Annotated in this window: 46 protein-coding genes and 2 tRNA genes (1 of these 48 running past the window's edge); 22 read left to right on the top strand and 26 right to left on the bottom strand. The window is 47.0% G+C overall.

Going from position 1 to position 57,671, the window contains the following annotated elements; translation table 11 throughout:
- Positions 1 to 182 (bottom strand): transposase (locus BUB37_RS16510; RefSeq protein ID WP_139278127.1); only part of this gene is annotated, 182 nt, incomplete at its 3' end.
- A 289-nt stretch (positions 183 to 471) separates the two neighbouring features.
- Here BUB37_RS16510 and BUB37_RS16515 point away from each other — a divergent pair.
- Both BUB37_RS16515 and BUB37_RS16520 read left to right on the top strand, forming a co-directional pair.
- A complete protein-coding gene (locus BUB37_RS16515; protein WP_072995066.1) occupies positions 472 to 1,023 on the top strand; it encodes an OsmC family protein in 552 nt (183 codons plus the stop codon).
- Positions 1,024 to 1,110: 87 nt separating this feature from the next.
- Positions 1,111 to 4,530 carry a 4Fe-4S binding protein gene (locus tag BUB37_RS16520; RefSeq protein ID WP_072994942.1) on the top strand — a complete coding sequence of 1,140 codons (3,420 nt, stop codon included), beginning with the start codon at positions 1,111 to 1,113 and terminating at the stop codon, positions 4,528 to 4,530.
- Between the two features lie 36 nt (positions 4,531 to 4,566).
- On the opposite strand, the gene BUB37_RS16525 is transcribed toward BUB37_RS16520, so the two are convergent.
- From BUB37_RS16525 to mutS, 4 genes are all read right to left on the bottom strand, one after another.
- Complete coding sequence (locus BUB37_RS16525) at positions 4,567 to 7,992, bottom strand: tetratricopeptide repeat protein (protein ID WP_072994943.1); 3,426 nt, start codon at positions 7,990 to 7,992, stop codon at positions 4,567 to 4,569.
- A 507-nt stretch (positions 7,993 to 8,499) separates the two neighbouring features.
- A tRNA-Leu gene (locus BUB37_RS16530) sits at positions 8,500 to 8,584 on the bottom strand.
- 53 nt (positions 8,585 to 8,637) lie between these two features.
- Positions 8,638 to 8,710: transfer RNA gene (locus BUB37_RS16535), tRNA-Gly, on the bottom strand.
- 123 nt (positions 8,711 to 8,833) lie between these two features.
- Positions 8,834 to 11,446 (bottom strand): DNA mismatch repair protein MutS, encoded by a 2,613-nt coding sequence (mutS, locus tag BUB37_RS16540; protein ID WP_072994944.1) that lies wholly within the window; start codon positions 11,444 to 11,446, stop codon positions 8,834 to 8,836.
- 150 nt (positions 11,447 to 11,596) lie between these two features.
- Here mutS and BUB37_RS16545 point away from each other — a divergent pair, with 150 nt between their 5' ends.
- Positions 11,597 to 12,127 carry an RNA methyltransferase gene (locus BUB37_RS16545; protein WP_072994945.1) on the top strand — a complete coding sequence of 177 codons (531 nt, stop codon included), beginning with the start codon at positions 11,597 to 11,599 and terminating at the stop codon, positions 12,125 to 12,127.
- 4 nt (positions 12,128 to 12,131) lie between these two features.
- Here the strand turns inward: BUB37_RS16545 and folK are convergent, their stop codons facing one another.
- Positions 12,132 to 13,286: a 2-amino-4-hydroxy-6-hydroxymethyldihydropteridine diphosphokinase gene (gene folK, locus BUB37_RS16550; RefSeq protein WP_072994946.1), complete on the bottom strand. Its 1,155-nt coding sequence runs from the start codon at positions 13,284 to 13,286 to the stop codon at positions 12,132 to 12,134.
- Between the two features lie 322 nt (positions 13,287 to 13,608).
- Between folK and sppA the strand changes: the two genes are divergently transcribed.
- Positions 13,609 to 15,372 carry a signal peptide peptidase SppA gene (gene sppA, locus BUB37_RS16555; protein ID WP_072994947.1) on the top strand — a complete coding sequence of 588 codons (1,764 nt, stop codon included), beginning with the start codon at positions 13,609 to 13,611 and terminating at the stop codon, positions 15,370 to 15,372.
- Between the two features lie 72 nt (positions 15,373 to 15,444).
- On the opposite strand, the gene BUB37_RS16560 is transcribed toward sppA, so the two are convergent.
- Positions 15,445 to 17,532 (bottom strand): DUF5723 family protein, encoded by a 2,088-nt coding sequence (locus BUB37_RS16560; protein WP_072994948.1) that lies wholly within the window; start codon positions 17,530 to 17,532, stop codon positions 15,445 to 15,447.
- Positions 17,533 to 17,629: 97 nt separating this feature from the next.
- On the opposite strand from BUB37_RS16560, the gene BUB37_RS16565 reads away from it, so the two are divergent.
- Positions 17,630 to 18,340, top strand: coding sequence for a queuosine precursor transporter (locus BUB37_RS16565; RefSeq protein ID WP_072994949.1), 711 nt, complete (start codon positions 17,630 to 17,632; stop codon positions 18,338 to 18,340).
- 135 nt (positions 18,341 to 18,475) lie between these two features.
- Positions 18,476 to 21,226, top strand: a complete 2,751-nt coding sequence (locus BUB37_RS16570; RefSeq protein ID WP_072994950.1) for an AsmA-like C-terminal region-containing protein — start codon at positions 18,476 to 18,478, stop codon at positions 21,224 to 21,226.
- Positions 21,227 to 21,283: 57 nt separating this feature from the next.
- On the opposite strand, the gene BUB37_RS16575 is transcribed toward BUB37_RS16570, so the two are convergent.
- The gene (locus tag BUB37_RS16575) at positions 21,284 to 22,078 is read right to left on the bottom strand and encodes a DUF2797 domain-containing protein (protein WP_072994951.1); all 795 of its coding nucleotides are present in this window, start codon (positions 22,076 to 22,078) and stop codon (positions 21,284 to 21,286) included.
- A 66-nt stretch (positions 22,079 to 22,144) separates the two neighbouring features.
- Between BUB37_RS16575 and BUB37_RS16580 the strand changes: the two genes are divergently transcribed.
- Together BUB37_RS16580 and BUB37_RS16585 are read left to right on the top strand one after the other, a co-directional pair.
- Positions 22,145 to 23,659: a GH3 auxin-responsive promoter family protein gene (locus BUB37_RS16580; protein WP_072994952.1), complete on the top strand. Its 1,515-nt coding sequence runs from the start codon at positions 22,145 to 22,147 to the stop codon at positions 23,657 to 23,659.
- Between the two features lie 75 nt (positions 23,660 to 23,734).
- Positions 23,735 to 24,298 carry an alpha/beta fold hydrolase gene (locus BUB37_RS16585; protein ID WP_072994953.1) on the top strand — a complete coding sequence of 188 codons (564 nt, stop codon included), beginning with the start codon at positions 23,735 to 23,737 and terminating at the stop codon, positions 24,296 to 24,298.
- A 68-nt stretch (positions 24,299 to 24,366) separates the two neighbouring features.
- Here the strand turns inward: BUB37_RS16585 and clpX are convergent, their stop codons facing one another.
- The 6 genes from clpX to BUB37_RS16615 form a co-directional block, all read right to left on the bottom strand.
- Positions 24,367 to 25,602, bottom strand: a complete 1,236-nt coding sequence (gene clpX / locus BUB37_RS16590) for an ATP-dependent Clp protease ATP-binding subunit ClpX (RefSeq protein WP_072994954.1) — start codon at positions 25,600 to 25,602, stop codon at positions 24,367 to 24,369.
- Between the two features lie 94 nt (positions 25,603 to 25,696).
- On the bottom strand, positions 25,697 to 26,377 hold the full coding sequence (gene clpP / locus BUB37_RS16595; RefSeq protein WP_072995067.1) for an ATP-dependent Clp endopeptidase proteolytic subunit ClpP: 681 nt from the start codon (positions 26,375 to 26,377) through the stop codon (positions 25,697 to 25,699).
- Positions 26,378 to 26,474: 97 nt separating this feature from the next.
- The gene (gene tig / locus BUB37_RS16600) at positions 26,475 to 27,797 is read right to left on the bottom strand and encodes a trigger factor (protein WP_072994955.1); all 1,323 of its coding nucleotides are present in this window, start codon (positions 27,795 to 27,797) and stop codon (positions 26,475 to 26,477) included.
- A 105-nt stretch (positions 27,798 to 27,902) separates the two neighbouring features.
- Positions 27,903 to 28,244, bottom strand: a complete 342-nt coding sequence (locus tag BUB37_RS16605) for a phage holin family protein (protein ID WP_072994956.1) — start codon at positions 28,242 to 28,244, stop codon at positions 27,903 to 27,905.
- A 99-nt stretch (positions 28,245 to 28,343) separates the two neighbouring features.
- Positions 28,344 to 29,147, bottom strand: coding sequence for an alpha/beta fold hydrolase (locus tag BUB37_RS16610; RefSeq protein ID WP_072994957.1), 804 nt, complete (start codon positions 29,145 to 29,147; stop codon positions 28,344 to 28,346).
- Complete coding sequence (locus BUB37_RS16615; protein ID WP_072994958.1) at positions 29,144 to 29,857, bottom strand: pyridoxine 5'-phosphate synthase; 714 nt, start codon at positions 29,855 to 29,857, stop codon at positions 29,144 to 29,146. Before BUB37_RS16615 ends, BUB37_RS16610 begins: the two co-directional genes overlap by 4 nt.
- Before the next feature lie 93 nt (positions 29,858 to 29,950).
- Between BUB37_RS16615 and BUB37_RS16620 the strand changes: the two genes are divergently transcribed.
- From BUB37_RS16620 to BUB37_RS16650, 7 genes are all read left to right on the top strand, one after another.
- Positions 29,951 to 30,607, top strand: a complete 657-nt coding sequence (locus tag BUB37_RS16620; protein WP_072994959.1) for a CBS domain-containing protein — start codon at positions 29,951 to 29,953, stop codon at positions 30,605 to 30,607.
- A 108-nt stretch (positions 30,608 to 30,715) separates the two neighbouring features.
- Positions 30,716 to 31,597: an NAD kinase gene (locus tag BUB37_RS16625; RefSeq protein WP_072994960.1), complete on the top strand. Its 882-nt coding sequence runs from the start codon at positions 30,716 to 30,718 to the stop codon at positions 31,595 to 31,597.
- Positions 31,598 to 31,746: 149 nt separating this feature from the next.
- Positions 31,747 to 32,445, top strand: a complete 699-nt coding sequence (porG, locus tag BUB37_RS16630) for a type IX secretion system protein PorG (RefSeq protein ID WP_072994961.1) — start codon at positions 31,747 to 31,749, stop codon at positions 32,443 to 32,445.
- A gap of 56 nt (positions 32,446 to 32,501) precedes the next feature.
- On the top strand, positions 32,502 to 33,245 hold the full coding sequence (locus tag BUB37_RS16635) for an isoprenyl transferase (RefSeq protein ID WP_072994962.1): 744 nt from the start codon (positions 32,502 to 32,504) through the stop codon (positions 33,243 to 33,245).
- Between the two features lie 7 nt (positions 33,246 to 33,252).
- The gene (gene bamA, locus BUB37_RS16640; protein WP_072995068.1) at positions 33,253 to 35,868 is read left to right on the top strand and encodes an outer membrane protein assembly factor BamA; all 2,616 of its coding nucleotides are present in this window, start codon (positions 33,253 to 33,255) and stop codon (positions 35,866 to 35,868) included.
- Between the two features lie 89 nt (positions 35,869 to 35,957).
- Positions 35,958 to 36,794, top strand: coding sequence for an OmpH/Skp family outer membrane protein (locus tag BUB37_RS16645; protein ID WP_072994963.1), 837 nt, complete (start codon positions 35,958 to 35,960; stop codon positions 36,792 to 36,794).
- Between the two features lie 87 nt (positions 36,795 to 36,881).
- Positions 36,882 to 37,391 (top strand): OmpH/Skp family outer membrane protein, encoded by a 510-nt coding sequence (locus BUB37_RS16650; RefSeq protein WP_072994964.1) that lies wholly within the window; start codon positions 36,882 to 36,884, stop codon positions 37,389 to 37,391.
- A 70-nt stretch (positions 37,392 to 37,461) separates the two neighbouring features.
- Here BUB37_RS16650 and BUB37_RS16655 read toward each other — a convergent pair whose 3' ends face one another.
- From BUB37_RS16655 to gcvP, 4 genes are all read right to left on the bottom strand, one after another.
- Positions 37,462 to 38,313, bottom strand: coding sequence for a glycosyltransferase family 2 protein (locus BUB37_RS16655; RefSeq protein ID WP_072994965.1), 852 nt, complete (start codon positions 38,311 to 38,313; stop codon positions 37,462 to 37,464).
- Between the two features lie 28 nt (positions 38,314 to 38,341).
- Entirely contained in the window at positions 38,342 to 38,872 is a 531-nt protein-coding gene (locus tag BUB37_RS16660) for a methyltransferase (protein WP_072994966.1), read from the bottom strand.
- A 65-nt stretch (positions 38,873 to 38,937) separates the two neighbouring features.
- The gene (locus tag BUB37_RS16665; RefSeq protein WP_072994967.1) at positions 38,938 to 39,993 is read right to left on the bottom strand and encodes a 3-oxoacyl-ACP synthase III family protein; all 1,056 of its coding nucleotides are present in this window, start codon (positions 39,991 to 39,993) and stop codon (positions 38,938 to 38,940) included.
- A 166-nt stretch (positions 39,994 to 40,159) separates the two neighbouring features.
- Positions 40,160 to 43,012: an aminomethyl-transferring glycine dehydrogenase gene (gene gcvP, locus BUB37_RS16670; protein ID WP_072994968.1), complete on the bottom strand. Its 2,853-nt coding sequence runs from the start codon at positions 43,010 to 43,012 to the stop codon at positions 40,160 to 40,162.
- A gap of 127 nt (positions 43,013 to 43,139) precedes the next feature.
- Here gcvP and BUB37_RS16675 point away from each other — a divergent pair, with 127 nt between their 5' ends.
- The gene (locus tag BUB37_RS16675; RefSeq protein WP_072994969.1) at positions 43,140 to 43,970 is read left to right on the top strand and encodes a UbiA prenyltransferase family protein; all 831 of its coding nucleotides are present in this window, start codon (positions 43,140 to 43,142) and stop codon (positions 43,968 to 43,970) included.
- Here the strand turns inward: BUB37_RS16675 and BUB37_RS16680 are convergent.
- Together BUB37_RS16680 and BUB37_RS16685 are read right to left on the bottom strand one after the other, a co-directional pair.
- A complete protein-coding gene (locus BUB37_RS16680) occupies positions 43,960 to 44,187 on the bottom strand; it encodes a hypothetical protein (protein ID WP_072995069.1) in 228 nt (75 codons plus the stop codon). The two genes, BUB37_RS16675 and BUB37_RS16680, sit on opposite strands and share 11 nt — an antisense overlap.
- A gap of 141 nt (positions 44,188 to 44,328) precedes the next feature.
- Positions 44,329 to 44,883, bottom strand: a complete 555-nt coding sequence (locus BUB37_RS16685; RefSeq protein ID WP_072995070.1) for a sigma-70 family RNA polymerase sigma factor — start codon at positions 44,881 to 44,883, stop codon at positions 44,329 to 44,331.
- Positions 44,884 to 45,004: 121 nt separating this feature from the next.
- Between BUB37_RS16685 and BUB37_RS16690 the strand changes: the two genes are divergently transcribed.
- The gene (locus BUB37_RS16690) at positions 45,005 to 45,361 is read left to right on the top strand and encodes a rhodanese-like domain-containing protein (protein ID WP_072994970.1); all 357 of its coding nucleotides are present in this window, start codon (positions 45,005 to 45,007) and stop codon (positions 45,359 to 45,361) included.
- Here the strand turns inward: BUB37_RS16690 and BUB37_RS16695 are convergent, their stop codons facing one another.
- The 6 genes from BUB37_RS16695 to BUB37_RS16720 form a co-directional block, all read right to left on the bottom strand.
- On the bottom strand, positions 45,362 to 45,883 hold the full coding sequence (locus tag BUB37_RS16695; RefSeq protein WP_072994971.1) for a 5' nucleotidase, NT5C type: 522 nt from the start codon (positions 45,881 to 45,883) through the stop codon (positions 45,362 to 45,364). It lies immediately after the preceding gene.
- 183 nt (positions 45,884 to 46,066) lie between these two features.
- Entirely contained in the window at positions 46,067 to 46,480 is a 414-nt protein-coding gene (locus tag BUB37_RS16700) for a response regulator (protein ID WP_072994972.1), read from the bottom strand.
- 8 nt (positions 46,481 to 46,488) lie between these two features.
- Positions 46,489 to 49,527, bottom strand: coding sequence for a PAS domain-containing protein (locus BUB37_RS16705; RefSeq protein ID WP_072994973.1), 3,039 nt, complete (start codon positions 49,525 to 49,527; stop codon positions 46,489 to 46,491).
- Positions 49,528 to 49,837: 310 nt separating this feature from the next.
- Positions 49,838 to 51,868 (bottom strand): M3 family metallopeptidase, encoded by a 2,031-nt coding sequence (locus tag BUB37_RS16710; protein ID WP_072994974.1) that lies wholly within the window; start codon positions 51,866 to 51,868, stop codon positions 49,838 to 49,840.
- 71 nt (positions 51,869 to 51,939) lie between these two features.
- On the bottom strand, positions 51,940 to 52,425 hold the full coding sequence (gene purE, locus BUB37_RS16715; RefSeq protein WP_072994975.1) for a 5-(carboxyamino)imidazole ribonucleotide mutase: 486 nt from the start codon (positions 52,423 to 52,425) through the stop codon (positions 51,940 to 51,942).
- Complete coding sequence (locus tag BUB37_RS16720; protein ID WP_072994976.1) at positions 52,418 to 53,599, bottom strand: 5-(carboxyamino)imidazole ribonucleotide synthase; 1,182 nt, start codon at positions 53,597 to 53,599, stop codon at positions 52,418 to 52,420. Before BUB37_RS16720 ends, purE begins: the two co-directional genes overlap by 8 nt.
- A 108-nt stretch (positions 53,600 to 53,707) precedes the next feature.
- Here BUB37_RS16720 and BUB37_RS16725 point away from each other — a divergent pair, with 108 nt between their 5' ends.
- From BUB37_RS16725 to BUB37_RS16745, 5 genes are all read left to right on the top strand, one after another.
- A complete protein-coding gene (locus BUB37_RS16725; RefSeq protein ID WP_072995071.1) occupies positions 53,708 to 54,814 on the top strand; it encodes an adenylate kinase in 1,107 nt (368 codons plus the stop codon).
- A gap of 12 nt (positions 54,815 to 54,826) precedes the next feature.
- Positions 54,827 to 55,537 (top strand): SIMPL domain-containing protein, encoded by a 711-nt coding sequence (locus BUB37_RS16730; RefSeq protein WP_072994977.1) that lies wholly within the window; start codon positions 54,827 to 54,829, stop codon positions 55,535 to 55,537.
- A gap of 135 nt (positions 55,538 to 55,672) precedes the next feature.
- Positions 55,673 to 56,689: a GTPase ObgE gene (obgE, locus tag BUB37_RS16735; RefSeq protein ID WP_072994978.1), complete on the top strand. Its 1,017-nt coding sequence runs from the start codon at positions 55,673 to 55,675 to the stop codon at positions 56,687 to 56,689.
- 21 nt (positions 56,690 to 56,710) lie between these two features.
- Positions 56,711 to 57,229, top strand: coding sequence for a DUF4136 domain-containing protein (locus tag BUB37_RS16740; protein WP_072994979.1), 519 nt, complete (start codon positions 56,711 to 56,713; stop codon positions 57,227 to 57,229).
- 250 nt (positions 57,230 to 57,479) lie between these two features.
- On the top strand, positions 57,480 to 57,671 hold the 5' portion of the coding sequence (locus BUB37_RS16745; protein ID WP_072994980.1) for a hypothetical protein. Its footprint extends 168 nt past the window's final position; 192 of the gene's 360 nt are visible here — the first part of the coding sequence; it begins with the start codon at positions 57,480 to 57,482; its stop codon lies beyond the right edge, outside the window.

The raw sequence follows: 57,671 nt of genomic DNA on the forward strand, positions 1-57,671 counted from the left end.
TTATCGGTCTTGCCCTTCTCGAAAACCGTTTCCGCACCGGACAGGAAATCGCGCTTCCAACCGCTGATCTGTGTCGGATGTATTTGGTATTTCTGGGCCAGTTCCGCAAGGCTATGCCGCTCTTTCAAGGCTTCCAATACTACCTTGGTCTTGAATTTTGATGTGAATTTTCTTCGTGACATATTCAGTAAATTTAATGATTAAACTTACTGTCCTAAAATTTTGGGTATCTACAACCATAGTACAATAAAATAATGATTTATAGGCTTGGCTTTTCGAAACATTAGTGACAACAATCAACGAAATTCCGTAATTGCACTAACGAAATATCGTAAATAAGCGAAATATCGTAATATATTTAAAATCAAAAAATCGATATAAATATATGATAATCATTTAGTTAAATGGTTTGGCACGGCAATGGTAATGTACCAAGCAGCAATATTGCTAAACAATTTAAATATTATTAAAATGATTACTACAGCAAACATTAAAAACGGAGTAAACGTAGACCAATTGGTAGAAACTATTGGGGCGGTTCAAGGAAACCCTGAATTGGCAAAATTCGAATTCAGAACTAAAAACAACTGGATCGAAGGCGGTCATTGTGTATCTAGTATGAAGAGCTTTTACGGCGTTGGTCAAGAAGACACTTCGCGACAAGAAACTTTCACAATGGAATGTGACCACCCAAATGTATTATTGGGCGAAGACAAAGCTGCTACTCCTGTTGAGGTTGTATTACACGCCTTAGGTTCTTGTTTAACCGGAGCGATGGTGTACCATGCAGCGGCTAATGGAATTGATATTGAGGGCGCAGAGTCTTCTCTAAAAGGCGGATGTGATTTACACGGTTTCCTTGGTTTGGATCCTGAAGTTCGTAAAGGTTTTGACGGTATCACGGTTCGCTTAAAAGTGAAGTCCGATGCTTCAGAAGAGCAGTTATTGAACTTGGCGAAGTTTTCTCCAGTTTTCGATATCATTTCAAATCCTACCCCGATTTCCATCGAAATCGTAAAGTAAGTAGTGAACTTAAAAAGGCTGGCTCGAAATGAGCTGGCCTTTTTTAGTTTCTCAATACCAACATGTATCATCCAACATCGACATAAAATGAATACCAAAAGTTACATCGTCGCGACCGCTAATCAAGCCACCGCTCAGATAGCATATAAAACCAATGAGGTTTGCGCCATATATCCGATTACACCATCTTCTGAAATGTCAGAATTAGCGGAGGAGTGGAGCGCAGAAAACCAAAACAATATTTATGGCGGCGTACCATCAGTTTTTGAAATGCAGAGTGAGGCTGGCGTTGCCGGTGTTCTGCATGGTGCGCTACAAACAGGATCTTTGGCGACAACCTTCACGGCTTCTCAAGGCCTTTTGTTGATGATACCTAATATGTACAAAATAGCTGGTGAGTTGACGCCCAATGTGATCCATGTGGCCACTCGTTCAATTGCCACCCATGCACTTTCAGTTTTTGGTGATCATAGTGATATCATGGCTGCTAGAAGCACGGGTTATGCTTTTTTGGGAGGAGCTTCGGTTCAAGAAGCAATGGACTTCGCCTTGATTTCACAAGCGGCAACTTTAGAATCGCGAATTCCTTTTGTACATTTTTTTGATGGGTTTCGAACATCCCATGAAACTGCTAAAATCGAAGGCATCTCAGATGCGGTTATTACAGAAATGATGGATATGGAATTGATACAAGCACATCGAAGACGCGGACTCAACCCGAACAATCCTGTATTAAGAGGGACTTCTCAAGGTCCGGATGTTTTTTTTCAGGGTAGGGAAGCGGTAAATTCCTTTTATGATGCTTGCCCATCAATCGTCCAAAATCAAATGGACAAGTTTGCAGAATTAACAGGAAGGCAATACAAGCTGTTCGATTATGTGGGTCATCCAGAAGCTGAGCAAGTAATCATTGCTATGGCTTCTGCAACTGAAACTATAGAAGAAACCTTCAAGTATTTAAATGTACAAGGCGAAAAAGTGGGGCTAATTAAAGTCCGTTTGTTTCGTCCTTTTAGCACTGAACATCTTATAGAAGCTTTACCTAAAAGTTGTAAGTCAATCGCCGTTTTAGACCGAACCAAAGAGCCAGGTAGCACAGGTGAGCCTTTATATCTAGACATCGTACAATCTTTAATGTCTGTGACGGACACTTACGCAACACTTCCTAAAATAGTCGGTGGCCGTTACGGACTTTCTTCCAAGGAATTCAATCCGAATATGGTCAAGGCCGTGTACGAAAATTTGAAATCGGAAAAGCCAAAAAACAACTTTACGATTGGTACCAATGATGACAAAACAAATTTGAGTTTGCCCTATGCAAATGACTTGCAATTACAGGATGACAATCTTCAAGTCTTGTTTTACGAAACAAAGTCGGAGGCTACCTGTGCAAGTTTCGAAGCTGTTTTGCAAATTGTTGGAAATGCAAAGCATGTGCAGGGCTATACCGAAATCGATTATAAAAAATCAGGTTCTAGATCTGTTTCCAATCTTCGGATAAGTGAACAGCCGATCAAAGCACCTTATTTAATTTCGAATGCTGATGTGGTCGGATGCGACTTGGTCAACTTCTTAGAAAACGACAATGTTTTGGAGCGCACGAAAATCAACGGAGCCATTTTAGTCAATACAACTTTGAACACAATTGATTTTTGGAAAAGTCTATCATATGCAACCCAAAAGGAAATACAACAAAAAAATGTTTCGCTTTACGTGGTCAACTCGTGTGTAATAAACAAAAGTTACCAGGTTTCGGACACGGTGTTATCAAGATTCCATAGTTGTGTTTTGGCACTTGCCAAAGACTTGAACGTTGATAAAAACAACATGTTCTTTGAGGAATTTATCACAAAGGTTGATACGTCAATAGTTGAAGTTTCAAAAGAATTCCCCATCGAAATGGATACCGAGTTTTTAAACTCCCTTTTAGGCAAAATGATGGCCAATGGCGGAGATGAACTTCCGGTCAGCGCGATTCCTGTAGACGGAACATATGCAACGGACACTGCGAAATTTAACATAAGAAATACAGGAAACTTTTTACCAGATTGGGATGCCGATTTGTGTACACAATGTGGAGCCTGCAGCATGGCTTGCCCGCAAGGAGCTATTCGGATAAAAGCCTATGATGACACCTATCTATTGAATGCTCCAGAAAGTTTTAAATCTGTCAAGTCAATTGAACAAGATTGGAAAATCGATTTGTTGAATTATACGGTACAAGTAAACCCCGAGCAATGTACCAGCTGTAACAATTGTATTGATGCCTGCCCTGCAAAAGCTTTAGTGATGAAAAGTAAAGCCGCTAAAATCGAAAAGGCCAAAGAGAACTGGAATCATTTTGACCGCATTCCAGAATTTGATAGAACTAAAATAGATACAAGCAAAGTGAGTCAGCAACAGTTACAAGAACCTTTGTTTAAATATTCGATTGGTGTTGATGGATGCGGAGAAGCGCCATACTTGAAATTGATGTCCCAGTTATTCGGTGATAGAATGTTGGTAGCAAATGCTACTGGGGCAAGTTCAATTTTCGGGGGCGCTCTCCCTTCAACCCCTTGGGCAAAGAATAGTGAGGGTAGGGGTCCGGCTTGGTCAAATTCTTTGTTCGAAGACAATGCCGAATTCGGGTTGGGCTATCGACTTTCGTTGGACCAGCAAGAACAACAAGCCAAAAGTTTGCTCAAGAAATTACTACCAGAACTCGATTTCGATTTGGCTTGCGATATTTTGACTGCGGAACAAAACACTGAAAAACAAATTCAGGAACAACGAAAACGAGTTAAAAAATTAAAGGCCCATTTAACCACCGTCACTAAGGTTGAAGCGCAACAGTTAATACAGGTTGCGGACAGCTTGGTGAAGCAGAGTGTATGGATCGTTGGAGGGGACGGTTGGGCCTACGATATTGGCTATGGCGGACTAGATCATGCCATCGCTTCAGGGAAAAATGTAAACATTTTGGTACTTGACAACGAAGTGTATTCGAATACAGGCGGACAAATGTCAAAAGCCACTCCTTTTGGAGCAATGGCAAAATTTGCTTCCAACGGAAGGCAAAAGCAAAAGAAGGACCTCGGTCGTTTGATGATGACCTATGATGATGTATACGTGGCTTCCGTCGCTATTAGTGCGAATCAAGAACAGATTTTGAAAGCTTTTCAAGAAGCCGAGAGTTATGATGGGCCATCCCTAATAATCGCCTACTGCCATAGTCCGGCACATGGTATTGACATGAAGAATCCGAGTCGGTATCATAAGGCTGCGGTAGCTTCCGGGCAATGGATGTTATATCGGAATGACCCTAGAAGAATGGATGAAGGATTAAACCCTTTGCAATTGGATTCTGATGCCCCAAGCATTCCCATTGAAGACTATCTGCGGATGGAAGAGCGTTTTGAGAGACTCTTTGAAACAGACAAAGAGGCATTCAGTGGTACCATGAGCGAAGTGCAAAAACAGGTGGATAAAAGATATCGGAAATACGTAGATATCGGAAATACGTAGCAATGTTGACTTCGGAAACCTTGAGTACCGAAGCATTTATTTCTCATTCATCGTATTGACGAATTCCCAATCTTTGGGCACTCCTGAAATCGTGTACTCCGCTGATTTGGTCACAAAATATTTGGCGACTTTATCTTTTGGATTTTCGGTCAACACCTTATCAAAGGCAGCAGAAGCTTTTGGGAATTGATTGTTGAAGAAATAGTCCAATCCCTTTTCGAAATCTTTAAGGGTTTTAATTTTTAACGCAACTACTTCCGGCTCGTCTCCATCAAAACATTCATGGATTCCAATAATGGTATCCTTTCCTTTTACTCGAACTTTACCTAGATAGCGAAAATGATAATTATCTTTATTTTCGATAGTTTCTAAGCTGTTCTCACTGATAATTATCTTCGCGCCGTAGTGCTTGGAAACGCCCTCCATGCGCGATGCCGTGTTTACGGTATCGGCGATTATTGCTGTGTCGTTTCTGCCGATATCGCCAATGATGCCCATGACCAAAGGGCCGGTGTGAAGTCCCATCCCAACGGTAATAGGCACATATCCTTCTTTTTCCCGTCTGACATTATAGTCTTGAATAGCCTTTTGCATATCAATACTTGCCTGAAGGGCATGCGCCGCCTCATGCGGAAATAAGGACATAATTCCATCTCCTAAATACTGATTTACAAAGCCTTTGTTCTTCTGAATTTCAGGTCCCATTTTACCGACATAGGCATTGACGAACTTGAAATTCTGCTTGGGCGTCATGCCTTCCGAGAGGGTCGTATATTCTCGAATATCGGTAAACAGAACGGTAACGTCTTTTTCGACATGATCGCCCAATGCCACATCGGTTATGGATTCCCTCCCCACCGATTTTATAAATTCCGTAGGAACGAACTTGCTGGTGGCTTTATGTATGCCGCTCATATACAAATGAGCTTTTAGTCGGGCCAATAGTTCGTTTTTTGAAAAGGGTTTGGTCAGGTAATCATTGGCACCTACATTGAACCCAGCCACTAGATCCCGTACCCTGTTCTTTGCAGTAAGCAGCACCACAGGAAGTTCGCTAGACGAGTATTTTTTTCGAATCTCTTCACATACTTCATACCCTGATAGCCGGGGCATCATAACATCCAACAGAACGATATTGAAGGCTGTTTCATTTTTAAGAATTCCCAAGGCTTCGTGACCATCTTTGGCCGATACGGTATCATAGCCGCCAATTGACAAATGGTTTTCGAGCACGCGTCTGTTCACAGGTTCGTCATCAACGATAAGCACTTTGGCCAAGCCGTTTTTTTGATGTGTTTTGACTTCGGGAAGGATATTGTTTTTTTCAATTTCCATCTGTAATTTTGGAATTTCCTCCTGTTCCGACGGATCTCCCCTTGAAATATCTTTTCGCTTTTTATCACTTATCGGAAGTGTAAATGAAAAGGTTGAACCCTTGCCAACTTCTGATTCGGCCTCTATCGCACCTCCATGGAGCTCTACCAATTGTTTGGTTACGGAAAGTCCGAGTCCGGTTCCCCCATATTCCCGTTGTGTGGAGCCATCGGCCTGTTCGAAGGATTTAAAGATATTTTGAAATTGGTCTTTTGCTATTCCGATTCCCGTATCGGAAATAGAAATGGAAAGCATCTTGTCTTTTTCTTGGGCTTTGATTTCTATTTGTCCCTTTTCGGTAAACTTGATTGCATTCCCTATAAGGTTATGCAGTATTTGTTGCAGTCGATTTTCGTCGGCTTCGACCAAAACCACATCTTTGGGAATAGTACTAATCAGCGTAACTTTTTCCCCCTGAAGCAAAGGCTTGGAGAGTTTCATTACAACATCGGCCATGGCATGCACATCGACCGGTCGGGTGGCCAGCACTAAATCTTGATTTTTCAATTTTGAAAAGTCAAGAATGTCATTGACCAAATGTGACAATCGCTTGCCACTATTGGAAATCATATCTAGATTTTCAATGGCTTTTGACGACATTTTCCCTGCAGCGCCATCTTTTAAAGATTCTGAAAGTCCGATAATGCCACTAAGCGGAGTTCGAAGTTCGTGTGAAGTGTTTGCGAGGAATTCATCTTTTAACCTATCAATTTTTTCAAGTTCCTCGACACGCTGTTTTTCGATTTGCGTTTTTTGACGTTCTTCTTCAATCTGTCGTTCTTTTTCTTCGGTTTCCCTTTTTTCCCTTTGTCTTCTTTGGTAACGATTAAAGAGGAGATACCCAATTAATAAGATACCTAGGGCAAATCCGATAATGGCATTTCTGATTGCCCGTTGACGTTCCAAAAGCAGATCTTTTATCTCGGCGTCTTTTTGGAGTGTCGTAATTGCATCTTGCTTTTTCTCGGAGTCGAATTTTACCTGAAGTTCTTGTAATTGTTTCGAACTGGTTTCGTTAAACAAACTGTCTTTGACCGAAATATATTTATCCTTAAAAAGGAGGGCGTTTTTATAATCTCCTGATGCAGTATACAGTTCCGCCATTTTTTCATAGGCATCTTGAGCAGCCTTTTTTGCACCTATTTCTTCGGCAAGCTGAATGGCTTTTTCGAAATGGAACTTTGCCTGTGCGTAGTCTATTAACTTTAGATAGTCAGTACCTAGATGAGTGTGGCTTTCGGCCAATTCGCGTTTTTGTTGTAGTTTTTCACGGATTTCCAAAGCGCTTAAATGTACCTTTAACGCCGCTGCATAATTTTCCTGTTCGCTGTAGACTTCCCCAATAGCCTCATAATCATAAGCCATGCCCCAAAGGCTTGCCAATTCTTTGTCCAGTTGCAAGGCCTTGTTGAGGTATTCCAAAGCTTCGGAATAGTTTTTCCTCTCTTTATGTGTGCCTCCGATATTATAATAGGCGTTGGCCATGTCGCCTTTAGCATCCAAATCGGTAAAAGTCTCCAAAGCTTTGGCATAATTTTCCATAGCTTCATCTAACTTATTGTTTTTCTTTAATAAGTCGCCTAATGCATTTTGTATGGTCGCGATACTATATGGGTCGTTCAGTTCTTCATAAATTTTTAGTATGCTATAATAAATCTTGGAACTTTTGTCATAATCACCCTTGTCATCAAGAACAATCGCTTTTTGATAAAGTCCATTGGCAATATCTTTTTGGCTTTTTTTTGTTTCGTGATATTCGAGGTATTTGTCAAAAAATGCTAGGGCTTCATCGTAATTTCCTTTCTGTCTTTCCAAAACGCCATATTGGTAGTTGGCTATGGCAACTCCCCATTCGACATTACTTTTTTTGCTTAAAAAATAAACACTGTCGATACGTTCTTTAACTTCTGGAGAGTTGGAACGACTGATTACGTACTCCCAGGAAATATCCTTTAAGATTCGAATTCTTAGAGAGTCTGAGGTAGCATTTTTGAAGGCATTTTGAAGACTGTCAACTTTGCTGTTTTGAGCAATCAAGTTATTGCATGCCAGCACCCCCCAGATTAGTATGGATAGAAGATATTTCATTGTCTAAGTGGGGGAACGGTTGGTTTGTTGTTGCCTTAAATGTAATATTTAATGGCCTAATGACAAAAAGGGTTTTGCCAATGAAGAAATCTTCTAATTAATTGATGAATATTTTTAGGAGAAACCGAATCTTTATTTCTGAACCTTTTTTAAATTGTCTTAAATGACCGGTACCTAAATATGGGAGGAGGTCATCTTAAACAACCTGAAAATTAAAATAGCTGCACTTATGTAAAGTTTTTTTGTTATCACTTTGAAAATAAGCAATGTATTATTTAAGGAATGTTTAGAATCAAAAACTTGATTACCATACAAAACTCTTTACAAATTGAACCTTTTGTAAAAAGTTTATGCGTAGAGATTTCCAGTACCTTTCTTGGAACTCCAAATAAAGGAATGTTATTTGAGATATGATATTGAGTACGGGTAGTAGTTAATAATTCCCCCTATTTTGTCCCTAAAAAAATCAAAAGCCCTTGAAAATCAGTTGATTAACAAGGGGCTTTGTACTCGAGACGGGACTTGAACCCGTACGGCCATAATGGCCATTGGATTTTAAGTCCAACGTGTCTACCAATTCCACCACTCGAGCCTGCATTGGTATGCTATGCAATAAAAAAACGCCGGCATGCGGCGTTAGTGTTGAGCGAAAAACGGGATTCGAACCCGCGACCTCCACCTTGGCAAGGTGGCGCTCTACCAACTGAGCTATTTTCGCATTTAAAAGAACAAGCCAACTCTGTTCGTTAGCGGAGGCAAATTTAATACAATTCTATAAAATGCAAAGAAAATTTCCCTAAAAACTTACACTTCTGTTTTTCTTGGCCCAACAAGTGCTTTTTTACGATGTGGCCTTGCTCTTTTTCGAGAGCATTCGCTTGATTTCGTTCAGCTTCATCAAGGCCTCTACGGGCGTTAGGGTGTTGATGTCCAAATGCACGATTTCTTCCTTGATCTGCTCCAGCAAAGGGTCGTCTAGGTTAAAGAAGCTCAGTTGCATCTCGTCCTGGGCCGCCTGCAGCTTGTCGGTGAGCTCTTCGTTCGAATGCGATTTCTCGAGCTTCTTCAGTATTTTGTTGGCCTTGTGGATCACCTGTTGGGGCATACCCGCCATCTTGGCTACGTGGATCCCAAAACTGTGCTCGCTTCCACCGGGCGTCAATTTGCGAAGAAAAAGCACGTTGTCCTTCAGTTCCTTTACCGATACGTTGTAGTTCTTGATCCGCTCGAAGGTGCTGGCCATTTCGTTGATCTCGTGGTAGTGGGTGGCAAATAGGGTCTTGGCCCTGGCCGGATGCTCGTGCAGGTATTCCGATATGGCCCAGGCGATCGATATGCCGTCGTAGGTGCTGGTACCCCGGCCGATTTCATCGAGCAGCACCAGGCTCCGCTCGCTGAGGTTGTTCAAGATGGAGGCGGTCTCGTTCATCTCGACCATAAAGGTCGATTCGCCCATTGAAATATTGTCGCTGGCACCCACCCGTGTAAAAATTTTATCGACATAGCCGATACGGGCGGCTTCGGCAGGTACAAAGGAGCCCATTTGCGCCAAAAGGACGATAAGGGCCGTTTGCCGTAGAATGGCCGATTTACCACTCATATTGGGGCCGGTGATCATTATGATCTGTTGCTGTTCGCGGTCGAGAAGGATGTCGTTGGCAATATAGGCCTCGCCCAGGGGCAACTGCTTTTCGATAACCGGATGCCTTCCGTTCTTGATGTCTATCTCGGTCGATTCGTCAATGACCGGTTCAATATAGTCGTTCTCCTTGGCCAGTTGGGCAAAGCCGCAGAGGCAGTCGAGCTGGGCCACCTGCTGTGCGTTGTTCTGTACCGGGTTGATGTATTCCTGCATCCAGACCACCAACTGCCCGAACAACTGCTGTTCCAAGCTCTGGATGCGCTCTTCGGCACCCAGGATCTTGGCCTCGTATTCCTTGAGCTCTTCCGTGATGTAGCGCTCGGCGTTGACCAACGTCTGCTTGCGGGTCCACTCGGCGGGCACCTTGTCTTTGTGGGTATTTCGAACTTCGATGTAATAGCCAAAAACATTGTTCGAGGCGATTTTAAGGGAGGTAATCCCCGTGCGTTCGGATTCCCGCGCCAGCATTTTGTCCAAATAATCCTTGCCGGAAAAGGCCAGGTTTCTCAGTTCGTCCAGTTCTTGGGAATAGCCATCGGCAATGGTCTTGCCCTTTAACATGTTTACCGGGGCCTCCTCGTTGAGCATTTCCTTGATGCGGTTGCGCAACATGTCGCAGGTGTTCAGCTGGTCGGCAATGATTTGAACCGCCTCGCATGCGCTCTGTGAGGTCAATTGCTTGATGGGTACGATGGCCTCCAGGGAGTTCTTGAGCTGTACGACTTCCTTGGGGTTGATCTTTCCCGTGGCCACCTTTGAGATCAAACGTTCCAGGTCGCCCATCTGCTTGATCGCGTGCTGCAATTTCTGCAAGACCGTTTCTTCCTGCAACAAATACGAGACCACTTGATGGCGTCTTTTTACCTTTTCGATGTTTTTAAGGGGAAGGGCCAACCACCGTTTGAGCATCCTTCCGCCCATGGGCGAAATGGTCTTGTCGATAATGTCCAAGAGGGTGACCGCATTTTGGTGGGGCGATTGGTAGAGTTCGAGGTTCCTGATGGTAAAGCGGTCCATCCAGATATACTCTTCCTCGGCAATTCGTTTCAGGTTGCTGATGTGCTGCAATTGCCTGTGCTGGGTCTCGGACAGGTAATGCAGGACAACTCCCGAGGCGATAATGCCATGGGTAAGGTGGTCGACCCCAAAACCTTTTAGGGTCTTGGTCTTGAAATGGTTGGTCAGGGTCTCCAGGGCATAGTCTTCCTGAAAGACCCAGTCTTCCATAAAAAAGGCATGGTACCGGTTGCCGAAAAGCTGGGCGAACTCCTTCTTGTGCGTCTTGGGAACCAATACTTCGTTCGGTGAAAAATTTTGGAGCAATTTGTCTATTTGTTCCTCGCTGCCTTCCGATGTCAGGAACTCTCCCGTTGAAATGTCGACAAAGGAGATGCCCAACAACTTTCGGCCAAAGTGCACCGCACATAAAAAGTTGTTGCTTTTGGCCGAGAGAATATCGTCGTTCATGGCGACCCCTGGGGTCACCAGTTCGGTTACGCCCCGCTTGACTATGGTTTTGGTGGCCTTGGGGTCTTCGAGTTGATCGCAGATGGCCACCCGCTGCCCCGCCTTTACCAATTTGGGCAAATAGGTGTTCAGCGAATGGTGCGGAAAACCGGCCAGTTCGGTTCGGTCGCCGCCATTGTTCCTATGGGTGAGGATGATGCCCAGTATTTTGGAGGCCTTAACGGCATCCTCACCGAAGGTTTCGTAAAAATCCCCCACTCGAAAAAGCAATAGCGCATCAGGATATTTCGTCTTGATGGTATTGTACTGCTGCATTAAAGGGGTTGTCTTTTTTGCTTTTCCCATGTTGCCCGAAGCGATTTAAATTAGCCTATTTTTGCCCTTGTCGGTTCAAATGACGAATGTATTACATTTGTCGGCGAAACGCCACATTTGTTGATATTTAGGAATAACTTTATAGAGAGGGAAATACCGTAAAGGTCAGAAACTGGTAAAATGCGCAAACTAAGGAACGAAGAGCTAAAGCGATTGGATGTAGAAGGTTTTAAACAGGCCGAAAAGACCCCGCTGGTCGTTGTTTTGGACAATATCCGAAGCCTCAATAACATCGGGTCGGTCTTTCGGACGGCCGACGCCTTTTTGGTGGAAAAAATATACTTGTGCGGCATTACCGCCACTCCGCCCCACAAGGATATTCGCAAGACGGCATTGGGGGCTACCGAGAGCGTGGCCTGGGAGTACAAAAAGGAAACCGTCGGGCTTATCGACGAACTGAAGTCCGAAGGCTATCGGGTGCTTTCGGTCGAGCAGGCCGAGAAGGCGGAATTTTTGAACGCCTTTAAGGTCGATGCCTCGGAAAAATATGCCTTGATCTTTGGCAACGAGGTGAAGGGGGTTTCGCAAGACGCGGTCGATATGAGCGACGGGGTAATCGAAATACCCCAATACGGTACCAAGCATTCCTTGAATATCTCGGTGAGCGCGGGAATCGTTATTTGGGATTTTTGGTCGAAATTGAACCCTTAGCGACCTAGGACTTTACAGCGGGCAGGTGTACCGCAAACTTCAGTATTTTGTCGACTATGGCTTCGTAATCTTCTTGGTTTTGGACAAAGTCGAGGTCGCCCAGTTCAATGATCAGGTTGTTCTGCTCAGGGTAGCTCTTGATGAATTCAAAATACCCCTTGTTGATCTTTTCCAAGTATTGGGGGTCGATACGCTGTTCGTATTCCCGGCCCCTTTTCTTGATGTTGTCGAGCAGGCGATCCGAGGTCTGGTAGAGGTAAACGTATATTTTGGGCTTTTTTACCTCCTTGTACATCAGGTAAAAAAGTTTACGGTAAAGCTCGTACTCGTCTTGCTGTAGTGTGATCCTGGCAAAGATCAACGACTTGTAGATGTCGTAATCGCTGACCATAAAGCTTTTGAAGAGGTCGTATTGCGAGGTGTCGTCCGTAAATTGTTGGTAACGGTCCGCCAAAAACGACATTTCCAAGGGAAAGGCGTAACGCGATTGCTCTTCGTAGAATTTGGGAAGAAAGGGGTTGTCGGCAAACCTTTCGAGAACCAGTTTGGCATTATAGTCTTCCGCGATCTTGCGGGCCAAGGTGGTCTTTCCGGCCCCGATGTTTCCTTCGATGGCTATAAAATTGGTATTGGCGAAAAGCTCGGTACGGTTTTTATAGAGCCTATAGGGCGTTTTTTCCAAGCGTCCCTTGTCCCTGCACTCCTGAATTAGGTTTCGGGTGTCTTTGTTGACCACCGGATGATAGAATTGGGGGGCGATGTCGGCCAAGGGCCTTAAAACGAACTTTCGGTAGCACATCTCGGGATGGGGGATCACCAAGGTGTCCGATATGAAGGTTTCGCGTTCGTAGTAGAGAATGTCGATATCGATGCTGCGCGCTTGGTAGCCTTCTTCCTTAAACCGTATCCTTCCCAATTGTCCCTCGATATCGAGCAGGGTGTCCAATAGCCTTTGTGGGGGCAGGGTGGTCTTTACCGATAGGCAGATGTTCAAGAAATCATCCGACTCAAAGCCCCAGGCACTGCTTTCGTAAACAGGCGATATACGCTGAATGTCACCTACCGTCTCCTGTATGCGAAATACGGCAGACTGTAGGTTGTTCAGGGTGTCGCCCAGGTTGCTTCCAAGCGAGAGATATGCTGTTTTTTGTTCGGCCATAATCGTAGGCAAAGTAACGAAAAGATGTGGGTAAGTGCATCCATGTCTTATTAATAGTTATTCACCGATTTTTGTGCGCAAAATGCCGACAGGGGCAAGGGGCGTGCAAAATGGAACTTAGGGCACGGGAAAGTGTACAGGTGGCCCGCTTAAGATTCGGATAACATTACAAAAAAATGGGGGCAGTTGACTATCTTTGGCCAAAACTTTGAAGGGGGGCGGTTTTCCCTTGGTTTTGAGTTTTGTGAACCGATAACCGTTGCGGACGCGTAACATTCTACACGCTATTGCGTCATATGGAATTGATGATAGATTTAAGCCTATGAAATTTTTAAGAAACTTGTTGGCGGCCATTTTAGGCTGCATTATCGCCTTTGGGATTGTTTTTGTTATGTTTTTTGTCTTTGTCAGTATCCTGGGCAGTGCAGAGGATACGGTTACGGTCAAGGACAATTCCGTTCTGGAACTTCAATTGCAGCAGCCCATCAGCGACTACGTGGGCGATAATGCCCTCGATCCCTTTGCCGGCGGATTTTTTGAACAAAACCAAGGCCTCGATGAAATTTTGCATGCCATATCGGTGGCCAAGGACGACAAGGACATCAGGGGCATAAGTATCAACAATAACTTTATAATGGCAGGCCTGGCCCAGACACAGGCCATACGCAAAGCCTTGGAAGACTTTAAGGAAAGCGGAAAGTTTATTTATACCTACGGCGATTTTTACACGCAGAAAGACTATTATTTGGCAAGCGTGGCCGATTCCGTTTTTCTGAACCCCGTAGGGGTTCTCGACTTTCGCGGACTGTCTTCGGAAGTGCTTTTCTTCAAAGACCTACAGGAAAAGACCGGGGTTAAGATAGAGGTTATCCGCCACGGAAAGTATAAAAGTGCGGTGGAACCTTTTATCGCGAACGAAATGAGCGAGGCCAATCGCTCCCAAATCCAAGAGTTGTTGGGCTCCTTGTGGAATTCGATGATCGGGGACATATCAAAGGGAAGGAATATCGGTCCCGACGACTTGAACACCATAGCGGATACCCTGGGCGGGCGTTCGCCCGAATATGCGCTCGCATCAGGCCTTGTCGACGATATCGTGTTCTTTGACCAATACGAGGGGAAGTTGAGAAAGGCCTTGGGACTTGGGGAAGACAAGGACCTGAATGTGGTGCGATTGCAGGATTATGTGATCCGTTCCAACAAAAAGGCCCTTAAAAAAGGCAAGGACAAGGTAGCGGTGGTCTTTGCCCAAGGTGAAATTCTGTATGGCGAGGGCGGTCCGGACGTAATCGGCCAGGGCATTATCAACAAGGCCTTGATCGATGCCAGGGAAGACGACGATGTCAAGGCCATTGTGTTACGGGTCAATTCGCCAGGGGGCAGTGCCCTCACTTCCGATATTATTTGGCGCGAAGTCGAACTTACCAAAAAGGTAAAGCCGGTGGTGGTCTCCATGGGCAATGTGGCCGCTTCGGGAGGCTACTACATTTCGGTGGGCGCCGACAAGATTTTCGCCGAACCGACGACCATTACCGGGTCTATCGGGGTTTTCGGAACCGTACCCAACATGGCCGGGCTGGCGGAGGATATCGGGATCAATGCCGAACAGGTCGGTACGAACAAGAATTCGGTCGAATACTCCCTGTTCGAGCCCATGGACGACGGTTTTCGTTCCGTGGTCCAAGAGGGCATTGAAAGCACTTACCGTACCTTTTTGCAACGGGTGGCACAGGGGCGCAATATTTCTGTGCAAGAAGCCGACAGTTTGGCCCAAGGCAGGGTGTGGAGCGGGGTCGATGCGCAGCGGATCGGCCTGGTCGATGAACTGGGCAATTTGGAGGATGCCATTGCGGAAGCCGCAGAAATGGCCGAACTTACCGAATACGGAATTAAAAAATTCCCGAAATACAAATCGGGCCTTGAACGCTTTATGGAAGACCTGGGCGGAGCCAGTGCCAAGGTCAAAAACGATATTATAGAGGATGAAATTGGGATAGAGGCCTATTCGATCTTAAAGGAGGTCAAGCGTGCCATGCAGCAAAAGGGGGTACAGGCGAGAATGCCCTTTGTCTTGAATATCAAATAGGGATGCGGTCTTTTTAAAAATATAAAACGCCCCGACATGTCGGGGCGTTTTGATTGTATGGCGGTCGTTCGATTATTTTACCAGGTTGATCTCCACACGCCTGTTCTGGGCACGGCCATCCTTGTACATGTTGGTGGCAATGGGCTTGGTTTCGCCGTAGCCGACAGCCGTTAACCGGTCGGCATCGATACCTTTCTCAACCAAGAAGGCCTTCACCGCAAGTGCCCGTGCTTCCGATAGTTTTTGGTTGGTCGTCGCACTACCGATGCTGTCGGTATGCCCTTCTACGGTAAATTTGGCATCGGGGTACTCCTTAAGAATGCTTATGATGTCTACCAATGCTTGGGTAGATTCGGCCTTGATCGATGCCTTGCCCGAATTGAAAAGAATGGTCTTGGCGTATTCGTTAAGGCTTTTCTGTACTTCCTCGGTAACCTCTGGGCAGCCTTTGTTGGCGGCGGTTCCAGGTTTGTCGATACATTGGTCGTCTTTGTCCGGAATTCCGTCCCCATCGGTGTCGGGCCATGGGCAGCCGTTATTTTCAACGGGACCGGCCTCTTCGGGGCATTGGTCGTCCTTGTCGAGGACATCGTCACCGTCGGAATCGGTCCAAGGACACCCGTTGTTGGCCACTTCGCCGGCTTCCTCGGGGCATTGGTCCTCGTTATCGGTTACGGTATCCCCATCGGTGTCGGGCCAAGGGCATCCCTGGTTTTCGATAGGACCGAATTCTTCGGGGCAGTTGTCTTCCTTGTTGACGATACCATCGCCGTCTTTGTCCTTCGGTTTTCCTTGGTATACCGGGATCTTTAAGCCGGCGTAAACATCGGCGGCCTTTGAATTGTCGCTAATCAATAAAGATAGGACGGAGCCCGAGCCGATATAGAGCGGCCCGGCCCTAAAGCCTGCCCCCCATTGGGCACCCGACCCCTGAACCATGCCTACAGGCATATAAAAGCTGAACCACTTGCTTTCAAAACGGGGGGTAAGCGAGACGATATTGGCCACCCTGCTCACATTCTTCTTGGTGGCCGAGGTAAGCGACATGTCGCCGTTGAGGTTCAAATAGAACTTTTTGCCCATGTTCCAATCTACGTTAAGGTGCAGGGCCGTGGGCAAGGCCCACTTTGTAGAAGAGCCCATGGCGGTCTCGGTATAGAGGGTTTGCAAGATATCCTCGATGCCGTCTTGGTCTTCAAAGTCGTCTTCGTTGACCGTGGCGTTGATGTCATAAATACTTTCCGTGCCGTTTTTGTAATTGATGCTTCCCAGGTCGGTAAGCGAGAGCCCCACCTTGAGCTTGTATTTGTTGAGGTGCTTGTAGCTCTGTCCCTTCGACGGGTCGTAAGATGCATGGTCGGGCCTCCATTCGTAAATGAGGCCAAGGTCGGCCCCAAAACCGGTTGCCCCGTCGACCACCTCGAATTCAAAATCGTCGAAATTGCCATCGATGTTGTCGCTGTTGCCGTAATGCACTTCCCCTTGCGAGGTGATGCTTCCGGTGGTATTGCCTCCGCCCAGGTCGGTGCCATCGGCATCGTACTCAATATTGACATTCTTACCGCTGGCGTAGGCATTGCCCAGGCCCTGCAAGTACTTTACCGAGATACCCGCCTTTAAGAAATGCTGCTCTTTGTCCATTAAAACGGTGGCATAGGACAAACCTACTTCGGCCCAAGCATTTGCCGTAAGGTAAAAATCGTCCTCGTCGACCATAAAATCTTCATTTTCGTCAAAATCGTTCGATATGTTCTCATAGGTCTCGCCATTGATCTTGTTGATGTTATAGCCTACCCTGCCCCGGGTGAAAAGGGCGATCGAATTGGTAGGGTTGATGTTGAACATAAACGAGGGGCCCAAAACATCGGCGTTTCCAAAGAGGTTGTTGTTGTCTTTGGGGTGCTTGTTGCCGTTTTCGTCAAAATCGAAATCGGTATCCAGCACATCGCCAAGTTTGACACCGTAGTAATCGTTTCCGAAAAATGAACTGACCCCGGCCAGGTTGACATCGGTCTTGAACCGCGAATCGACAATATTCGCCGGGTTGCTGATTATGCCGTGTACCCCACTGTAGTTATCGGAAAGATAACCGATGTAGGATTGGGCCTGGATTCCCCCTGCGGCTATCAAAAGTAGTCCGGTAAGAATGGTTTTTTTCATGCTTGGTGATTTTTGGTTTATTTTTGTGTCTGTGCATAACGGGCGTTTGTCGATTTAATTGCTCGTTTTAACGATTAATAAGACCTTGTCAACGCCTATGACCTTAGAGAACAAACGCTTGGCCTATAAGATTTACCTTTATCTCGGAGCGTTGTTCATTACCTCGTTGGTGGTCTCCAATTTGATTTTCCAAAAGTTCTTTTACTGGAATCCCTTTGGCGATGTTACCGTGTTCGGGGTGTCCCTGTTCGAAATATCGGTAGGTATATTGCCCTATCCCATTACCTTTTTGATTACCGACCTGATATCGGAGATCTATGGAAGAAAGAAGGCCAATCAAATTGTAACGGCGGGTATCTTTGCCTCCTTTTTCTCCATGGGCATCGTGCTTTTGGCCGAAACGGCACCGGCCATCGAATCTTCCCCGGTAAACGACGAAACCTTTACCCGGGTCTTCGCATTGTCGCCCATAGCCGTGCTCGCCTCTATGATCGCCTATCTCTTTGCCCAATATGTCGATATCGCCATCTATCATTTTTGGAAAAGGCTTACCCAGGGAAAACACCTTTGGTTGCGAAACAATTTTTCCACTTTTCTGTCGCAGTTCATCGATACCTTTACCGTAGTGGGGCTGCTCTGTGTTTTTGAGGTATTGCCCTGGCATCTGTTTTTCGGTCTGGTGGTCAGCGGATTTGTTTTTAAGGTTTTTATCGCATTTTTAGACACTCCTTTTCTCTATTTCTTCGTATATCTATTGAGAAAACGGTTTAAACTCGAAATGGGTCAAGAAATTGATCTCGAAGCATAATAACCGGCCTTTTTTTGAGTTGTATCGATACGACCAAAAAACTATGGTTAAGAGTTCAAAAAAGAGTTTAAACTTCAATAAGTTCCCTTGCCCCGATGAAGGGGACGGAAACCCGAATGTATTTTTTAGATAACTATGAAAAAGAAATTATTCAAGATTTTAGGAATTGTCGCTTTGTTGATCGTGGGTGTCTTGGTGGCCGCACCGTTTTTTTTGGAGGCTAAAATAGGGGAGCTTATCAAGGCCAATGTCAACAACAACCTCAATGCAACACTCGACTTCGCCGAGGCCGACCTGAGCCTGATAGCGAGTTTTCCGAATGCCGAGGTAAGCCTCAAGAAACTTTCCTTGGTCAACAAGGCGCCTTTTGAAGGCGATACCCTGTTCGCCTCCGACGAACTGTCGTTGAAGATGGGGATAGGGGAGCTGTTCAAGGGGGCGGGCGAACCCATTGGCGTAAAAAGCCTGATAGTGGATAGGGCCTTGGTCCATATTACGGTCGACAAGGACGGCAACGCCAGTTTTGACATTGCCAAGGAGGGTGACCCATCCGAAGAAACGGCCCCTGACGAAGGGGCGGCCGAAGGGTTTAGCTTCGATATGGAATCGTATGAAATTACCAATACCGATATTATTTACGACGACCGATCGACCGGAATGCGATTGGAAATTAACGATATGCAGCACCGGGGCAATGGAGACCTTTCGCTTTCAAAGTCCGAACTACAAACCCAGACCGATGCCTTGGTGTCCTTTGAAATGGACAGTACCAATTATTTGAACAAGAACAAGATAAAGCTCGACGCCTTGATCGGTATCGATTTAAACGAGAACAAGTATTCCTTTTTAAAGAACGAGGCCTATATCAACCAACTTCCCCTGGTCTTTGACGGTTTTGTAAAAATCAATGAGAACGACCAAGAGGTCGACATCAGCTTTAAGACCCCTTCATCCGATTTCAAAAACTTCTTGGCGGTAATACCGGAAGCCTATTCAAAGGATATAGAAAATGTGCAGACCACGGGTAATTTTACCCTCGAAGGTCAGTTTAAGGGTGTTGTCGATGAAGCGCATATTCCTAAGTTCAATATCAAGATCAACTCGGAAAACGCCTCCTTCAAATACCCCGATCTGCCAAAGTCGGTGAAAAATGTATTTATCGATACCGAAATAAACAACAATACGGGTATAGTGGAAGATACTTATGTTGACATTGAAAAATTGTCTTTTATGATCGATGAAGACAAGTTTAATATGAACGCCAAGATTACCGAACTTTTGGGCAATACAAAGGTCAATGCCCATATCGATGGAACCATGAACTTGGCGAATATCGAGAAAGCTTATCCGGTACCGGCCGATTTGGACCTAAAGGGATTGCTGTCCGCCGACATTACCACGGCCTTCGATATGGCCTCGGTTGAAAAGGAACGGTACGAAAACACCGATACCAAGGGCACCTTGAGCCTGACCGATTTTGAATACAGTTCCGAAGAACTTGCCAACCCCGTGAAGTTGGAGACCGCGAATTTGACCTTTAACCCGAAGACCGTAAGCCTGAACGAACTTAAGGGAACTACCGGAAAAACGGATTTCAACGCTACCGGAACCATTGACAACCTGTTGGGCTTTATGTTCAATGACGAGGTGGTAGCGGGTAATTTCGACCTGAAATCGAACTACTTCGACCTGGGCGATTTTATGGTCGAGGAAACGGCAAGCGCGACCGATGTTTCCGGAAACGGAGAAGGTGGCTCACCGTCCACATCCGAAGAGAAAATAAAGATTCCTTCTTTCTTGGACGCGAACATCACTGCCGCGGCCCATACGGTGATCTACGACAATTTAACGCTTAAGGATGTAAGGGGAAATCTGCGTATCAAGGATCAAAAAGCGGTCTTGGGCAATATGACCTCTTCGATCTTCGATGGTAAGATGGCCTTTAACGGCGAGGTTTCCACCAAGGAAGAGACCCCGACCTTTGCCATGAAGCTCGATATGGATCAATTGGAGATCGGCGAAACCTTCCAGGCCCTCGATCTGTTCAAGTCCATAGCGCCCATTGCCCAGGTTCTTAAGGGGGAATTGGATTCCGATATCGAATTGTCGGGCAACCTGACCGACGACCTGGTTCCCGACCTACTTACCCTGAGTGGTAATATCTTGGCCAATGTGATGACACGGGAAATCAACTCCGAAGAGGCGCCTTTGTTGTCGGCCTTGGACGGAAAACTCGATTTTATCGATCTTAAGAAGCTGAACCTGGACGATTTGAAGACCAAACTGTCGTTCGAAAACGGCCTGGTTACCGTTAAGCCCTTTACCGTAAACTATAACGACATCGCAATAAACGTAGATGGGAGCCATACTTTCGACAAAAAGCTCAATTACAAGGCTACCATGCAGGTGCCCGCAAAATATTTGGGTTCCGAGGTCAACAAGTTGTTGGCCGAAATCGATGACGATAGCCTTGATGAGCTGACCGTACCCGTTGTGGCCAACATAGGTGGCGATTATACGAGCCCGAGCGTAACGACCGATCTGACGACAGGGGTGAAGTCGTTGACCAGTCAGTTGGTTGAAATACAGAAGCAGAAATTGATCGACAAGGGCAAGGACAAGGCCAAGGATTTGATAGGCGATGTGCTGAACCAAAACAAAAAGACGGGCGATTCGACAAGCACCAATTCTACTAAAGAAGGGGTAAAGGAAGTTCTTGGGGGACTGCTCGGCTCAAGCAAGACGGATGCGGCCGAAAGCCCGTCCGACAGTACCGCTGAAGGCAAGGAGGAAGGCGACGACGTAAAGGAAAAGGCCAAAAGCATTATCGGTGGGCTCTTGGGAAGCAAAAAGAAAGCCTCCGACGAAAAGGATACGGACAACTAACATGACCAATGGGCCACTGTAAAGTGGCCCTTGTTTTTTGCCCGACCGGGCAAAGCGTCAATGGATCGAAAGCGATACGTAATAGCCCTCGCTGCCACGGACGTTGAATACGGTATTGTCTTCGAATATAAGGTACTGTCCCTTTATGCCTTTTAATCTGCCTCGGTAGTTCGGGGTCTTGTCAAGATTGAGGCTCCTCACCTTGCTGGGGTATTGTAAGACCGGAAAATCGAGATGGGTTTCGGAGTTGGAGGCGATGAAATACTCTTGGGCCTCGGCCGGTATATAGGGTTTTAGCTTATTGCGCCAAGTGACCAGGTCTTCGTCGACAACCTCGTTGGTGAGCATCTTCCGCCAATTGGTCTTGTCTCCGACATGGTCTTTCAGGGCCACCTCGGTGATGCCCGCCAAATAGCGGTTGGGGACTTCGACAATTTCGATCGCCTCGTGTGCGCCTTGGTCGATCCAACGGGTCGGTACCTGGGTTTTTCGGGTAACCCCTACCTTGATGGTGCTCGAGTTGGCCAAATAGACGATATGGGGTTGCAGTTGGACCTTTTTCTCGTATTCAAGGTCGCGGTCCTCTTGGTCTAGATGGGCAGTGCTGAGCTCGGGCCGCATGATCCAATCTCCCGCGGCGGGTATTTCGTAAAAGCAGGTCTTGCAAAAACCTTGTCGAAAGATCGGCCGGTCTTGGCCACAGCTTAAGCATTGGTGCTTGATGAAGTTGATTTCCAGTTCTTTGTCGAGTATTTGGTTGACGTTTAAAAAATCAGTTTCAAAGACCATATAATATTGGATGGGCCTGCCGATTTCGGTCTGCATCTTCCGTAATACCCCTTTATACTGCATAAAAGATTTTTTGATTTGAAAATGAATGGTTTTAAAGCTATTTTAGCGGGTTAAATATACCTAAAAATGGCCATACCGCTCTTTAATTCCATTGCTTCCTGGCTGCTTAAAAAGCGCTATCATCAAATCGAACTGTTCTTGAAATACCCGGCAGAGGTACAGGAGGAGGTTTTGCAGCAATTGATGGATTTTGCCGAGGATACCGAGGTGGGAAAAAGGTACGACTTTCAATCCATCGATAAATATGAGGATTTTCGAAACAGGCTTCCCATCGTATCGTATGAAGAGATCGAACCCATGATAGAGCGCACCCGAAAGGGGGAGCAGAATCTCTTTTGGCCTACGGCCATCAAGTGGTTCGCGAAAAGCAGTGGCACCACCAATGCCAAAAGCAAGTTCATTCCGGTAAGTACCGAGGCCCTCGAAGACTGCCATTACAAATCGGGAAAAGACTTGTTGTGCCTATATCTCAACAATAACGAAGACTCCCAGCTTTTTACCGGTAAGAGTTTGCGATTGGGGGGGAGTAAGGAGCTGTACCAAGACAACGGCTCTTTTTTTGGCGACCTGTCGGCGATCTTGATCGACAATATGCCCCTGTGGGCCGAGTTTAGCAGTACGCCCAGCAACAAGGTTTCGCTGATGAGCGAATGGGAGACCAAGTTAAAGGCCATTATAAAGGAAAGTACGCAGGAGAACGTTACGAGTTTGGCCGGTGTACCTTCTTGGATGTTGGTACTGCTCAACAATGTAATCGAAGAGACGGGCAAAGACCATCTCTTTCAGGTGTGGGAAAACCTCGAGGTCTATTTTCACGGAGGGGTCAGCTTTAACCCCTATAAAGACCAGTATAAAAAGCTCTTGCCCAGAAAGGGCTTTAAGTACTATGAGATCTACAATGCCTCGGAGGGGTTTTTTGCCATACAGGACCGCAATGGGGCCGATGATCTTTTGCTTATGTTGGATTACGGTATTTTCTACGAGTTTATACCCATGGATACCTACGGGACCGAAGCCCAAAAGGCGATTCCCCTATGGGAGGTCAAAGAGAACGTTAACTACGCCATAGTAATTACCACGAACGCCGGGTTATGGCGTTATAAGATAGGCGACACGGTCCGGTTTACATCGACCGATCCGTACCGAATAAAGATAACCGGGCGTACCAAGCACCATATCAACGTCTTTGGAGAAGAGCTGATCATAGAAAATGCCGAAGAGGCCTTGAAAAGTATCTGTAAAAAGACGGGAAGCGAGATCAAGGACTATACCGCCGGCCCCATATTTATGGAGGGAAAGGAAAAGGGCGCGCACGAGTGGATCATCGAGTTCAGAAAACCTCCCGAAGACCTCGCCTATTTTACCGAGTTTTTGGATAATGCCCTAAAATCGCTCAATTCCGATTACGAGGCCAAGCGCTATAACAACATCACCTTAAAAATGCCTAAAGTGCACATTGCCAGGGAAAATTTGTTCTACGATTGGTTGAAGGCCAAAGACAAATTGGGGGGGCAGCATAAGATTCCTAGATTGTCGAACAAAAGGGACTACATCGAAGAATTGCTTCAAATGAACAAATAAATAGTAAAGTTTGTCGTTTAATACCCAACTTCAACTATTATTAAACTCGACCATTGACGAACTTAAACTATAATTATGGCTAAAAGACTTGTAATCGTTTCCGATATGTGGGGGGCGAAGAAGGGCCTTTGGATTACCTCATACCTAGGCTACCTTCAACAGTATTTCGATATTACATTTTATGACAGTCAACAATTGGCCAATTTAAAACTTGTGGTAAACTCTGAGGAAAACCTGCACCGTGCATTTGTCGAGGGAGGTATTGAAACGGCCGTCGCGCACTTGTTGCAAAAAGAAAAGGAACCGGCCCATTACCTGTGCTTTAGTATGGGAGGCGCCATTGCTTGGAAGGCGGGCCTTCTTGGCTTGCCCATGAAATCGTTGTACACGGTTTCGTCTACACGGGTAAGGTCTGAAAAAAACAGGCCCGATTGCCCGATCCAAATGCTTTTCGGGGATGGTGATGTGTATAGGCCCAAGGCTGATTGGTATAAAAAAATGGGACTAACGCCCGAATTGGTTCCGGGCTTCGGGCATACAATGTATACCGACGATAAAATAATACAAAAGGTCAGTTTGGACCTGTTGAACATGGCCACCCAAAAAGAGGCCGGAAGGAAAAAGGAAAAAGCGGTTTGATATCAAACCGCTTTTTTGTTCCTATTAGTTAAGGGCCGGCCATGCCGGCCCATTTTTTTGGCATTCCGCTAAGAAACGGCCTTTAACTTCTTGATGGTTTCGCGCGATAGCTTATCCTCTGCGTAAGGTTTGGTAACCTTGAACTCGGTTTCGCCGTTACTTGGCATCTCGAACATCGCATCGGTAAAGATGGCTTCGCAGAGCGAACGCAGACCCCTGGCGCCCAATTTGTACTCAATGGCCTTTTCAACGATATAATCCAAGGCCTGATCGGTAATGGTAAACGAAATGTCGTCCATTGCGAACAGTTTTTCGTACTGCTTGATTATCGCATTTCGAGGTTCCGTTAAAATGGCCCTCAAGGTTTTCGCGTCGAGCGGGTTCATGTGGGTGAGTACCGGAAGCCTTCCGATAATCTCAGGGATGAGGCCGAATTCCTTTAGGTCCTTGGGGATAATGTACTGCAGAATGTTGTCTTGGTCTACATGGTCGTCGGCCTTGGCGGCGCTATAACCTATCGCCTGCATGTTGAGGCGCTTGGTTATGGTGCGCTCGATTCCGTCAAAGGCCCCTCCCGCTATGAACAGGATGTTTTCGGTATTCACCTCGATGAATTTTTGATCCGGATGCTTTCGCCCGCCTTTTGGCGGTACATTGACCACGGTTCCCTCGAGCAATTTTAACAGGCCTTGTTGAACGCCCTCGCCCGATACGTCGCGCGTAATGGAAGGGTTATCGCTTTTACGGGCTATCTTGTCTATTTCGTCGATAAAAACGATACCTCGTTCCGCTTTCTCCAGATTGTAATCGGCGGCCTGCAACAGTCGGGTCAGTATGCTCTCGACATCTTCGCCTACATAGCCCGCTTCGGTCAATACCGTGGCATCGACAATGGCCAGGGGTACATTGAGCATACGGGCAATGGTCTTGGCCATCAAGGTTTTTCCCGTACCGGTCTGGCCGACCATGATAATGTTACTCTTCTGTATTTCTACATCGTCTTCCTTTGATTTGGGCTGTAGCAATCGTTTGTAATGGTTGTAGACGGCTACCGACATTACCTTTTTGGTGCGTTCTTGGCCAATGATAAAAGTATCCAAAAACTCCTTGATGTCGATCGGTTTCTTAAGGGTAAGCTCCGATGATAGGTCGTTGGTCCTGGTCTGTCTCGATTCTTCGGCAACGATACCGTGGGCCTGTTCGATGCAGCGGTCACAAATATGCGCATCCAGGCCGGCAATCAACAGATTGGTTTCCGGTTTCTTTCGCCCACAGAACGAACATTCTAAATTTTCTTTTGCCATATGTATATGCTTTCTTTCAAAAAGAAACGAAATTCTTTTTGAATGGGTCCCCACCCTGGGATGAAGGCCCTCGTTATTCGATATTATGTCGAAATTATTCCGTGTCCCTTACCAAAATTTCATCGATCATGCCGTAAGCCTTGGCCTCTTCGGCCTTCATCCAGAAATCCCGGTCGCTGTCCTCGTTCACTTGTTCCAAGGTCTGGCCCGAGTGCTTCGAGATAATTTCGTAAAGTTCTTGCTTGAGTTTTAGGATCTCCCTCGCGGTAATTTCAATATCGCTGGCCTGGCCTTGGGCCCCGCCCATGGGCTGGTGGATCATAACCCGGGAGTGCGGCAGGCCGCTTCTTTTGTCCTTGGCGCCCGCGCATAGGAGCACGGCTCCCATTGAAGCCGCCATGCCTGTACAAATGGTCGCCACGTCGGGTGCTATAAATTGCATGGTGTCATAAATGCCCAAACCGGCATACACGCTGCCACCCGGTGAGTTGATGTATATTTGGATGTCCTTGGAGGAATCGGTACTCGCCAAGAACAACAACTGTGCCTGTACGATGTTTGCCACCTGATCGTTGATTCCCGTGCCCAAAAAGATGATACGGTCCATCATAAGGCGTGAAAAGACATCCATGGCAACGGCGTTCATCTGTCTTTCCTCAATAATGTTCGGGGTAAGGCCAACGGGATACATGCTGCTTAAAATGGAATCGTAATAAGTGCTGCTGATGCCTTGGTCCTTTATGGCGTATTTCTTGAATTCTTTTGCGTAATCCATGTTTCTTTCGATGTTAAGGTACCTCAAAGGTAAAATAAAAAAAAGTGCCGAAAATCAATTTCCGGCACTGTAAAGATACTTATTATTTTCCGGAAAATTAACCGTATACTTCCTTCACGAACTCTTCGTAGGTAATCTCCTTGGTTTTAAGGTTTACTTTTTCCTTGTAAAGATCCAGTAGTTTTTGGCTCATCAATTGTTCCGATAGGCGCTTTACCTCGTCTTGGTTCCCCAAGACCCTTGCGGCGATGTTGTCCAATTCCTCTTCCTGTGGGTTCAATTGGCCAAATTGGGCCATTTGCGATTTAATAAAGCCCTTGGCGAACTCCTTCAGTTCGTCGAACTGGATGGTAAGGTCGTTCTCCTTGATTATTTTGCCCTCTATAAGTTGGTAACGAAGGCCTTTTTCCGACTTTTCGTATTCCTCGTTGGCCTGCTCCTCGGAAAGAGGTTCTTCGCCGGTCATTTGGATCCACTTGGTCAAGAAACCGGTGGGAAGGTCGAATTTCGTGTTTTCGATGAAGTATTCGGTTACATCGTTGAGCAACTTTTGGTCGGACTGTTGTTCGAACTGCTTTTCGGAGTCGTTTTTAATACGCTCCCTTAGCTCTTTTTCCGACTTTACTTCGTCTTTGCCAAAGAGTTTGTCGAAAAGCTCTTGGTCCAAGGCGGCCAATTCGCGTTCGTTGATCTCCTCGATGGTAAAGCTTACCTCGATGTCGAGGTCGGTCGCCTTTTCTTGTGAAATGCCCAAAATGCTTGAAAGTAAGTAGTCTTCCTTCAAGAGCCCCTTGGTCTTAAGCGAAACGGAATCCCCAACTTTCTTGCCCTTTAGTGCGTTGAGCGCCTTTTTGCCCTTGAGCTTGTCAAGTTCGAGCGTGGTCTTGTTGTCGATTCCCTCGTCCTCGTTCCTGAAGGTTCCGGTAACCTCGTAACCTTCGCCTACTTCCTCCTTGCTGACCAACTTGCCGTACTGCTTTTGAATGCGCTCCACTTGCTCGTCGATCATCTTCTTGTCGGCAACGATCTTGTATTGGGTAATCGGTTTCTTTGTCTTTAAGGGAACCTCAAAATCCGGGGCAAGGCCTAGTTCGAATTCGAAGTTGAGCTCATCCTTGTCCCAATCGAAATTGTCTTGCTGCTTCGGAAGCGGGTTGCCTAGAACATCTAATTTTTCTTCCGTCAGGTATTTGTTGAGGTTGTCTTGGAGCAATTTGTTGACCTCGTCTACCAAAACGGCCTTGCCGTACTGCTTTTTGATCAAGCCCATGGGTACGTGGCCCTTCCTGAAACCGGGGATGTTGGCCGACTTTCGGTAGTCCTTTAATATACCCTCAACCTTGTCCTGATAATCTTCCTTGGTGATGGCTACTTTGACGACGGCGTTCAAGTCGTCGATCTGTTCTTTTGTGATGTTCATCTAAATCTTCTTTTTATTTCCAGAAAACGGGATGCAAAAATACTACAATTAATGTAGCCTACCAACTTTTTTAAGTTATTGAAATTCAATCTTCCGACAAGGTGGTCAGTCTTCTTTTAAAAGGGAGAAAAGTATGGACTGCAGAAAGGATAACAGTAGGCTGAAAAGAAGGGCCCACCAAATGCCGTCGACGCTGAAGCCGTCGATCAGTTTGTCGGCCAATAAAATGATTATGGCGTTGATGATCAGAAGAAAGAGGCCCAAGGTCAAGACCGTTACCGGCAAGGTGAGTATCACCAGGATCGGTTTGACGATAAAGTTTAAAAGACTGAGTACGATGGCCACGATAATGGCGGTGAGGTAACTGTCTACCCAAACATTGGGGAGTATTTTTGACAATATGACCACGGCCAGGGCACTGAGCAAGATTCTTAATATGAGTTTCATAATGATTTTGGTGTTTTAGGTTCTTAAAATGGGGGCGAAAGGCCCCGTACCTTTAAAAGTAAGGTATATTTTAAATAATTTGGGTCTCAGGGGCGATATTTAAGAGGCTTGGCCACTGCCGGGCCCATATTGCCCTTGCAGAAAGGCCATGGATTTTTCGAAGAAATCCTTGGGGTTTTCGGCATGTAGCCAGTGCCCCGAATGGCTTATGGTCTCAACTTGGGCCTGGGGGAAATGCCTTTTTATTTCGGGAAGGTCGGTCTCCATAATGTACTCCGAGCGGTCGCCCCGAAGGAAGAGGGTGGGGCCGCCATACGTTTCGGTCGACCCGATGTTTTCGCCGACTTCTTCCATTTTCTCGCCGAGGACCGCCAAATTGAACCGGAAACCAAGCCTCCCCTTTTCTACCCAGTACAGGTTTTTCAACAAAAACTGGCGGGTGGCCTTGTCGCGGATGTATTCGGCCAGTTGTTGGTCGGCTTCGCCCCGCGATGCGATACGATCCATGTCCAAGCGGTTCAATCCGTCGATTATGCCTTGGTGGTGCGGCGGATAGAATTTGGGGGCGATGTCGGCAACGAGCAATTTTCGGGTGCGCCCGGGATGGGTGCAGGCGAACTGCATGGCTGTCTTGCCTCCCATGGAATGGCCCAAAATAACGGCCGACGAAAGGCGGTGATGGTCCATGTAACGCTTGAGGTCGTCCGTCAGCAAGTCGTAGTTGAAGGCGTCGGACCAAAAACTTTTTCCGTGGTTGCGCTGGTCGACAAGGTGAACCTCGAAACCTTTTTGCGCATATTGGCCTCCTAGGGTTTTCCAGTTGTCCAACATGCCCAAAAAACCATGCAATATGATCAAGGGTTCGCCCTCGCCGATTATTTTGGAATGTAATATTTCGTTCATTTTAATCGATTCAGGTACATGTTTACCACATTGTCCAGTCCCAAGTAGAGGGCTTCGCAAATGAGGGCGTGGCCAATCGATACTTCGAGCAAATGGGGCACGTTTTCCTTAAAATACTTGACGTTGTCCAAACTGAGATCGTGGCCGGCATTGATGCCGAGGCCTACCTTGTGCGCCGTTTCTGCGGCTTCTGCGAAGGGGGCAACGCCTTTTTCCCTGTTTTGGGCGTAGGCAAGGGCGTAGCTTTCGGTGTACAGTTCGATCCGGTCGGTGCCGGTGTCGGCAGCGGCTTCGACCATTCTGGTGTCCGGGTCGACGAAGATCGAGGTGCGTATGCCCGCCTTTTTAAAGGTGTCGATCACCTCCTTTAAAAAATCCTTGTGCCTTAGCGTGTCCCAACCGGCATTTGAGGTAATGGCGTCTACCGCATCGGGTACAAGGGTCACTTGGTCGGGCTTGACCTCCAAGACCAAGTCGATGAACTTGGGTATGGGGTTGCCTTCGATGTTCAACTCCGTACTTACTATTTTTTTTAGGTCCCTGGCGTCTTGGTACCTTATGTGTCTTTCGTCGGGCCTGGGGTGTATGGTGATTCCCTGGCCGCCGAAAGACTCGATGTCGCGGGCCGCTTTCAAGAGATCGGGCATGTTGCCGCCGCGGGCGTTTCTAAGGGTTGCTATTTTGTTGATGTTTACACTGAGCTTTGTCATTTGGCGATGGTTTTGGCCGTTCGGCACAAAAATACGAATTAGGCATACCTTTTGAGACTTTAAATTAGTATTTTGCGTTTAATAGACAGAGCTATGCAGATCCAATCACACATATTGACGAATATTCCTTCCTTTGAAGTTGAAGATTCCCTTTTTTCGGTTATCGAATTTTTTAAGGAAAACACTTTTTCCCATGTAGCTGTGGTCGAAAAGGATATTTTTTTGGGACTCCTCTCGGAAGAGGACCTTGGGAATTTTGACGGCTCGGAACGGGTCGACCAGTACCGCTACGAATTGGATACCTTCTTTGTTAGGAAAGAGACCGGCTGGTTGGACGTGTTGGAGGCCTTTGCTCGAAACGAGGCCAATATCGTTCCCGTATTGGACGACCAAGGCAGGGTTGAGGGCTATTACGACCTTACCGATATCGTGGGTGTTTTCATCGATACGCCCTTTTTTACCGAGCCGGGGGGTATTGTCGTTGTGGCCAAGGGAATCAAGGATTATTCCTTTAGCGAGATTGCGCAAATTGTGGAGGGCAACAACACCAAGCTGATAGGTGCCTTTATCACCGATTCGAGAAACGATGTGGTTCAAGTGACGCTCAAGGTGGCCTCTTTGGACCTGAACGATATTCTTCAGACCTTCCGAAGGTACAACTACAATATTATCTTTGGAAACAGCGATGACCAGTTCTTGCAAGACCTAAAGGAGCGCTCCGATTATTTGGACAAGTACCTTAATGTTTAGGTGTAATGGGGAATATCTTCAATAATCTCCTTGTTCCAAATCCACTTTAGTTATTTTTGCCGTTCAAGGAGGGTTTTATTTCCTTCTGCCAAAAGATGAAAATATCGTATGAAGGTCGCCATTTATAGCCAAATGTATCAAGAGGATACCCGTCAATATGTGTTGCAGCTTTTGAGGGAGCTTAAAAAACGGAATGCACAGGTAGCCATCGAAAAAGAGTTCTTCGACTTTTTGTCCCATAGTTCGATAGGGGAGTACCCCACATTTGATCGCTCCGCCGGCCTTGATGGCTCTTTTGACATCTTTATAAGCTTCGGGGGCGACGGTACCATTCTTAGGGCGACCACCTTTGTAAAGGACCTGGGTATACCCATAGTCGGGGTCAATACGGGACGGCTCGGGTTTCTTTCGACCTTCAACAAGGAGGAAGTGCACAAAGTGGTACAGGAGTTTGCCGAGGGCAATTACACCATCGTCGAGCGAAGCTTGGTCGAAGTGGCCGAAGAGTCCGATATCCCCGAGTTGTCGGAGCTTAATTTTGCCCTGAACGAGGTGACCATTAGCAGAAAGGATACCACCTCCATGATTACCGTTGAGACCTACCTGAACAAGGAGTACCTTACCTCGTATTGGGCGGATGGGCTGATCATTTCCACGCCCACGGGCTCAACCGGATATTCCTTGAGTTGCGGCGGGCCCGTAATAGAGCCTACCGCAAAATCTTTGGTGCTTACCCCGATCGCCCCGCACAACCTCAATGCCCGGCCTTTGGTTATTTCCGACGACACCGAGATCCGCCTTAGGGTATCGGGCAGGGAAGAACACCACCTGATCTCGTTGGATTCCCGACTGGCCTCGGTCGAGAACGGAAAGGAAATTTTGGTCAGAAAGGCCGGATTTACCATAAAAATGGTCGAGTTTACCTCGGAGAGCTTTCTAAAAACCCTGCGCAACAAATTGCTTTGGGGAGAAGATCGCCGTAATAGGTAACGGGGCAGGCAATAAATAACAACAAATGCTGTTTATCATGTGAGAGCATTAATGAACTTGGTCGAACTTCCCGTTTTGGTAACTAAAAGTTCAAAGGGTTCAATATAACAGTTGCCGGCAATTGTTATATTCGCAAACTAATTTTTTTTATGAAGCGATTCGTTATCGTCTTACTTATTTGTGCATTCGGTAAGGTAAATGCCCAGACCTACGAAGTGGGTTTGTTCGCCGGTGGCGCCAATAATATTGGAGACGTAGGGCGTACCACCTATGTTATGCCTTCCGATATTGCCTTTGGGGGGCTTTTTAAATGGAACAAGGCCAAGCGCTACGCCTGGCGTGCCAGCATCATCTATGGTAAGTTTACGGCGGATGACTCAAAATCGAACGACCCTTCGCGACAACAACGGGGCTATGTGGCCGATAACTCCATTTTGGAGGCTTCGGCAGGGCTCGAATTCAATTTTGTCGAATACAACCTTCACAAGCTCGGACCCGCCTTTACACCTTATCTATATACCGGCCTTACCTATTTCAGGTATAACTACGATTATTTTGATGGGGGTGAAATGTTGAGTGTTTCGCAAAAAGATGGTTCCTTTGCAATACCAATGACGGTTGGTGCCAAAGTTAGGTTGAACCAATTTTTTATTTTAGGGGCCGAAATTGGGGCCCGTTATACCTTTACGGATAATCTTGACGGTAGCAACCCGGTCAAATTGAATGTGAGCCAACAACTCGGCGACCTTCATTTTGGTAATATTTTTAGCGATGATTGGTACGTTTTTTCAGGATTAACCTTAACTTACACCTTTGGTAGAAAGCCTTGTATGGACTGTTTTGAGTAGGTTTCGATCCTGATAAAGGCGTTCTTTTCTTCTGATTTGGTTTTTATAGAATTGTTATGGATGTTCTCGATGAGATAGATAAACGGAATTTACCTGTTCACCTTGCCATAATTATGGATGGCAACGGCCGTTGGGCCAAGCAAAAGGGGAAACGAAGGGTTTATGGCCACGAAAACGGCGTGCACACCGTAAGGGCCACCGTTGAGAGCTGTGCCAAGTTGGGCATCAAGTACCTTACGCTTTACACCTTTTCCACCGAAAATTGGAAAAGGCCCAAACTCGAGGTCGATACCCTTATGAAGCTGTTGGTATCTTCGTTGAAGAAAGAACTGAAGACCTTTTTGGAAAACGATATTCGCTTGAATACCATAGGGGATATCGCCTCATTGCCCAAAAAAGCCCATAGGGAACTGGTCGAAGTAATGGACAAGACCAAGGGCAATACGGGCATGACACTTACCTTGGCCCTGAGTTACGGGGCGCGCGAAGAAATAAAAAACGCCGTAAAACGTATAAGCTCCAAAGTTAAAAATAATATAATTTCAATTGAAAACATTGACGAAACCATTATTAATACTCATCTTTACACGCACGATTTGCCAGATGTAGACCTGTTGATCCGCACCAGTGGAGAGCATAGGATCAGCAATTTTTTGCTTTGGCAAATAGCGTATGCGGAATTATATTTTGTTGACGTATATTGGCCCGATTTTAGCAAAGAGCATTTGGCGGAAGCCATTAAAAGTTATCAGAACAGAGAACGAAGATTTGGAAAGACCAGCGAACAACTTATTGAATAAAAAAGATATGAAAAGGTTCATATCTTGTGAGCCTTTAATCACACTCCTACTCATTTTTACAACTACTTTTTCCGTCGCTCAAGAACTTTCTTTTGAAGACGGGAAAAAGTATATTTTGGGAGGTTTGGAGGTTACCGGACTGCAAAGCTATAACGAGCAGACGGTCAAAACCTATACGGGCCTCAGGGTCGGCCAACCGATTACCGTTCCCGGCGATGAGCTCAGTGAAATAATCAAAAAATTATGGAGCCTCGAGCTGTTCAAGGACATCCGGTTCGATCTGGTCGATATTCAAGGCGATAAGGTGTTTCTCGAACTCCATATCACCGAAAGGCCCACGCTTTCCGATGTAAAGATCAATGGCATCAAACCCAGAAAGGTCGATGACATCATCAAGGATACCGACCTTAAAAAGGGCAAAAAAATTACCGAAAGCCTCATTGCCAATACCAAAAATTACCTCGAGAACAAATACAAAAAACAGGGCTACCTCAATACGAAGGTGGCCATAGCCGTAGCGGCCGATACCTCGCAGACCAATGCCCAAAAGATGATCATCAATATCGATAAGGGCGATAAGGTAAAGATCAAAAAGATGATCTTTGAGGGCAACGAACAATTGTCCGACGCGAAACTGCGCAAGGCCATGAAGAAGACCAAGGAAAAAAGGTTTTGGCGCTTCTGGAAAAAATCGAAATTCATCGAAGAGGACTACCGGAACGATCTGTCGCTCCTGGTCGACAAATATGCCGAAAACGGCTATAGGGATGCCCGCATCATCAGCGATTCGGTGATCAAGGTCGATGAGAACAATATCAATATCAAGTTCGATATCGAGGAAGGCAACAAATATTATTTCGGTGAGATCGACTTTGTAGGGAACAGTGTGTACACCGACCGCCAATTGGCTGCCGTTTTAGGGATCAAAAAGGGCGATACCTATAATGGGGTATTGTTGCGCGAGCGTATTGCCGACGATTCGAAGCCCGATGCGGAAGACCTGACTAACCTTTACCAGAACAACGGCTATCTTTTTTCTTCGATCAACCCGGTAGAGGTCTCGGCCCAGAACGATACCATTAATTTCGAGATTCGGATAATAGAAGGTAAGGAGACCTTTTTAGACCATGTCGAGGTGGTCGGCAACGACCGGACCAACGACCATGTGATCTATCGCGAGCTCCGCACAAGGCCGGGCAACAAGTACAATAAGAGCGATATCATCCGTACGATTCGAGAACTACAGCAATTGGGCTATTTTGATGCCGAACAGATCAAGCCCGATATCCAAAATGCCAACCCCAACGAAGGTACGGTAGACATCAAGTGGAACCTGGTCGAATCGGGCTCCAGCCAGATCGAGTTGCAAGGTGGTTACGGTGGGGGTGGCTTTATCGGTACCTTGGGACTTTCCTTCAACAACTTCTCTATAAAGAACCTCTTTAACGGTGAGGAATACAAGCCGGTGCCCATGGGCGACGGGCAAACCTTCGCCATGCGCGTTCAGGCCAGTAGGACCTTTAGGGTATACAGCCTTAATTTCGCCGAACCCTGGTTCGGGGGGCAAAAGCCGGTGCGCTTTAGCTTAAACCTTTCAAGAACCCAGCAGTTTGGGGTCGACTATACCAATTCGACCAGCAACAGTATTAAGGTTGAAAAGAGCCGAGGCTTTGCCATTACCGGCATTACCGCGGGCTTGGCCAAGCGTGTACAATGGCCCGACGATTATTTTACCATCTCTCATGCCCTGAGCTACCAGTTGTACGAGTTTAACGACTATAACATCGGACTGTTTAACTTTGGTAACGGAAAGGCAAATTCCATAGCCTATACCTTGGGCATTACGCGAAATGCCACCGCAGGGGGGCGTATCTTCCCCAGGGGCGGCTCCAATTTTGAGATTACAGCCAAGTTTACCCCTCCGTACTCGCTTTTCAGCAACAAAGATTATGAATCGTTGCGCGATAGAAGTATAGAACTTCAAGAGCTAAGAATTGATCAAGGCGCCCTTACTACGGAGCAGGCCGAAGAGTTGGAGAGTGTAGACCAAGAGCGTTTCCGATGGTTGGAATACTATAAGATCAAGTTTAAGGGAGATTGGTATACTACCTTGGTGGGCGACCTGGTACTCCGTACCAATGCCGAATTCGGTTTCTTGGGCAATTACAACAACGATGTGGGCGACACTCCTTTTGAACGCTTCTTCGTAGGTGGTGACGGCTTGGGTACCTATACCTTGGACGGTAGGGATATAATTCAGTTAAGAGGCTATGAAAACCAGTCCATTACCCCTTACGACGAACTCGCGGGAAACAATAATAGTGGGGGATTGGTCTACAATAAATTCTCATTGGAACTTCGATATCCGCTAACCTTAAAACCCTCGGCCTCCATTTACGGACTCGCTTTTTTGGAAGGAGGTAACGCCTTCAACAATTTTCAGGAGTTTAATCCGTTTCAAATAAAACGATCGGCTGGAGTGGGGCTTCGGATTTTTATGCCGGCATTCGGTTTATTGGGTATTGATTTTGGATACGGGTTCGACGAAGACCTGCTACCATCTTCAATAGGCAACGGACCTAGTGGATGGCAAACACACTTCATTATCGGCCAACAGTTTTAACAAAAGGGTCGTGCCGGTCTAAAACCTTCATTTTAAAAGTTTTGGTAATTTTGGCACGATATTTTCTATTGGATAAAACGATTAAAGCAATGAAAACTAAATCGAACGTTCTTCTGGTCTTGGCCTTTACCTTGTTTTCGGTCTATACCTTCGCCCAAAGGGGGGTGAGAATAGCCTACGTTGACATGGAATATATCTTGGAAAATGTAGAGGAGTACCGCGAGGCTACCGAACAGCTGGCCAAGAAGGTGGAGAAATGGAAAATCGAGGTAGAGCAGAAGCAAAGCCAGGTCGAACAGATGAAGAAAGATCTAATGGCCGAGCGCGTTCTTTTGACCGATGAGCTGATCGCCGAAAGGGAGGAGGAAATCGAGATCCTCGAAAAAGAGGCCGTCGAATACCAGCAGAATCGCTTTGGGCCACAGGGCGACCTGGTGCTGCAAAAGAGGCAGTTGATCCAGCCGATACAAGATCAGGTCTTTAATGAGGTCCAAAAAATTGGGGCCAATAAAAAATATGATTTTATTTTTGATAAATCTGCGGATGTCGTAATGTTGTATTCCGAAAATCGGCACGATATCAGCGACTTAGTGTTGAGGGGTATCGCACGTACCCGAAGGGTGAGCAAACCCAAGCAAAAGGAGGTGCGCAGCAAGCTCGACGATTTCGAGGGCGAGGCCCCCGAAGAGGAGATAAGCGACGCCCTAAAGGAAAGGCAGGAAAGGGCTCAGCAGGCCCAGGAAGCCCGGGAGAAGACCGCCGAAGAGAAGCGGGCCGAACAATTGAAATTGCGGGAGGAACGCAAAAAGGCCTACGAGGCCCGAAGAAAAAAGCTGTTGGAAGAGCGTGAGGCCAAAAGAAAGGCCAAGTTGGAGGAACGAAAGCAAAACGGCGAAGAGGAAGAAAGTAACGAAGAAGAAGGATGAACATATATAAATGGTTAAATATGTTTGCCATATAAAGGAAAATAACCATAAATTAACACTCAAATATTTTTAACTAGAATCAGTATCATGAAAAACGTAAAGAAAATCGCCACAGCCATTGTATTGTTTGTAGCATTTACCGGGTTTGTCAACGCACAGAGCAAGATCGCCCACATCGATGTTACCCAATTGTTGAGCGCCATGCCGGAGATGAAGGCTGCTGAGGCTGAATTAAAGAAGCTTTCCGAAACGTACAATGCCGATATCGAAAGTTCCATGACCGAACTTAGAAACAAGTATACCCAGTACGAAAACGAGGCGCCGTCCAAGTCGAAGGAAGAAAACGAAAAAAGGGCATTGGAGCTCCAAGGTGTGCAAAAGAATATCGGGGAGGCACAGCAGGCCGCCCAGAGGGAGTTGCAGAAAAAGCAGCAAGAACTTTTTGCCCCGATTTCCGATAAGGCCAAGGCCGCTATCGAAAAAGTGGCAGCCGAGCAAGGCTTCGATTATGTAATCGATGCGCAGCCAGGTGGTGGACTGATCGTAGCGAAGGGAAAAGACCTTTTGCCCGATGTTAAAAAGGAGTTGGGTATTTAAGATCAGCATATAGGACAACAAAGAAAGGCCCATTTACACGGGCCTTTTCTTTTGGTTGAAATTACGGGCTCTAGAGCAATTTTCTTTTGATGTTCCTCCATCGCAGCCGGCGTATGAATTTACCCTCTTCGGGAGTGACCAAAAAGGGCCTTTCTTCCTTTTTGGCCTCAAAATAGCCGTACATGTTATCGGTGACGGCTTTTAACTTACCTTGTTTAAATGCCATTTTTAACGAGGCGATCAGGCTGATCGTAAAGCCGTACCGCATGCGGTACATGGCCTGGCCCTGCAAAAGTTTGGCCTTTTGGTCGTAGGCCTTCCCTGTAGGCCTTAGGTGTTTTACCTTAAGATGCTCGTCGGTATAGATATCGTAGCCGTGGTAGGCCGCAAGCAGTTCGTCTACCGTATCCCAGCCCATGGCGTTGCGAAGCCCTCCTATGGCCTTAAAACAAGCCCTGGAGTAGGCCTTGAAGGCTCCCCGTACATGGTTCTTGTCCATGGGGTGGTTCAACTTCCATTGCCCCTTTGCATCTTTCTCGTATACAAAACCCCCGGCAATACCCACATTGGGCTGCCCCTTGAAGATATAGGCTATTTTTTCAAAGTAGTTGTCGGGCAAAATCAGGTCGGCGTCCAACTTTACCAAAAAGTCGTAATCGGTGTCAAGAAGGGCCAGGCCCTTGGTAAAGGCATCGATTACCTTGCTGCCCGGCATATGGGCGTCGGAAGAGTGGGTGTCGAGTTTGTTGAAAATCGGGCTCAGGCCCATGAACTGCTCCATAATCCCTTCGGTGCCGTCAGTGGAATTGTCGTTTACCAAAACCACCTTGGCAGGTTGAAGGCTCTGCCTTAGCAGGGAGTTCAGGGTATCGGCCAAAAACTCCTCTTCATTGTGGGCGGGTATGACTACGTAGTACTTCATGTGGGCAAGGGCCGGTTATATTCAGGTTTCAGACATGCTTTCTTCGCTCGGCATATACGATGTAGTACCGGGGCGTAAAACTACGAAGGAGGGGGCGGATGCCTATTTTCTTAACGGGGTTCGTCCACTTGGCACTGTCCTTGATCTTCCATCCCGATTTTTCCAGAAGCCAATCGAACTGCCAATCCTCAAATTCGTGGTAGTGCCGGTCCCAAGGGTCCGTCTTGCTCCGGTAGGCCGGGGCGAACCACAACTTGAGCGGAATGCTGGCCACCAATTTGTCGGCCTTTATCTCGCTCAGTACGTTGAAGGGGGCCAAGAGGTGCTCGAAGATTTCAAAGGCCGTTACCACCTGCGCATCCGAGTTTACGACGCTGGAAAAATCGACATCCAGGTCTTCCCCTTTGGTATTTTCTACCTGATACCCCTCTTTTATCATGATTTCGGAGAAGGGATTGGCCACGCCCAGGTCTAAAATGGGCTCTTCTTGGGCAATATGCTTTTTTAAGAAGGATAGGGTATGCTGAAAACGTTTGCTGGGATAGGTGTTCTCGTACATTTTCTTGGTAAAGTTTCTAAAATTTAAGGCCTCAAGCCAAAAATAGATAGCTTAATACCACAAGGTTAAATTTGATAGGTGATGGCATTGATGTTCATACCGGCACCGACACTGGCAAATATAACAACATCTCCCTTTTGCACCTGCTGGTTTTTCATTTTTCCTTTTCGAACCCTATCGAAGAGCGTGGGAATGGTGGCCACCGAACTGTTGCCCAATTCACCGATGCTCATGGGCATGACCCCTGACGGCGGCTCTTTGTCGTAAAGGGCATAGAAGCGTTTTACAATGGCCTCGTCCATCTTGGCGTTCGCCTGGTGGATGAATATTTTTTTGACGGCCCCGATGTCTGACCCACTTTGGTCCAGGCAGGTTTTCATGGCTTGGGGAACGTGGGTAAGGGCGAATTCGTAGATTTTTCGGCCGTGCATCTTGATGTATTGGGCGCTGTCTTCCTTTTTGTTGTACGAATTTCCAAAAAACAGGTAGAAGGCTTCCTTTGTGGCGTGGGTGGCACTGGCATGCGCGAGGATGTTTCCCCCGCCGTTGTGGGCCTGCACAATGGCGGCCCCGGCCCCGTCTGCGTATATCATGCTATCGCGGTCGAAGGGATCGACAATTCGTGAGAGGGTCTCGGCACCGATGACCAAGCAGGTTTTGGCGATTCCTGCATCGATAAACGCCTTGGCCTGAATGACGCCCTGTACCCATCCAGGGCAGCCGAACAGTATATCGTAGGCCACACAATTGGCATTCTGTATCTGTAGATGGTGCTTTACCCGGGTCGCCAGGCTCGGTACGGTGTCGCCTTGGTTTTGGCCCTGGGCGATATCGCCGAAATTATGGGCAAAGATGATATGGTCGATCGTGTTCTTGTCAATAGCGGCATCCGCTATGGCTTTTTCGGCCGCCAAAAAACCCATGTCGGAGGTGTTCAGTTCGTCGGGGGCATACCTTCTTTCTTTTATCCCGGTGATGGCCCGAAATTTATCGATAATTACTGGGTTGGGCTGGGTAAAGGGCGTACCGTTCGAATTGAGGAATTCGTGCTGGATAAAATCTTGGTTAGTAACGATCCTTGGGGGGATGTATGAACCTGTTCCGGTAATTGCAATGGACATCATATCGAAATATTAGCTTAGGTTCCAAAAGGTACTACAAATAACCTATAGAACTATGCGTGCATAGTAGTTAATACGATGTCCAAAAAAACAATGAACGGGCCCCAAAACAACAAAAGGCCTTTCCATGGTCTGGAAAGGCCTGTAGTTTGCGCTATTTCAAAGATTATTCGGTTTCGGCATACGATTCTATGGGCGTACAGGTGCACATTAAATTACGGTCTCCATAAGCATCGTCTACCCTTCTGACCGATGGCCAGAATTTGTTTTCGTACAAATAAGGCAGGGGGAAGCCGGCCTTTTGCCTGCTGTAGGGCAGGTCCCACTCATCGCAGGTCAACATCTCGAGGGTATGTGGTGCATTCTTGAGTACGTTGTCGGGATCTTCGCCCGAAATCGAGTCGATCTCTTCGCGAATGGACAGCATGGCATCGCAAAAACGGTCGAGCTCGGCCAAGCTTTCGCTTTCGGTAGGTTCGATCATCAGGGTGCCGGCTACGGGAAAAGATACGGTAGGCGCGTGAAAACCGTAATCCATCAGGCGTTTTGCGATGTCGGTGACTTCGACTCCCTTTTTCTTGAACGGTCTACAGTCGATGATCATTTCGTGCGCGGCACGGCCCTGCTCACCGGTATAAAGTACATCGAAACGGCCGCTGAGCCTGTCTTTGATGTAATTGGCGTTTAAAATGGCTATTTCGGTCGATTTTCGCAAGCCTTCCTCCCCGAGCATTTTGATATAGCCGTAAGAGATGAGGCAGACCAGGGAACTGCCCCAGGGCGCGCCCGAAATGGCGGTTATGGCCTTGGGACCACCGGTTTTAATGATCGGGTTGCCCGGTAAAAAGGGAGCCAGTCTTTCTGTGACACATATGGGGCCCACACCGGGTCCGCCACCACCGTGGGGTATGGCAAAGGTTTTGTGCAGGTTCAAATGACAGACATCGGCGCCAATGGTCGCCGGATTGGTCAGGCCAACTTGGGCATTCATGTTGGCCCCGTCCATATAGACCAGGCCGCCATGATCGTGTATGACCTGGGTGATATGCCTTATCGATGACTCGAACACACCGTGGGTCGAAGGGTAGGTGACCATAAGTGCCGCAAGGTTGTTGCCGTACTTGGTCGCTTTTTCCTCTAGGTCGCTTACATCGATATTTCCCTTTTCGTCCGTTTTGGTGACGACCACTTGCATACCCGCCATTACGGCCGAGGCCGGATTCGTGCCGTGGGCGGAAGCCGGTATGAGGCAAATGTTCCGATGGCCCTCGTTCTGCGATTCGTGGTAGGCCCTTATGGTCATTAGCCCTGCGTACTCGCCTTGGGCCCCGGAGTTGGGCTGAAGGGAGGTAGCGGCGAAACCGGTGATCGTCGAGAGGTCTTTTTCCAGTTCCCTGAGCACAATTTGATAGCCCTCGGCCTGTTCGGTAGGAACGAAGGGGTGGATGTTTCCCCAACGGGGCATGCTCAGCGGAAGCATCTCGGAGGCGGCGTTGAGTTTCATGGTACAGCTGCCCAAGGAAATCATACTGTGGTTCAAAGAAAGGTCTTTGCGTTCCAGTTTTTTGATATAGCGCATCAACTCGGTTTCCGAATGGTACGAATTGAAAACCTTGCTTTCCAGGTATGTCGAGCTTCGCTGTATATTTTCAGGGATGACGGAAGCGTTTAAGAGTTCGGTTACCTCGATGTCTTCCTTGCCCAAAGCCTTTGTAAAGATGCCTACGATTTGTCGCAGATCGTGCAGCGAGGTGGCCTCATTGACCGCGATCGAAATGGTCGTGTCGTCGATATAGAGGAAATTGACCCCTTCCTTTTCGGCTACCGGCCTTATTGACGAGGCGTCGGCCTTGAGGCAAAGGGTATCGAAGTAAGAACCGTTCGTTTGTTGTACTCCCAGTCTTTCTAGGGCGTTCGCCAAGGTAACGGCGGTGTTGTGGACCTTTGTGGCAATATATTTGAGTCCCTTGGGTCCGTGATAAACGGCGTACATACCGGCCATTACCGCCAACAGTACCTGGGCGGTACAAATGTTCGATGTGGCCTTGTCGCGTTTGATGTGCTGCTCCCGTGTTTGCAGGGCCATTCTTAGGGCCGGTTTGCCATCAAGGTCTTTGGTTACCCCGATTATGCGCCCCGGAATGTTTCTTTTGTACGCCTCTTTGGTGGCAAAATACGCCGCATGTGGACCTCCGTAGCCGAGTGGAATGCCAAAGCGCTGGGTGGTTCCCACAACCACGTCGGCACCGAATTCCCCTGGGGGAGTGAGCAGGAGCAGACTCAATAGGTCTGCCGCTACGGCCACTTTTATGTCCGATTCCTGGGCCTTTGAAACGAATCCGGAATAGTCGAAGACCTCGCCGTATTTGCCGGGGTATTGCAATAAGGCGCCATAATACTCTTTGCCGAAGTCGAATGTACGATGGTCGCCGATTACCAATTCGATGCCTACCGGGGTGGCCCTGGTCTTGAGCAGCGAAAGGGTTTGTGGCAGTATTTCTTCCGAAACGAAGAATTTCGATGTGTTTTGCTTCTTTTGTTCCCTACTGCGAACATCGTACAACATGGTCATGGCCTCTGCGGCCGCCGTACTTTCGTCCAACAACGAAGCATTGGCCAGTTCCATACCGGTGAGGTCGCTGATCATGGTTTGGAAATTCAAGAGGGCCTCGAGCCTCCCTTGTGCTATTTCTGCCTGGTAGGGGGTGTATGCCGTATACCATCCCGGGTTTTCAAGTATGTTTCTCTTGATTACCGAAGGGGTCAGGCTTTCGTGGTAGCCCAAGCCGATATAGGTTCTGAAGAGCTGGTTTTTTTCGGATAATTCTTGGATGTGTGCCAAGAACTTGTGCTCGCTCATGGGCTCGTCCAATTGAAGGGGCTTCTTCAGGCGAATGTCATCCGGGATGGTTTCCTGTATTAGTTGTTCCAAGGTATGGGCGCCTACCTTGCCAAGCATCGGGGTCAGGTCTTTTTCCTTAATTCCGATGTGGCGTAAGGCAAAAACATCTGTTTTCATAGAAATTGAATAAAAAGATGTGCAAAACTAGTTATAAATACAGATAAAACATGCGGTTTGTCGATTAAGGTAAAGAAAGTTTTTAACCGTAAATCGACCTTATCAACACTTTGGTTACATTTGTTAAATGAAGTGGTTGCAGCGTTTGTTCGACTTTTACCTCGATGCCAGTATTCATGTGGCCTTTGCTGTATTTGCCTTGGTACACGTAGCGGGTATAACCTTGAATATTCCGATAGACCGGCACCTGGCCTGGTTTTTGTTCTTTGGGACGATCGTCTGCTATAATTTTATGAAGTACGGGGTCGAGGCCGAGAAATACATTCTTGTGGCCAATAGGTATCACAAGAACATTCAATTTGCAAGTTTTGTCGCCTTCGCCGCGGCCTCGTACCACGCGTATTTTCTTCCGGGGCGTATATGGGCCGCATTGGCCTGCCTTGTCTTCCTGACCTTTCTCTACGCACTTCCCGTCTTGCCGAAGGCGGGAAAATTGAGAAACCTGGGCGGGTTCAAAATGTTGGTGGTGGCCTTGGTATGGGCAGGTACTACCGTTGTCCTTCCCGCCTTGGAATGGGGCCGGGTAGGGTGGTGGGATACGGGGATAGAGACCTTGCGCCATTTTTTACTGGTCTTTATACTTTTGATACCCTTTGAAATCAGGGACCTGGTCTACGACAGTCCGGACCTGCATACCTTGCCCCAACGAATTGGTATCGCCCGAACCAAGATTGTGGGGGCATTGGCCAATATGCCGCTTTTTTTCGTTGTGTTGTTCAAAGATTCGATTGCAGTTTTCGAATTGGTCGCCGCGGGCATTTTGTTCTTGGGGTTCGGGTTTTTGATGTTTTTTACCCAGCGAAAGCAAGGCCGCTATTTCTCTTCTTTTTTTGTTGAATCGATCCCCATAATGCTTTGGGGCGTGTACTTGGTGCTGCAATACCTGTTTAACTCTTAGAACGCAGCCGGTCTTTCATTTGCTCTTTTTCCTTGTTGGAGAGACCGTGTAGATGGGCCTTGTTGCACAGCGAGGTGAGTTGTGAGTTCTTTTTGCTGAATTTGGTACAGGTTTCGCACATCAACAAATGGTACCTCAACTTGAGTTTTTCGATGAATGTGGCTTCCTTGTATTGTATTTTGTTACAAATGATAGCGGCTTTTTCGCAAGATATCATAGTGGTGTCTAAATGTTTGCTTTCTGGAAAGTAAGATTTTGTCAACAAAATGCTGTACTGTCCTTTATTCCTTTTTTTAGGTCTTTTGGTACCCTGGCCTATATTTTTTACGTACACTGTTCATCGATCGACCAACCAATGCTAAAACCAACTTTGGTTAAGGCAGCCCATAAGGGCGGTCCTGGCCCTGTGTATCATTACCCAAAGATTAGACGGATTGATGTTGAGTTCATTACAAATATCTTCGGTACTGATTCCTTGAATGGTTTTCATGGTGAACACCTGAGCCTGTTTTTTGGGTAGTTTTTCTATACACGACTGTATAGCCAATCCGAGTTCTTCGTTTTCGATATCGCTGTGTTCGAAATTGCTGAAGGGGTCGGCCACCTGTTCTTCGAGCCAATCGCCCTCGGCATCGGTCTGCGAACCGTAATTGATCCTTACCTCGGCCTTTCCCTTTTTTGAGTTCGATTTTCGATAGTAATCAATGACCTTTCTTTTTAAAATAGCGATCAGCCAAGTACGTTCGGCCGCATCGCCCTTATAGTTCTTGGCAGATTTTAAACCGGCCAAAAAAGTTTCCTGCACCAGGTCTTTGGCGATTTCAGCATCGTTGATTCGGGCTATCGCATAGTTGAAAAGGTAGTCTGCATATGCGTCTACCCAAGTTGTCGGATCTAATTTGTTCTCAGCCATTCCTTTATGGTCGTTTTCAAAATTACGTGAATTTGGCGTAACGGCGGGCAAATTTTGTTCTTTCGTTTTCTGATACTCAATTCTGGCCATATTTCTTAAATTTGGGTAAACCTTGGCTCCCATGAAAAATTTACTGGTCTTTTTGTTACTGTCGGCTTTTGTATCGGCTTGTTCCCAAAGTAAGTCAAAATATATCACAGAACTTTCACGTGAAGACGTGGAAACCGGTGTCTTGTTGGATGTAAGAACTCCCCGGGAGTACAACTCGGGCCATATCGACGAGGCGATCAATATCGACTGGTTGGGCAAGGGTTTTATAGAAAAGGCCCAAGCGCTCGATAAGGACAAGCCGGTCTTTGTCTACTGCAAAAAAGGGGGCAGGAGCGCCGAGGCGGCCCGGGTACTCGATTCCTTGGGATTTAAGAAGGTCGTTGACCTTAAGGGGGGCTACGATGCCTATAAGGCCGAGGCCAAATAGTTATAACAGCCTTTGGCCCACTTCTATCCAAGAATCGACCCGCTCAAAACCAGAGACGTTTATGTTGTGCGGGGAAGTGAACAAGAGCGATCGGCCCTTGAAACCCTCAAGGTTATAACTTCGGTCATCGATCAATATATCGCCGTTCAAAATGTGCTTGTGCCCGCACAAAATTCGTTGTTGCCAGGGGATGAACGGAAAATGCTCGTCCAGCCACTCCGATTTTTCTTCCAGGGAGTTCGGAAACTGCATGGCCGCCGATGCGATGTGAACCTCGTACTTTTTGTTGAGTTCCCTTAAGACCTCTTGGCTGTCGGCCATGGGTTTTAGGTTTCTGAAGAATCCCCTGTTTCGGGCATGGTTCCGTACACTTGCCTGTCGGTCTTCGGGTACGGTATGCCATACTTCGCGGCCCATACACGCTTCGACGGTAAGGCATTCCTTGAATTCTTTGTTGTATATCTCTATATGGGCCCCGTAGGTGTCGGCCATTACTTCGTCCATATCGACAAATAGAATCATTTGCTCGCTTTTTTGGCGAAGTTCGTAAATATGATCTTAAAGGGGGAAGTTCGGTGGCAATCTTTAATTTATCTTAACATTTTGACGGGCCAATGGCCATGCGGTGACGAAAGTAGATAAATGATCCTTTCCGTTTCGATACGCGAAGACCTTATTTGATTTATGGGGAAGGTGAGGTCCGTTTTACAATTGACCGTTTTCTTTTAGTTCATGAAGAATGCTCTTTAATTGGCCTTCTTGAATTGGTTTGATTATGTAATCGGATATTTCACTTATTTTCTTGGCTCTTTCGATATCGGCTGGGTCGACGGAAGAGGAGACCATATAAATAACGATCCTTTTTCCTACCTTGGGTTTGATCTTGATGTACTCTTCCATAAACTGGAACCCGTCCATGATGGGCATATCGATATCGAGAAAGATTACGTCGGGCAGCTCCTTTTCTTTGTTGAGGTTGTCCAGCATAAAATCGAGGGCTTCGGCGCCATCGTTAAAAAACATTATGCGTTCAACGCCCTTCAACGATTCCAAGGCCATTTTCATTGTAAATTGATAGATGTCGTCGTCATCTACGATACAGACATTGATGTTGTTCATTTGAATTTTTAGTTTAGTTTGATAATAAATGTAGACCCGACATCTACTTGGCTTTCGACCGAAATCGATCCGCCCATGGCCTCGACCTGTGCCTTTGTCAGAAACAATCCGATTCCCTTGGCGTCGGGGTGCCGATGAAATACCTTGTTCAGGCCAAAAATCTTATGGCCGTGCCTGTTCAAATCGATTCCTAGCCCATTGTCTTTAAAGCTCAGTGTTACACGGCCATTTTCGTTGTACGACGCGACTTCTATTTTTGGCGCGCGGTTTTCTGAACTGTACTTGATGGCATTACCTATCAAGTTAAGAAAAATACTCTCAATATAGATTTTATTATAGGAGATTTTCGGAATCTCCTTAAAGTCGCTTGTTATATGGGCTTTGGTGTTGAGTATTTCGGCCGCCAAAATTTCCTTTGTCTTTTTTAGCGTGTCGTCAAGTGAAATGGTTTCGGTACTTTTTGCCGTACTGTTCTTTACCTTGAGCGACTCGATCAGGGTGTTGAGGGTAAGGGTAAGGTGGGCGATGACCGTTTCGAACTTTTCAAACAGTGCCTCCTTTTTTACGGTGCTGTTTTCTTCCCTATATAAATGCAATAGCGAGTTCAGGTTGCTAACCGGTGCCCGTAGGTTGTGCGAGGTTATATGGTTGAACTCGGCAAGTTGCTGGTTTTGGAGGGTGAGCCTGTCGGTTGATTCCTTAAGGTTTCTATTGGCTTCCAAAATCTTGTCCTCATTGGTTTTCTGCTCGGTGATGTCTCGTATGGCAGCGGTGACGAGCAGGCCTTCGGCCGTTTCTACGGGTCCGACACTTATTTGTACCGGTATTTTGTTCCCTTCCTTGTTGATGATGTACAGGCTGTTGGTAGAGGGTACAATGGGACCTTGAAACGGATTGTTCCTAAATCTCTCCTTGTCCAGTAAAAACAGGTCTTGTAAATCTTCGGGTACGAGGTCAAAATAGTTGGTCCCCACCAACTCTTCCGAACTATATCCATATAGGTTTTCGGTCTGCTTGTTTACCAATTTTATTATGCCGTCGGTGTCCATAACGACGAAGGCATCGGGGGCCGATTCCAATAGTCCCCTAAACTTGATCTCGGCCATACGTTGTTCGGTAACATCTTGGGAGGTTCCCATAATTTCGGTTACCCGGCCGTCCTTACCGATAATGACTTCCCCTATGACCTCTATGGTTCTTATGCTACCGTCTTTTTTTATGATTCGGTGAAAAAAGCGTTCGAACTTTTTGGTTTGTAAAATTTCCCGCATGTATTTCCGCAACGGTTCCCGGTCTTCGGGATGTACACTGGCCAAGTATTTCTCCGAGTCGATTTCGGTCCCCATTTCAATATCGGAGATACGGTAGAGGTTGTCGGACCAAACGATCTTTCCGTCTGTAAGATTCCACTGCCAATAGCCTATCATGGCTATTTTTTCGGCCATATTGAGCAAATGGTTCTTTCTGATAAGTTCTTGCTCGGTGCGTTTTGTTCGGGTTATGTCTTGGCAGGTACCGATTATTTCGACGATCTTGCCGGCCTTATTGGCAATTACCTTGCCCGTCAGCTCAATGACCTTTTCAGTACCGTCGGCCAGTACGATGCGATGTGTGAAACTTTTGAATGCCTTGTTCTTGAAGGAAGCTTCGAAGTTTTGGTTGACCATGTCCCCATCTTTGGGGTGGACATAGGAAAAATAGGTGGCAAAGGATAGCTGTGATTTTTCATGGCGGCCGAATATGCGATACAGGTTTTCGGACCAAATGACGACGTCGTTAACGGTGTCCCATTGCCAATACCCGACGTTGGTCAACTCATTGGAAAGGTTCAGCAGTTCGTTCTTTCTCAAAAGCTCGATCTGGGTGGCCTTGCTTTCGGTAATATCTTGGCAGGTACCGATAATTTCAATTACTTCCCCAGCCTCGTTGCAAAATACCTTGCCCATTAATTGAATGGTCTTTACTGTTCCGTCCTTAAGAATGATCCTATGTTCGAATATCGGAAATTCATGGTCTTCAAAGGCCTTTTTGATTTGTGCTACCACATAATCCACATCTTTGGGATGAACGTATTCCATGTAGGTCTCATAGGTAAGATTTCCTGTCTTTTCCCTTCCAAACATGTCATAAAGGTTGTCCGACCATGTTTCTTGGTTGTTTACGGTATCCCATTGCCAATAGCCGACCTTGGTCATCTCCGTGGTAAAGGTCAAAAGCTGGTTTTTTAGCTGAAGGTCTTTTTGGGAATCTATCCTGTCGGTAATGTCCTGTATCGTACCGAAAATCTCTATCGCCTGGTTATTTGTTGAAGATATGACGCTTCCCATCATTTCGACCGTTCGTACCGACCCGTCCCTATGCAAGGCCCTGTGCTTGAACTTTCTGAATTTCTTTGTCCTTTTGAACTCTTCGGTGATGTCCGAAACCATCTGCCGGTCGTCGGGATGCAGGTGGGTCAGGTATTTTTCGAAATTTATGCTTGTCCCTATGTCAAAGTCATAGATCCGATAGACGTTGTCCGACCATTCAAAATCAGTGGTTATAACATTATAGCGCCAATGCCCGATGGCCGACAGTTGCTCGGCAAAATCCCATTGGTGTTTTTTTTGTAGCAATGAGGCCTCCGTCTTTTTTGGTCCGGTTATATCGATTACGACGCCATAAATGGTGTGGCAGCCGTCGTCGATGAACTCCGGTTGCGCCGTTATCCATATATGGCGATGTTGGCCCTTGGCGGTCGATATGGGGATGTCGAATTCGAATGGGCTACCTTTTTCAATGGCTTCGGCATGGGCCCTGAACATGATGTTTCGGTCGCCCTCCTCCTTACAAAAAACCAACATGGACTCAAAATCGGGGATGTAATTATCGGGAACTTCATAGATTTCGCGTAGCATGTTGTTCCAGTAAACGGCCCCTGTTGCGATATTGAGCTCGAAAACACCAATTCGCCCTATTTCATTGGCCTTTTCAAGCAAACCTGGCGGAACGTTGCTGTTGCCGGGCTCATTTCTTGATTTGGCAAAGGATTTTATTCGTTCGTACATGCTGTGGTTTTATGGGATGAGCAGGGAGCGGGGCATTTACCTTTGTGGGAAATCGCCTATAAATATATTAAATAATTGATTATTAATAGGGGTAAATCGACATAGTGCCTAATTTTATTGCAAGTGTAGGCCGAAGAAAAAAGGATGTTCTTCCACAATGGGTGTGGCCGCACGACGGCGCGAACGAATTCGAGTGCGGAAAGCGCCCATAAAAAAAGGCGCTCGGTGCACCCTTTTGTTTGACATATGTTGTCGACCCCAACCGTATATCGGTCGGGTATCGGTAAGCTTGGTGGTAGTGGATATACTCCTATTCGGACGGCTCCAAGAGACCTGCTCTTTGCAAAAGGGCATCGACCTTTGGTTCGGCTCCCCTAAAACGCTTGTACAGTACCATGGGGTTCTCGGTTCCACCTTTAGAAAGTACGTTTTCCTTGAACTTGGTGGCTACCTCACGGTTAAAAATACCCTTTTCCTTAAAATAGGCAAAGGCATCGGCGTCCAAGACCTCGGCCCACTTATAGCTGTAATAGCCCGAGGAATACCCACCTTGGAAAATGTGGGAAAAGGCCGTGCTCATACAGGTTTCCTTTGTTTCGGGGTAGAGGTCCGTATTTTCGAAGGCCTTTGATTCGTGTGCCTTTACATCGGTTATGCCCGTGGGGTCGATCCCGTGCCACGCCATGTCGAGAAGCCCGAAACTCAACTGTCTAAGGGTTTGCATGCCTTCTTGGAAAGTGGCCGACTCCTTGATTTTTTTGACGAGTTCCATGGGAATCAGCTCCCCGGTCTCATAATGATGGGCGAACAGTTCCAAAGCCTCTTTTTCATAGCACCAGTTTTCCATTACCTGGCTGGGCAGCTCTACAAAATCCCAATACACCGAGGTGCCCGATAGGCTGGGGTAGGTGGTATTGGCCAGCATACCATGTAGGCCGTGGCCGAATTCATGGAACAGGGTGGTGACCTCATTGAAGGTCAATAGGGAGGGTTTGCTGGGCGTGGAAGGTGTAAAGTTGCAAACATTGGATATGTGCGGACGCACATTCTCCCCATTTCGTATGTACTGCGGTTTGTACGAGGTCATCCAAGCGCCGCCCCGTTTCCCTTTTCGGGGATGGAAATCGGCATAGAATACGGCGATGAAATTCTTATCTTGGTCATATACCCTGTAGGTCTTGACTTCCTCGTGGTATTTTGCGATGTCGAACACCTCTTCGAACTGAAGGCCGAACAGTTTTTCGGCCACTTTGAATACCCCGGCTATGACGTTCTCGAGCTTAAAGTAGGGTTTGAGCTTTTCGTCGTCGAGGTCGAAAAGTTTTTGCTTTAGTTTTTCCGAATAATAACTGCCGTCCCATTTTTGTAACTGTTCGATGCCGTCCACTTCCTTGGCAAAATCTGCGAGTTGCTTGAATTCCCTTTCGGCGGCCGGTTTGGCCTTTTCCAATAGTTCGTTAAGAAAATCGTGTACTTTTTCGGGAGTCTCGGCCATACGTTCCTCGAGAACAAAATGGGCGTGGGTCTTGTAACCCAGTAAGTTGGCCCTTTCGTGGCGCAACTTGGCAATTTGGAGTACAATATCGCTATTGTCAAGTTCGTCGCCATGAAAACCCTTGCTGCCGAAGGCCAGGGCGAGTTCTTTGCGTAGCTCGCGATTGTCGGCATATTTCATAAAGGGTATGTAGCTCGGATAGTCGAGGGTTATCAGCCATCCTTCCTTGCCCTTCGACTTGGCGAGTTGCGCAGCGGCCTCTTTTTCGCCCTCGGGCATACCGGCCAGGTCGTCTTCGTTGGTAAGGTGCAATTCGTATTTGTTCGTCTCGGCCAATACGTTTTCACCGAACTTCAATTTCAGTTGGGCCAGTTCTGAATCTATTTGTCTGAGCCTTTTTTTCTTGTCTTCGGGAAGGTTGGCCCCGTTTCTGCTAAAGTGCTTGTACTTCTTTTCGAGAAGGGTTTGCTGTTCGGGGTTAAGGTCTAACGATTCCCTTTGCCCGTAAACGGTCTTTATTCTGTTGAACAATCGTTCGTTCAGGGTGATGTCGTTGCTGAATTCAGACAGCAAGGGCGACACCTCTTGGGCAATCTTTTGAATTTCTTCGTTCGTCTCTGCCGAGTTCAAGTTGAAGAAAATACTGGAAATCCGGTCGAGTTGCTGTCCTGAAAACTCCAAGGCCTCTATGGTGTTTTCGAAGGTGGGGGCCTCGCTATTTTCGGTAATGGCGTCGATTTCGGCCCGGGCGTCTTCCATGGCCTTTAAAAAAGCAGGTTTAAAATGCTCGTTCTTTATTTTGTCGAAAGGAGCCGTATCAAAAGCTGCTAATAGTGGATTGTTCATCTATGGTATTTTTTTAGTTCTTTCCGTCGTTGGTCGAAAGGAGGAGGCCGTCAAGAAAATGTGGGTCCTTTTTACGATTTTAAGCTTTTTGCGCCTTCCACGACCTTGGCCTTAAGGCCTTCTTTGTAAGAAATAATTCTTTCGAGCACGGTTTTATCGCCGCTGCCGATTATCTGGGCGGCCAGGATACCTGCATTTTTGGCCCCATTGAGTGCCACCGTGGCCACCGGAACCCCGCCGGGCATTTGCAGAATCGATAGGATCGAGTCCCATCCATCGATCGAATTGCTGCTCTTTACCGGTACCCCGATAACGGGCAGGGGAGACATAGCGGCGACCATGCCGGGCAAATGGGCCGCGCCACCGGCACCGGCAATTATCACCGAATAGCCGTTTTTATGGGCGTTTTTACTAAAATCGAACAATTTCTCGGGGGTGCGGTGTGCCGAAACGATATCGACCTCCACCTCTATTTCAAATTCCTTTAGCATGTCTATGGCTTCCTGCATTACTGGCAGGTCGCTGGTGCTTCCCATTACTACGGCTACTTTACCCATCTTGTTTACTTATGACTTTTATTGTTTCCTTTACTTGTTGTGCAATTTCGCGGGCCTTGGCCAAGTCTTGGTTGACGATGGTGACATGGCCCATTTTTCGGAACGGTCTGGTCTGTTTTTTTCCATATATATGGGGGGTGACCCCATCGAGGGCCAATATTTCCTCCATATGTTCATAGAGCACTTCACCGGTATGGTTTTCGGCACCTACCAAATTTACCATGATTCCGGCTACCTTGCTCTGCGTGTTCCCCAGGGGAAGGTTCAAGATCGCCCTGATATGCTGTTCGAATTGGTTGGTGTAACTGGCCTCGATACTATAATGTCCGCTGTTATGCGGTCTTGGCGCCACTTCGTTGACCAATATTTCGTCGTCCTGTGTTTGAAAGAGCTCAACGGCCAAGAGGCCTATATGTCCGATTTTTTCCGATACCTTGAGGGCGATTTCCTGGGCTTTTCGGGCCACCTTGTCGTCGATACGGGCCGGACAGATGACATATTCCACTTGGTTGGCCTCGGGGTGAAACTCCATTTCGACCACGGGGTAGGTCCTTACCTCCCCATTGGGATTCCGGCAAACGATGACCGCAAGTTCGTTCTTGAAATCGATCATTTTTTCGGCGATGCATTCCCCCGTAGGCAAGGCCTCGAGGTCTTCCAGTTTGCGAACCACCTTGACACCTTGGCCATCGTAGCCAAATTGGGCGGCCTTCCATATAAAGGGAAACTCGAGTGCACCGTTAGCTATGCTATCGTTTATCTCGCTCTTATAGGCGAACCGGCTAAAAGGGGCCGTTGGTATACCGTTGTCCACATAGAACAATTTTTGCTTGGCCTTGTTCTGTATGGTTCTAAGGGCCCTTGTGGGCGGGTAAACGGTCTTGCCGTTTTCTTCGAGTTGTTCGAGGGCGTCGAGATTTACGTTTTCGATCTCGATGGTCAGAACATCGACGTCTTGGCCAAAGTCGATTACGGTGTCGTAATCCATCAAACTGCCCAAAACAAATTGATCGCAGGCGATCTTACAGGGTGCTTCGTCCGAAGCGTCGAGTACTTTGGTGCGGATGTCGAATTTTCGGGTTTCGTACAGTAGCATCTTCCCCAATTGGCCGCCCCCCAAAATGCCCAGGGTAAAGTCGGAAGAAAAATAGTTCTTTTCGTATTTTGCTGACATGTGGTTGCTTCTTGGCACAAAAATACGTCGAATTCCCAAAACCGGGGCCGGGGTGTTAAAAAAGAGAAATCAAAATGTTATATTTGGCAACTCTCAAAAGTCTTGGCATTGATAAAACTGCACGATAAACACTTTAAACCTTTTTTGAACGAGGCCCAGATCGAGGCTGCTGTCAAGTCCGTTGCCGCCAAGGTAGCCGCCGATTATAAGGACGAAGTGCCCGTTTTTGTGGGCGTGCTCAACGGTGCCTTTATGTTTGTGTCGGATTTTTTGAAGCATTATCCCTACGATTGCGAAGTTTCTTTCGTGAAACTGAGTTCGTACCAAGGTCTTACTTCCACGGGCATTGTCGAGACCCTCTTGGATGTTTCCAAGGATATCGAGGGCAAAAGTGTGGTAATCTTGGAAGATATCATCGATACGGGCCGGACCCTTAAGGAATTGGTACACCTATTTTCAAACACCAATGTCAAGGAGTTCAAGATAGCCAGCCTCTTCTTTAAGTCCGATGTATACAATGGGGAATATGCCATTGACTACTGGGGAATTGAAATACCCGATAAGTTCATTGTGGGTTATGGCCTCGATTATAAGGAGTTGGGCCGCAACCTCAAAGAAGTTTATCAACTAAACCAAAAACATATGATCAATCTCGTATTATTCGGGAAACCGGGTGCAGGTAAAGGCACCCAGGCAGAATTTTTAAAGGACAAGTACAACCTCAAACACATATCGACCGGAGACCTTTTTCGGTACAATATGAAAAACGATACCGATTTGGGCAAATTGGCCAAGTCTTTTATTGACAAGGGCGAATTGGTTCCCGATGAGGTGACCATTAAAATGCTGGAGGACGCCGTGGAGAAGAATCCCGATGCCAGTGGGTTTATTTTTGACGGATTTCCAAGAACTACGGCCCAGGCCGAGGCCTTGGATGCGTTTTTGGCCGGTAAGAACATGAAGGTCGATGCCACCATCGCCCTTGAGGCGAACGATGAGGTCTTGATCCAAAGGCTGTTGGAACGCGGAAAGGTCAGCGGCAGAAGCGATGATCAAGACGAAGGCAAGATCCGTAACCGGTTCAATGAGTACAATACCAAAACAGCACCCCTAAAAGATTATTACGAAGCACAGGGGAAATTCCATAGCGTAAATGGAATCGGGGCCATAGATGAAGTGGCGCACCGCCTTGGCAAGGTTATTGAAGAGTTATAGAAAACCTGAAGCATGAAGAATTTCGATTGGGCCAAGACAATTGTTTTGGCCGTTGCCATCGTTCTTGCGGGCTATTTTATCGGAAATATGCACCGCATCGGTAAACAATACGACCGCTATGTTCAAGTAAAGGGGCTGTCGCAGCGCGAGGTCAATGCCGATTTGGCGGTATGGCCCATGACGATTTCCTTGACCGGGAACGATCTGGTAACCCTGCGCCGCGATATCGAGGAGCAGAACGAGAAAGTAACGCGATTTTTTAAGGAGCAAGGGTTTTCCGACGAGGAGCTTACCCGTGGTACCATTAACGTTACCGATGCCCGTGCCAACATCTACAACAATAGCGCACAACAAAGTCCGTACAGGTATTTGGCCAATTCGGAGTTTACCGTTCGCACCTCCGATATCCCACGTTTGCAAAGGGCCTTGGCCGAATCGGCGGAACTCATTTCCGACGGCGTGCTCCTGGGCTCGAAAAATACCTGGAGGCCAATTGAATATATCTTTACGGGGTTGAACGACCTTAAACCCGAAATGATCGAGGAAGCCACCAAAAACGCCCGTGAGGTGGCCGAAAAGTTTGCCCGCGATTCCGAGGCACGGGTCGGAAAGATAAGGGTGGCAAGACAGGGTCTTTTTTCGATCAGTGACCGCGATCAGAATACACCACAGATAAAAATGGTAAGGGTCGTTTCGACCATCGATTTTCAATTGGAAGACTGACCCTTCCCCCGATTTTTCCGTTCTTCAACGGGGCCATGCGGTACGATTGTCGATCCTGAATGGCCATCATTCGCAAAGGGTCGAGCGAATTGCGTACTTTTGCAATTCGTAATATGCTAATTTTTAAACCGTACCATGACCGAAGGGAATTTTGTAGACTATGTGAAAATACACGCCGAATCCGGTAATGGGGGCAAGGGGTCCGCGCATTTACATCGCGAAAAGTACATCACCAAAGGCGGTCCCGATGGAGGCGATGGTGGTCGTGGCGGCCATGTTATCGTCCGCGGGAACGAAAATTTATGGACCCTGGTCGGGTTTAAGTTTAAAAAGCATTTTAAGGCCGGACACGGGGCCCATGGGAGCAAACAACGAAGTACCGGTGCCGACGGTGCCGACGTCTATATGGATGTTCCCTTGGGGACGGTGGTAAAAAACGCCGAGACCAACGAAGTGATTTTTGAGATTACCGAGCATGGCGAGGAGAGGATCCTGGTCGAAGGAGGCATGGGCGGCCGCGGAAATTGGCACTTCAAGAGCAGTACGAACCAAACCCCAAGGTATGCACAGCCCGGGGTCGAGGGCAAGGAAATCGATGTGATTCTCGAACTCAAGGTCTTGGCCGACGTTGGCCTGGTAGGCTTCCCGAATGCCGGAAAATCGACCTTGCTTTCGGTTATTACCTCGGCCAAGCCCAAAATCGCCGATTACGAATTCACCACCTTAAAACCCAACCTGGGCATTGTACAGCACCGCGATTACCAGAGTTTCGTCATGGCCGATATACCCGGAATTATCGAGGGGGCTGCAGAGGGAAAGGGCCTGGGTCATTATTTTCTTCGCCATATCGAACGCAATGCCACGCTTTTGTTCCTCATTCCTGCCGATAGCAAGGACATCGGAAATGAATATCGCATACTGCTTGACGAGCTTCGCAGGTACAATCCGGAATTGTTGGACAAGGAGCGCTTGGTGGCCATTTCGAAAAGCGATATGTTGGACGATGAATTGAAGGATGAAATTCGGGCCGAACTCGACAAGGAACTTGATAATGTACCCTATCTCTTTATTTCATCGGTAGCGCAGCAGAACATCACCGAATTGAAAGATAGGTTATGGGCCATGTTGAACAATGAAAAGGTTATAGAATAGAAAAGACTTAAAGGAAAGGGTATGCGCAAGGTGGTTTTGGCGGCAATGGTACTGGTAACGGCTTCCTGTAAAACGGTGAAGGTGTACTACGACTACGATAAGCAGGCCGACTTTTCGAACTATACGACCTATAACTATTACCCCGATATGGTAACGGGACTTAGCCAACTCGATGAAAACAGGTTGTTCGAGGCCATTGATGCCGAATTGCAGATCAAAGGGGTGCGATTTTCCGAAGATCCCGACTTTTATATCAATATAAAAGCCCGTTTTTTTGAACCTGTACGCAACAGTTCGGTAGGACTGGGTGTCGGGGGGACCGGAAGGAATATCGGGGGAGGGGTCTCCATAGGCATTCCCGTGGGGCAGGCTTCCCAACATCGTGAAATTAGGTTTGATTTTATCGATAGCAAAAAAGACGAACTGTTTTGGAAGGCCGTTAGCGAGAGCACCTTTAATGGAAATATGACTCCTGGGAAAAGGGAAGCCCGTCTTCGTGAAATTGTGGCCAAGGTACTGGCGAAATATCCTCCCAAATAAGCTTAAAGGTAGGTTTAATCCCAACTTTTTTTGTAGCAAGTAAACCTAAGTTGTAAGAATACTTCCGGTGCAGGTGTTTTTTTCTTTTTGCAAGCCCTTAAATTCTATATTTTTAGGTAAGCTTCAAAGCTTGGTCTGCCCGGTTGCCATTGGGTAGCTCAACAAAGGCTGCCTCAGTGGAGAGGTAAGCGTTTTTTTGATTGGTTTCAGGTGTTGTGGCCCATAGCACGGTATAAAAAGAACTTGAGAAATGCCCAGGCTTGCCCTTTACTATATCGAAAACCATAAGATCGAGATCGTCAAAACCTTGTTAGGCAGGGAAAAAGTACTGTTGAACGGAACCAAAGTTTCCGAGAAAAAGTCAAAGCCGGGGGTAGAACACATCTTTTCGGTAAACAAGAACCATTTCCGCATTTCCCGTCGCAATCCCTCACAGGCCGAT

This window comes from Pseudozobellia thermophila (assembly GCF_900141855.1).
GTDB classification, from domain to species: Bacteria; Bacteroidota; Bacteroidia; order Flavobacteriales; family Flavobacteriaceae; genus Pseudozobellia; species Pseudozobellia thermophila.

Excerpts from the sequence above, each read along its gene's own strand:
- BUB37_RS16645 (WP_072994963.1), top strand. The coding sequence starts at position 35,958 with ATGAAAACTAAATCGAACGTTCTTCTGGTCTTGGCCTTTACCTTGTTT.
- BUB37_RS16610 (WP_072994957.1), bottom strand. The coding sequence starts at position 29,147 with ATGAACGAAATATTACATTCCAAAATAATCGGCGAGGGCGAACCCTTG.
- BUB37_RS16635 (WP_072994962.1), top strand. The coding sequence starts at position 32,502 with ATGGATGTTCTCGATGAGATAGATAAACGGAATTTACCTGTTCACCTT.
- tig (WP_072994955.1), bottom strand. The coding sequence starts at position 27,797 with ATGAACATCACAAAAGAACAGATCGACGACTTGAACGCCGTCGTCAAA.
- BUB37_RS16650 (WP_072994964.1), top strand. The coding sequence starts at position 36,882 with ATGAAAAACGTAAAGAAAATCGCCACAGCCATTGTATTGTTTGTAGCA.
- BUB37_RS16700 (WP_072994972.1), bottom strand. The coding sequence starts at position 46,480 with ATGAACAACATCAATGTCTGTATCGTAGATGACGACGACATCTATCAA.
- BUB37_RS16675 (WP_072994969.1), top strand. The coding sequence starts at position 43,140 with ATGAAGTGGTTGCAGCGTTTGTTCGACTTTTACCTCGATGCCAGTATT.
- BUB37_RS16625 (WP_072994960.1), top strand. The coding sequence starts at position 30,716 with ATGAAGGTCGCCATTTATAGCCAAATGTATCAAGAGGATACCCGTCAA.
- BUB37_RS16605 (WP_072994956.1), bottom strand. The coding sequence starts at position 28,244 with ATGAAACTCATATTAAGAATCTTGCTCAGTGCCCTGGCCGTGGTCATA.
- BUB37_RS16660 (WP_072994966.1), bottom strand. The coding sequence starts at position 38,872 with ATGTACGAGAACACCTATCCCAGCAAACGTTTTCAGCATACCCTATCC.
- gcvP (WP_072994968.1), bottom strand. The coding sequence starts at position 43,012 with ATGAAAACAGATGTTTTTGCCTTACGCCACATCGGAATTAAGGAAAAA.
- BUB37_RS16695 (WP_072994971.1), bottom strand. The coding sequence starts at position 45,883 with ATGATTCTATTTGTCGATATGGACGAAGTAATGGCCGACACCTACGGG.
- porG (WP_072994961.1), top strand. The coding sequence starts at position 31,747 with ATGAAGCGATTCGTTATCGTCTTACTTATTTGTGCATTCGGTAAGGTA.
- BUB37_RS16520 (WP_072994942.1), top strand. The coding sequence starts at position 1,111 with ATGAATACCAAAAGTTACATCGTCGCGACCGCTAATCAAGCCACCGCT.
- BUB37_RS16585 (WP_072994953.1), top strand. The coding sequence starts at position 23,735 with ATGGCTAAAAGACTTGTAATCGTTTCCGATATGTGGGGGGCGAAGAAG.
- mutS (WP_072994944.1), bottom strand. The coding sequence starts at position 11,446 with ATGGGAAAAGCAAAAAAGACAACCCCTTTAATGCAGCAGTACAATACC.
- BUB37_RS16560 (WP_072994948.1), bottom strand. The coding sequence starts at position 17,532 with ATGAAAAAAACCATTCTTACCGGACTACTTTTGATAGCCGCAGGGGGA.
- sppA (WP_072994947.1), top strand. The coding sequence starts at position 13,609 with ATGAAATTTTTAAGAAACTTGTTGGCGGCCATTTTAGGCTGCATTATC.
- BUB37_RS16730 (WP_072994977.1), top strand. The coding sequence starts at position 54,827 with ATGAAGAATTTCGATTGGGCCAAGACAATTGTTTTGGCCGTTGCCATC.
- BUB37_RS16685 (WP_072995070.1), bottom strand. The coding sequence starts at position 44,883 with ATGGCTGAGAACAAATTAGATCCGACAACTTGGGTAGACGCATATGCA.
- BUB37_RS16690 (WP_072994970.1), top strand. The coding sequence starts at position 45,005 with ATGAAAAATTTACTGGTCTTTTTGTTACTGTCGGCTTTTGTATCGGCT.
- BUB37_RS16545 (WP_072994945.1), top strand. The coding sequence starts at position 11,597 with ATGCGCAAACTAAGGAACGAAGAGCTAAAGCGATTGGATGTAGAAGGT.
- BUB37_RS16680 (WP_072995069.1), bottom strand. The coding sequence starts at position 44,187 with ATGATATCTTGCGAAAAAGCCGCTATCATTTGTAACAAAATACAATAC.
- BUB37_RS16620 (WP_072994959.1), top strand. The coding sequence starts at position 29,951 with ATGCAGATCCAATCACACATATTGACGAATATTCCTTCCTTTGAAGTT.
- BUB37_RS16580 (WP_072994952.1), top strand. The coding sequence starts at position 22,145 with ATGGCCATACCGCTCTTTAATTCCATTGCTTCCTGGCTGCTTAAAAAG.
- BUB37_RS16575 (WP_072994951.1), bottom strand. The coding sequence starts at position 22,078 with ATGCAGTATAAAGGGGTATTACGGAAGATGCAGACCGAAATCGGCAGG.
- BUB37_RS16740 (WP_072994979.1), top strand. The coding sequence starts at position 56,711 with ATGCGCAAGGTGGTTTTGGCGGCAATGGTACTGGTAACGGCTTCCTGT.
- BUB37_RS16720 (WP_072994976.1), bottom strand. The coding sequence starts at position 53,599 with ATGTCAGCAAAATACGAAAAGAACTATTTTTCTTCCGACTTTACCCTG.
- BUB37_RS16515 (WP_072995066.1), top strand. The coding sequence starts at position 472 with ATGATTACTACAGCAAACATTAAAAACGGAGTAAACGTAGACCAATTG.
- BUB37_RS16655 (WP_072994965.1), bottom strand. The coding sequence starts at position 38,313 with ATGAAGTACTACGTAGTCATACCCGCCCACAATGAAGAGGAGTTTTTG.
- BUB37_RS16665 (WP_072994967.1), bottom strand. The coding sequence starts at position 39,993 with ATGTCCATTGCAATTACCGGAACAGGTTCATACATCCCCCCAAGGATC.
- BUB37_RS16525 (WP_072994943.1), bottom strand. The coding sequence starts at position 7,992 with ATGAAATATCTTCTATCCATACTAATCTGGGGGGTGCTGGCATGCAAT.
- BUB37_RS16565 (WP_072994949.1), top strand. The coding sequence starts at position 17,630 with ATGACCTTAGAGAACAAACGCTTGGCCTATAAGATTTACCTTTATCTC.
- purE (WP_072994975.1), bottom strand. The coding sequence starts at position 52,425 with ATGGGTAAAGTAGCCGTAGTAATGGGAAGCACCAGCGACCTGCCAGTA.
- obgE (WP_072994978.1), top strand. The coding sequence starts at position 55,673 with ATGACCGAAGGGAATTTTGTAGACTATGTGAAAATACACGCCGAATCC.
- BUB37_RS16705 (WP_072994973.1), bottom strand. The coding sequence starts at position 49,527 with ATGTACGAACGAATAAAATCCTTTGCCAAATCAAGAAATGAGCCCGGC.
- clpP (WP_072995067.1), bottom strand. The coding sequence starts at position 26,377 with ATGGATTACGCAAAAGAATTCAAGAAATACGCCATAAAGGACCAAGGC.
- clpX (WP_072994954.1), bottom strand. The coding sequence starts at position 25,602 with ATGGCAAAAGAAAATTTAGAATGTTCGTTCTGTGGGCGAAAGAAACCG.
- BUB37_RS16710 (WP_072994974.1), bottom strand. The coding sequence starts at position 51,868 with ATGAACAATCCACTATTAGCAGCTTTTGATACGGCTCCTTTCGACAAA.
- BUB37_RS16615 (WP_072994958.1), bottom strand. The coding sequence starts at position 29,857 with ATGACAAAGCTCAGTGTAAACATCAACAAAATAGCAACCCTTAGAAAC.
- folK (WP_072994946.1), bottom strand. The coding sequence starts at position 13,286 with ATGGCCGAACAAAAAACAGCATATCTCTCGCTTGGAAGCAACCTGGGC.
- bamA (WP_072995068.1), top strand. The coding sequence starts at position 33,253 with ATGAAAAGGTTCATATCTTGTGAGCCTTTAATCACACTCCTACTCATT.
- BUB37_RS16570 (WP_072994950.1), top strand. The coding sequence starts at position 18,476 with ATGAAAAAGAAATTATTCAAGATTTTAGGAATTGTCGCTTTGTTGATC.